Genomic DNA, 53,420 nt, shown 5'->3' on the forward strand with positions numbered 1-53,420 from the left:
GTGCTGATGCGAGCGCGATGCTTTACAGCATCATCGAGACCGCGAAAGCCAACGGTCTTATCCTCTACGACTACATGGTCAAGTGCATGAAAGAGCTGGCGAAAGCTGAGCCTGATATCGACGCACTCCTGCCTTGGAACTTCAAACACTGACAAGTCGCCCCGTGGGTTCATGGGGCGGATACACCGAACATTTTGAGGCTTAGAGATAAAATATTGGCTGAAAGAAAAAACAGTTACAACTCATTAACATTCGGAGAGATTCTGTAATTAACTTTCAAGTGGGAATTGGTGAGTATCGAGAGGGAAGTTGGGTGATTTCTGCCATTCCGTAGCGATTAGAGAATGGAGCCTGCAAAAACCACCCTAATTTGGCCTATTTAACATATTCTACAAAGGATGATCCGAAAAACGAAATATTGCAAAGAGGCTTATGGCTACGTGTTCACAAAGGTTTGAACTCTATCATATCGCTCTCCAACGTGCTTTTTATAGGCTTGTAGCGACTCTTCGCTGTTACCAAAGATGTGTATATAAGCACCTCTAGCTGTTTCTGTGTTCAGTTTTACTACTGTTTCTATGTCTACTTTAGAAATCCCATCAGGAAACTGATTCGAACTACAATATACATAAGCAACGGTTGGAGAAATAGGATAGTACAAGTCAAATTGTTCTTCTGCCGGTGGCTGAAAGGATTCTTGCTTTAATTCAGGGTGAACATTGACAGAAGGACAGTCAGAAGTAATAAACGGCATATCGGTTTCATTGACTAGTAGGCAATTTTTATAATTATCCCTAGTGCTATACATTGAAAAACCCAGATTCCCACCAAGCATATGACTAAGAAACCACCAACTTTCATCAGAGTTCTTATATATCCATTGAGATTCCTTTGAGTCACCTTTAGACATAGCAAGTAAAGCGAGGTCTTTGAATGCTTTTGTTCTGGCAAACTGTTGACCTAAATAATTGAAGAAACCTACTGAATACTCAGTACTATCGAAGAAAGATAAGTCTTTGTTGGCAATGCGTTTTAAGGCATAGGCTGCACTATGTTCATACGCAGTATGTAGATTCTCTAGAGAGTTATGTTTATGCGCTTCAAACGCCTCTTCTGCTTCGTGATTTTTAATATTGCTGTTTTTGTATAGAATTTCCATATTTTGAACATGAATAAAATGCTTAAGTAGATTCATATGTTCTTCTCTAATATCACTTTTTTCAGACATTAGTTTGATTAGCTTTCTATTGTCTTCTGTAATCGGCTTTATATGGTAAAAGTGACGCTCTTTAGCAATCATCTTGACACTGTCTTCTACTAGCTTACCTCTTACGCTTCGGAACCAGACTTTGTTTTTTGTTCCTGACCAGTTTCTTAAATAGTTAGCCCAAACATAACGGTGTTTTTCAAGGTAGTTGTCATCATTTGCTTACTTATTAAGCAGCTTCTCTTTCTGGATTTAGGTGAACGTCACCAACAGGTTCACAGTTTCTGATATCACCAGGCCAGCGTTCAGGGTTTAGCTCTTTTGCAGCGAGTAGTACCTCCGCTCGGCGCTTCAAGATCTCTTTATCTTTTCCATTGTGACGCTCTGAAGGCGTGACATAATTCAGCTTACTGTGCTTGTGCTCCGTGTTGTACCAGCGTACGAAGGCTTCAACCCAACTTCGACTACTGTCGATTGTTTCAAAGCCCTTTGTTGGCCAGCTTGGCATGTACTTTACCGTGCGGAACAATGACTCAACATACGGGTTATCATCACTGACTCTTGGGCGACTATACGATGAAGTAATACCTAACTCTTCCATTTTTGCTTTGAACGTCAACGACTTCATCGGCGCACCATTATCTGAGTGAAGAACCAGTGCTTGATTGAAGCACTGCTCTCGCATCAACGTTCGTTGCAGAAGTTGTGACGCTAGCTCACCGCATTCATGCTCATACACTTCATAACCAACAATTTTTCGACTGTAGATGTCCTCAATGACATACAGGTAATAGTGTTGGCCTCGAACCTTTGAAGGTAAGTAAGTGATATCCCACGTATAGACTTGGTTTGAGTCCGTCGCTGTGTAACTGGTTGGCTTCGCTTGCTTCTGTCTGCTCCGCTGACGACCTCGCTTGTGAAGTTGCCCCTGCGTACTCAGTACTCGATAGTAGCTCGACTCAGAGGCGATATACTCACCTCTATCAAGCAGTGTCGGGACGATTTGAGTTGGAGGCATTGCGAACTCAGAGCGGTTACACACCTCGACAATCGCATCACGCTCTTCCTGAGACAGCTTGTTAGCAGGCTCAGGTCTGATGCATATTGGCCTTTTGTCAGCTTGAACTTCTCCTTGCTGATACCAGCGACGATAGGTTCTCAAGTCAATTTGAACTTCATGGCAAGCTAGCTGTAAACGGCATCCGCATTGCTTCGCTTCAAGGATTAGAGTCACTATGGTCTGCCTTTCATCGGTTGAGGTTAGTCGTCCTCTGGCTCTTCCCCGTAAAAGGCTCTCAGCTTTTTTCTTAGTACCAAGAGGGCGGCCGTTTCAGCGAGTGCTTTTTCTTTGAGTCGTAAATCTTTCTTCAAATCTTTGATTTCAAGTTTGTCAGCTTTAGCCTGCTTCTTTGCTTCAGCTTCCTGCTCTTTACTCGACTTAAACCCTTGCATACATTCGCTGCGCCAACTTTGGATTTGTTCAGGGAAAAGACCTTTTTCACGACAATATTGGCTGAGTTCACTTTCGGTCATCGAGTAAGTCTCGGCAACAATGGCGAGTTTAGTTTGAGCAGACCACTGCTCTGATGAAGTGTTGCTATTTGGCACGGCGGCTCCTGAACCTCTGAGTTGCTGGCGCCAATGATACAGGGTCGCAGTGCTAATTCCTTCCTCTTCCGACACTTCTTTCACTGACATCGAATAGGGAGGTAATAGCTTCTTCAAGATAGCTTCTTTTCTTTCTACTGAGATACGAGACACAATTACTCTTTATCGCCCAAACTGGTTAAATTTTAACAGTGACAACTACCCTGCCAGATAGGGATAATGATGCTCTTTTTTTAACTGATTAGCTTTCTTCATAGAATTCTCATTAGTATCATGATAATTGATGGTAACTATTGTGCCATAAAAGAAATCAGCTTATGCACTATCATAGAGCGTCAACTCGCTTGGCCGAACCAGTCACAGGCTAATTGTAACTCAATAGCCAATTGGCGGTTTTGTAGCGAGGCTTTGGCATGAAGTCATAGTCAATGAATAAACTATGTATCTCATACTGAAATTCATAACAGGTGCCCATTATTTTGCTATTAGGCCGCCTTCTTGTTACTATTAACTAAAACGTAGCACAAGCGAGTCACGCAATGAAAACTGAAATGGTTAGAGCTAGAGTATCTAGTGAATTAAAGCATGAGTCTGAGATAATCCTGTCTGAACTCGGAATGAGCATGTCTGATGCAATTCGGATTTTTCTTAGTCAGGTGAAGCTTCGTCATGAGTTTCCTGTTGAGTTAAAAGTACCGAATCAAGATACTTTAAAAGCGATGCAAGAATCAGTTATTGATGAAACTTATGACTCTGTTGATGATTTGTTTAGTGATATTTTAGGTAGCAGAAGTGCTAAAAATTAGAATAAAAAGTTCTTTTAAAAAAGACCTGAAACGAGCGTCTAAAAATACACGCTACAACACCTCAATGTTGAAAGATCTTATCGATAACCACCTGGTGAAAACTGGTACTGTCCCAAATGAATATAAACCACACTTATTACAAGGCAACTGGAAGCCGCACATGGAGTGTCATATTCAGCCAGATTTTTTACTCATCTGGGATGTGGATTGGGATACACAAGAGTTGATATTAGTTCGTTGTGGTTCCCACTCAGAACTCTTTGGATAAAATTAATACGAACTAATATTTTCTCAGCTCTTCCAGTTGGCGCTAGCTCTTCAACCTAATACTTTATACACTGTTGTCCGACTACACCCTAACTTTTTACTGATTGCATGCTTGTTCATTCCTTGCTCTGTAAGCTCTTGAATGCGTTGGTGAAGCATCTTGTCAGGAAATCGGCCAAGATGCCTCCCTTCAGAGCGTGCACGCTCCCTTCCTTCATTACAGCGCTGTAATATTCGTTTTCTTTCCATTTCAGCAAACGCCGATATGGTAGTGTAAATAACTCGACCTACATCGCTATTGATGTCTAAATCGCCCAAATCATGAAAGACCAAACCAGCTTTCTTTTGCGCTAGTTGATCAGCAATTTGCAAAGCATCAATGGTATTTCGAGCAATGCGGTCGACTTTGGTAACATGAATAACATCTCCCTCCCTTGCAAAATCAAGCAACAGATTAAGCTGTTCTCTATCAGAGGATTTACCGCTCGCTTGCTCTTGGTAAATTTTGTCACAACCAATATGTTTAAGCTGTTCAAGTTGAACATAGAGCGTTTGGTCTTGAGTGCTGACACGAGCATAGCCAATTTTCATGAAAAGCCCCTTAAAATGAACATTAAGATAATTAAACATTAGTGTACATGTTCATGTGCTATTTCAAAGACTAATTGGACAGTATTGAGATGGGTGAAATGTAATGTTCATAAAGTTACACCTTAATGAACATTGATTAAAAAAACCTTAACCATTGCAACAATGATTAAGGTTTCTAGCAAAAGGTTGGTTTGTGTTTGGGTGAGCACTAAGTGCAGTTACGTTAAATCGCTATGTAACTCAAAAGGAATTTAAATAACACCAGATACCCCAAAATCATGGAGATAGGCTTTAGCCAAAAGAAGAAAAGGGTAGGCCAATTAATCCAAAGAGGCGCTTGAAAAAGCTCATCTCGACCAGAAAGCTCCTTCTCTTTACAGCGAGTAAAAAAGCCCCAAGCAAAACTGGCATAGAAATAATGAAACAGATCAAAAATCAAACCGGCCACAAAGGAGATTAAGGCGATAACCAACGTCTTATCTATAATATAGCTAGTTTCATTTTTTATAGTGAACACCCAGCAAACAGCTATACCGGCAAACGCAAGTTGACGACACACGGAGCTTAGAGAACCACTAAAGGTATAATAATTTTCTCTCGAATCACTTAATTTCATCATCTTCTTTCGTAAGGATTCCTAGGCCCACCACTACTAGTACCGCGATCATGTTTCGCCTGACCAGGACCTTGATCACGACTTGGTGTAATAGGTCTTGGCTGTTGTGGTTTATTCTGTTGTTCTTTAGATGCCATTATTTCTCAGTATAAATAATCAAATATAAGCTTTTAAAATTATACACTTGGAAATATTCAAGTAAACTTAATATCTAAAATTTTAATGAAATACGATGAACGATCACATCAGGATTCCAAAAGTGGTGTGTTCACTATTTCTATTATGTAAAATCCGCAAGTTTGTTGTCAGAAACAGCACTCAGAACGCCTAAAACGCTCATAGCGAAGGATTCGGACACTTGACAAGGAAATATGCTTCCAGAATGCCTGGTAAGTTTGTGAAGCTTTTAGTCCACTCGCATCGAAAATCAACATCTTTTAGATTCAACCAAAACTCATACTGAATCAACGAAAAATTCAATCTTAGTGAGCCGTCGATGATTAAGGCGAAAGCCTACCGAGCCAAATCTCGGCTGACTGATTTTTGGACGAAAATCAGTTTTAAAAAATCGAAAATAAGCAAACCACGAATAACTTCAGGTATGGAAAATTGCTAAACTTGGTGTCCAATTTTGCTAGAACAGATCATATAACTGAACTGGTGAAAGATAAGGTTAAAGTGAATTCAACCTTATCTTATCTCTACTTTTCGCTCTTATTTGACCTCGAAACAGCCATCAATGTCTCGTGGTCTCATGCTTTTTAATAGAAAGCAACTACTCTCATCTGACGGAATTGCTAAGTGATTCGACTTACAATTATCATCCAGTAAGTTAGGCTCCTTAATCAAGCGAACTTTCCAATTCGGCATATCTTCTGGTGCCTTAAATTTATCAACAATCCCTTGTAGATCATCATCTTTCAGCCTACTAATAAGATTTTTTAAATAAATCGAGTACTCCCCATTGTTTCCGTAAATATAAAATTCTAGAGCTCTTAGTGTGCCGTCAATTAGACAACGTTTATTAGCTCTAACCACATTCCAAAATGACCACCAATATTCATAGTAACTAAAATCTCCATCCTTATTTGAAATTGTAAGCAAAGCTCTCCTCATTAAGTTAGAAACATCGGAGTCACTATTGAAATTCTCTACAATGACTTTTTTAACTATTTTTAAATCGTCAATTGAAAATGATGAAAGATTATTTTTATTAAAGTTTATGCAATTTAGAGCAAAGTCAATCTTACCTTGTAACAAGTTCGTATCTTCAACAGAAAATATTACACTCTTATTATTAATATCTAGATTGATTATTTTTGATTTAAGAATTTCTTCTTCTACTTGTTCTTTCTGAAAATATGACCTAACCCTATTACTTCTTAGGTAACCATATATATCATCACAGCCTTCTGAAAGTTCTGATATTAAATTAATAACCCCATCAAAAGTTTGAGGACTACGGATTATTGCAGGTCTAACACCTGTTTTCACTAAATCCCCTCGAGAAACAATATTCCGAATTACTCTCATCCAATCATAAAATGCATCTAAACTAAAATCTTTAGATTTCAGCAAAAATTCTGTTTGCGCAAAAAAAAGGGCTTTCTGAGTATATGATGCATTGTTTGCTTCAAAGCAAATAGCAGTGAAGATGTCTCCATCAGGTTTATGCTGGAAAAGCGGAAACTCTATCGATAAGTTCACATTATTTTTTTTAAGTTCGTAGTACTTGTTAAATGCTTTGCATAAGTACTCAAAACTATCAGAATCAAACATTGAAGGTTTTACTAGGTTAGGATTATCCTGCAACTTTCTTATCTCAGACATTCTATTATCAGCTTTAGATACAGATTTCCTACACATTATGGTAGTTGCAATAAAGCGAATAAATGCAGAGTCTACATTTATATGATTATCTCCGTTCCAAAATAGATCAGTCCAAGAAGTATCAATTTTCAATGCGAAAGAATCAACAAAATCGACATCACCTTCCCAAAGATGATCGTTAATATGTTTTTGAAATGATGCTTTAAAATTTTCAAATGATGAAAGCAATTTCCCTCTAGCATTCATCTTAATATACAAGTCATCAGTCAACCCAATACCTTCAAGCTCTATATGGTAAAAACTAATAAGGTTCTCATCTCCAGTTAAACGCTCCCAAAGATCATCTACGTCATGAAATATCTCATGTATAGAATCAATTGTACGTAACATGGAGTCTATGGTTGGGTCTTTTTTCCAAGACAGAAAAAACCACGATGAATCAATAATATATTCACTTGGATCAGATCCATATTGAAAATTTATCTTGTTCGATACTAAAGAATGACAAAACTCTCGGGAACTAATCCTAGTTTCATAAGTAAATTTTTTTAATATCTCAATATTAGCTTTGTTTAAGACTTGCTCTTTTACAGCTGCATACCAATGCAATAAAAACAGTGTCGTTAACCGTTGCTGCCCATCTAGAGGGTGAGAAATTCCAGCCTCCAAATTTCCATATATGAAGTCTAATTTTATGGGGTGATGCTCCGTGATGCTTTCAAATAGAGCGTTAAGAAAGTTATTTCTAATCTCTTCTTTGTCTTTTCTTCCCTGAGCATAATCTCTTTGAATAATAGGAATTTCTATTTTATGATTACTCAATAGTTCCCAAAAATTTGTTACATCACCCTCATGTTGGTTAGTATTCATTTATGATACCTTCTCAATATAATCACATAGAACGGATTCAAGATCTTTATAGTAATGCTCTCTATCATCTTGTGTCCAAAATGAAATTTTCGGAGGATAAGAGCTAAAATACTTCAAAAAAACATTTTTCGTACAAATAGGAATGAATGTCCCACTTTTTTCTCTATCAATGATAGTCTTTCTTTTTAGAGGGAACACTGCATTCTTATATCCTCTGTTCGTTTCAGAATCTAATAAAGCAAGGTTGGATATATCATTTATATCCGTATCTTTTAAATACGAATTGAAATGATCTACTATTTTAAAGAAAATCATCTCAAAGTCATCAACATCAAAATCGAAATTATCAGCTTCTTCTTTTAACTGTTGACCATCTATATCACTTACATCAATAAATATTTTTGCATCCTTTAACCAATTATTTCCATTTTGTGGAATAGAGTCGGATATAGATGTTATATGTTCAATATCCCAACGCTCATTTTTAAACAAGTCAAAAGGAAAGTACGAGTTGTCATTTTCATTATTCAACATAGTAAGTACATTATATAGTAATAATATTGGTTTCACCTTCTTATCACCATATTGTAGGTTTTCTAAGTTAACCCCCTTAAGAACACCTTTTATTTCATAATCCAAAAGAATTCTAAATTCATTCTTAGTCAAACTAGATGATTTCTCGTAAAGATCTTTAATAGTAATAGCATCTACTGAAATTAAGTAGCCAATCTTATGGTATAACTCTCGTTCTTCAAACCATTCCTGAAATCGCTGAAAATATCTTTTTATTTCCAGCCAATTCTTTTCTATAGTTTCTTGGTTTTTATTTTTGAATTTCTTATTGAAAAACCTAAAGGTTGAATAATTATCTGTTTCATCTTTTTCGTCGTTCATAAGTTCAAATATAAACTCTATTCTATTTACATATGATTTATTACCATTCAAAAAGTACCAGAACTTATCATCTTGTAAAGAATGCTCTATATGGTCCCAACCCGTAGATATTTCTAGTTGTTTCAGTCTTATTCGATCATTTTTATTATTATCAAAGTTTGAACTATTTAAGAATAGTGCTTTTATTAACTCTGAGTTTGTTAGAGGAATTTTCCCTATATTAATCCTAGTAAATATTGATATCGAGTTATCTTCATTGCTCTCATACCAAATAACTTTTGAATTAAATTTAAATCTTGATTCAAAATCATTAATATCAAAATTTATTTGTTCATCAAACCAGTCACAAATTGTTTTATACGCATTAGATATATAGTAAAAGTCAATATTACTATTATCTGAAGTTCCTTTATCTAGGTTGATAAGAAAGTTGGTTGAATTTTCTCTTGTCTCATAACCCAATCTAAATAGTTTTTCTGGTTCTACAAATCGGCTATTCAAGAAATGTAGTATTAAATATATTGTTGTTAAACGCTGTTGCCCATCAATAACTTCATACTGTTCATTATCTTTCTTTTTAACAACTATTGGTTGTAAGCAATACCACGTTTTTTCATTATCATCATTAACGAACCTAGGCCGAAACTCAGAAATGTCGTTTAGTAGGTCCCTAACCTCTTTAGGTGTCCAACGATACCCTCTCTGGTACGATGGTATATAAAAGTCTATATCTCTAATTTCATTTATTGTCTTGAGCGTCAGAAGGTTATCCATTAAATGACCCTTTGCTAATATTCTTATAATAGTGATTAAAACCTCTCCTAGATAGTAGCCTTATGCAATCTAAATGAAGAGGGGTTCATATCGAAAATATGAAACAACTAGCACCATAATACCCTTTAGTTTTTTTGGGGACAAATCTAAGGTTGTTTTTGTGACTACAATATCTTTTTTATCAATATGATAGAGAACCGGCGACGGTGTCGCCTGAGCGGCCTACGGCCGAAAACAAAGAGACTCAACCTTCTAGGGTGCTTTGCATGAATCGTTTATCCTATAGGCCATGTATCCGAATAAGCCCATTAAAAAACTCTTCAATACTAACGATAATTGGCTGAGCTACCCTAATAAACATCGGAAAACTTTCAAACGTCACCAAGATGCTCGTTTGGAGTACCGCCGCTTTTGGATCTAAAGAGTATCGATGCAGTTATGCTAACTGCACTCATCACAAATACATTCACCAAACGTATAAATCTCGCTTTTTCAGCAGTTGTGGCATTAAAGCGACAGAGCCGTGGATACGAAAGCAACAACATGTCTTTCCTGAGTGGCAGTGGTAGCACTAGCCACTAAGTTAACAGTTATATCAGATACCTTTCTGACACAGATTTAAATGCCCTATCGACTAGTTCGATATAGATTAGTTTTACATTGCTTGCAGTAATGTATACGCATATTACTATCAACCTTCCCAAAGCCGGTTTCCCATATATTATGTGAACCACATTTATGGCATGAGATCCCTCTTCCTTTAGTCGGATTATAGTTATCAATGTAAGCATCAACGGTTGGCCAACTTTCCCAATTCCGTTTTATACGTGCAGAGTTCCACATAAAGAATCCAACTACGACTAAAACAAATAACCAAAATTCCATTTATCACCCTCATAAAAAAATCAATAAGTACACATTATCAAATCGATAAAATGCAATCACTCACATAAAGACCAATAGACAACTAAGTTCACAAAACAGATTGCTTTCTATTCATCTGCTCGGCGCAATCCCGTAGCTGGCGTAGCCAGTCGGAGGGTGAGCAAGCGGAATATCGCAAATCTTTTTCTATGGCACTGTCACTGTAAAGCGACTTCTTTTATAGATCGATCAAGTTAAACATACGTACTGAACTGACGCGCTACGCTTGTCGGATTTGGGTGATGGATAACTATTCGCTCGTTCCTCACGAAAGTTCCCCACACTCAAATCTGAGTAAAGAACCCTTTTTGTCTATTAATTCTTATGTCTATTAATTCTTTTGTTTTGCTTACCTGTTTCTCTGTAGGGTTCCCTTTCAATAATTCTTTAGGAATCCATGTAATAAAATCTTTAGGGGGTAGGAGATCTATGAGTTTTTGACGATTGTGATAGGAATTTCAGAGGAATTTTTACTTAATGGGTATGGTGATGAATCGTATTTTGAGAAGAAGATCACACTGGATTTATTCCAGGTGTATTGAGTCCTACCAAACTAACGGTATGAATGAAATTTAAAGGGGTTATTCAGGAGGAGTGTAATCTTCCCATTCTGGTATATCAGAAATCTGGGCTTCATCGAGAAGCTGATTGATATGATCAACTCTAGAAGAAGCTGCTTGTTGAGTTGCTTTGCTTTCTTTACTCTTCTTTCTTAGGTTACGGTTGAGCATTGCCTTTGCTTTGCTGTAGAAGAGTCCAAACTTCTCAAGGACAAACTCGTACTTGTTAGCAATTTGTCGAGGTGCAGACTCGCCTTCAATCAGAACGAATTGAGCGGTTGATATTAGTCGTCCGGATTTTTTTGCTTTACTGATTAATTCGGTGACGTAATTGACGCAACGCCCCATTCTTGCGGCGATCTGCTTTCGGCTTGGGAACGCGCATTGATTAGAAAGGTTGTAAAAGGTGGATATAGCAATCAATAAAGACTTCTCATCTGCTGGGATGCTTTCATCGCAAGCAACTGCATCAGTCAGTTGGTTGTGATGTTCGAGAAACTTGAGGGTTTGATTAGATGAGGTCATGACACATACCTTCTACATCCGACCATAAATGTGTTTGAACATTGGTTGAATGTGAATACAGGCTGTGTCTATTTTGAATGAGTTGCAGAATGCAACTAGGTTGATTTTTCATGGTTTTGATTCCGCAAGTTAAAGGTTTGCTTAGATTCCACTCCAAGCTAGAATTAACTATAATCAGATTCAATAAGAAGATCAAACATTTATTTCAGATACAAAAAAAGCTAAACCCTTGCGGAGATTTAGCTTTTTTGCAAATGCTATATAGTTAGATTGGAGGTCTAACACATTCTAATTTTGAAAAATACACTACATAAAAGGCTATGTAGTAACGTGCTATGTAATGCACTTTACTTCAAAACTAGAGTAATTATAGGCTTCAGATTTTCGTATGTATATATTTAATTAGATGAAAGTACAAAAGTGTTATTTAGCAGGACATTTGTAGTTTTCCACAAGCTTCCCCAATCACTTTTACGTTTGAATACTCACACTCGATCTCTTCTGTTTTGTACCTTGAATTATGACTTTTTAATTTTAGCCCTTTAGGAGTGTTTTCTAGTTCTTTTAGCCTAACCATTCCATCATGTACAAAAACATAAACACTTCCATCTGAGATCTCTGTTATAGATCGATCAACAAATACTATAGATCCATTAGTGTAAGAAGGTTCCATTGAATCACCACTTACTTTTACGGCAATAGTGTCATGTGGCTTTTTGATTAAGCTTTCTTGAATGAATAGTTCCTCAGCTTCTTCTAAAAAAGGAATATCACCAGCTCCGGCTGCTGCTGATATGTATTTGAAGTAAGGTATCGATACCATCTGAGGTTGTGTTTTTAGGTTTGAGCCATCCGTCATCAAAGACGCGAGGGTGACCTTAAAATACTCTGCTAGTTTTTGAGCGCTCTCAGCTTTGGGTTTTGAAATTTCCAATTCCCATTTGGATATAGCTCCAGGCGAAACTCTTATTTTTTTCGCTAAGGCTTCTTTTGTTAATTTAGCGTTGTTTCTTAGTTTTTCTATCTTCTTACCAACAGTATTCATCATTAATCTGCATACGTAATATTTTGAAGTATGATCTCATTTGTTTTCAATACATACGTCTTGATTTTAGGTACGTTTGTCTTGATTTGTGTGTTTTACTGATTTATTATTCACCACACTGATCAAATGATCAGGTATGGATAGAGTTTTTATGAAACAAGAAATTAGCAAAAGTACCCAGCTAACCGTGGCACTCGATCATGAGACCAATATTCGCTTGGAAGGGTCAGCATCGGCCTATGGTCGAAGCAAACGAATTGAAGCTCTGTTTGTGTTGCGTGCGTTTTATCGCTTACCAACCGACAAGCAGAATGACATTTTGTCTCCCGATAATGGGCTCGACAAAATCTAGTTTTATCTCGCTCCTTGTGTGAGTTCAGATTAGGAGTGAAGTCTCATCATGAGACTCGAAGGTGGGCTGCCTTCACTACTGCAAAAAGCGCCGCAGAGGGGCGCAGGCGTGCGTAATATGCCTAACAAATTCAGGAGCCTTATCTGGGGCGACGTCCAAGGCTGTTTTTCTACTCAATTAAGCGTGCTGGTTGAGTGGTGAAACAGAGTTACTTGGGAATACCAGACACCACATCCCTTGGATGTGCGCATTCTACTACAAGAATGCTCAAGCCAGTTTGTAGCACGGCTCTTGAAAGAGAGCCCATTGTTTTGTTCTTTTTAAAGACCAAAACAATGTCCTAAAAGGAGTGTGAACATGCAGATTGTGTACGGATATTGTAGTGAAGATGATGCGGTTAATTTGTTAGGTCGCTTTGTTGAACAAGGTGATTTTATCAGCGTAAAAAAGCTGGGTACGGTTGGGTGTGAACACATTGCGTTTGCCGCCTTGCTCTCTTTTACTGGGCGCTTCCCCTTTCCTTTCTATTGGAAGGGCGTTCATATCGTTGCCGTTCAAAAACAAGCACAATCAGTCAATCGTCTCACTCTCCCTACCTCAAATAACGCGCGCAAAAAACGTTACCGTAAACTCAATAACACCACCATGACCCCTCAAAATTGGAAACAACACGTGAGCCGTAATCGTGGTTTGAAGTATGCGAGCGATTCATTGTTGTCTTTAGCGTGATAAGGAGAAAGAAATGACCCTCATTCAAGAGCTCAAGTTTTGGGTTGACGTCATTGAACAGACCGCTATCCCTGTCGACGGTGAGCGTTTAACACCGGCAGAGCAAGGGGCATTATCTCAGACGTGCCGAGTGCTCGCTCAAACGGCGAATTACGCGGCTGACCAAATGGAGAAAGCATGAAGACACAGAGTAAAAAAGAGTCAGCAGAACAACAGGCTCGCCGCTGCGCCGCTAGACGTCAGATTGAGATCCGAGAAGAGCTTAAAGCTGCGGGTTTAGAACTGGAAGATGGGTTGTATGTGGTGGGAAATAAAGACATTCAAGACCGCTTGAGTCACAGGTAGGACGCGTTATGTCACAACATTCTTTTAATGCTCGTGGTTATCACGTGCTTTGTGGTTGGGATAGGCCACTGCAAGGTTTCTTTCTTGTCATTGAAAAAAGCGATGAGTTGCAATACTCAAACTTGTTTGAAGATGACCCTCATCCTAAATCTTTTGATGTTTTCCTGATTGTATTGGCTCGCTTTGGCATCTCGATGCCTGAGCCGATACTCACGGCGCTTGATGAAGATAAAGCCGCCAATGCTGGCAACCCGTATCACCGTTGGCAGGAGGGACACCTCATTGAAACACGCGGATAACCCCAAACTTCAACACGCCCACAAACAACAAGAAGTCATTCTCTTTGGCCTCCCTCTGAAAATTTTTGCTTTAGCGGCCTTGTGTGGTGGCTTTTTGCTGCTGCTTGCACTGGTGCACTTAGGGTGGCTGTTGGGGCTCTTGATAGGCGGCCTTTGCTGTGTCGTGATTTTTTCGCCCCTTCGATGGGCGCACAAACACGACCTTCGGGCGTGGGAGCTGTGGCTACACGCCTATTTTGGCCAATTCACCAAAGAAACCTTACTGAAAAAACGCATGTTCATCATGACTCAACGTGGTGTCATGCCTTACCAACAATGGAAACATCAACATGATAAACGTTCAAAAAAAAATTAATGCGGTTTACTGGCTGCTGGGTTCAATGCTGATTTCAGCTCAGGCGCACGCGTCCGTCTCTCTGGGCGGAGGGGGCAGTGGTGTGTTTGCTAAATTTGCCAACTTTTTACAAGAAGTGGTCGATTTTCTAGGGGGCACGGGCACCTTATTTGTCATCTTCATGTCGGCAGCCGGTGCCATCTTCCTATGGGTTATCGCCCCAAAAGCGGGGGGAGAGGCTTTAGCGTGGTTGTTTCGAGTGTGTGTGGGGGCGATTGCTCTGTTCAGTTTAAGCCTCGTCATTACCTGGCTCAAAGGGTTCTAAATGCAAGCGGCCAATCAATCTATTCAAACCTATGGGGCGGTCGATGAATCGACCGTCTTAACCTATCGTGGGGGCGCACTCGGGGCGATTGAATTGTCGGGTGTCGAGCCAGCTTTATTGAATCCCACCGAAAAAACCGCCATCACGACGTTGCTCCGTAACGTGATCCAACGGTTACCTTTTGAGGTGACGTTTTCACAATACTACGTTCATTACCGATGCCCCCCTTTATCGTTTGAACATCGAGATAACCCTCGTGCTCAATTGGTGTCTTCAAGGCGAGCCCAGTTTTTAAATACCCAACGTGAGCTGTATCAATCGCGCTTGGTGTGGGTGGTTGAACTGCATGAGTTAACCGACTATACCGATATGGGTCGCGAGTTTGTGACCTTGTGCCTTCAAGCCGTCTTCAACAAAGATAAACGCCGCACATTGAAGCAAGCCTTATCGTATCGAGAAGGCGCGTTATTTGATGAGCGGGCGCTGATTGAACAAATCAGCCAGCTAGACGATGTGTTGTCGTCGCTCTCGCTGGGATTGTCGTTTTGTTCGCTGGACAATCCGCGTTTGAATGCGAGCCTGTTATTTCATTTTCAACAAGCCTTGCTGACGTTGGAGTCTTGTTATCTGAATCAACATGCGCGGCATGCGCCTAGTCAAGATTGGGATGCACGCTTAGCGACGGGGGATGTGGCGGGTGTGCACATTGAAGGCGTGGATTACCTCAAACTGTCTCATCAGCACACCGTGTATGCGCGCATCGCGGCCGTGCAAGGTGTGGGGATGACACACACGCCAGAGTGCGCATGGGCAAGTGATGCAAGGCCGGTCTCTGAAAAAGGCAATTACCTCTTTTTTACGCGTTTTGCGCCGTACTCCAAGCAGCAAAAGCGCGCGATGCTCAAAGACGAAGAAGACGCGTTGTTTCGCTCTCAAACTCGCTTCACCGATTTAATGAAAGGCGACGTCGGCTCTGGCGCCGTGTTGCAGCGATTGCAAACCAACCCTCATCTCAACGCGGTACTCCTTGATTTAGACCGCATGAGTCGTGACGATGATAAATACGGTTCGTGGCTCTCTTATGTGGTGGTGTTTGATACTGACCGAGCGCGCTTGGACGCTCAAGTGAAAACCATGAATGCGCTCTTGGAAAACTCAGACTTCTCTTTGTTATGGGAGACCCAAGGACTGGTACACGCCCACCGTTCGATGCTATTAGGGGCGAATGAAACGCCCATTCGTCATTGTGATTTGAATGCGAGCCAAGCCGCCGCGTTATCGCTGTTTTTTCGCAGTCATGAAGGCTTTCCGACTTTTGAACTGGGTAACAAGCAAGAGGAAGCGCTCTATGTCTTTGAGAGTGACGATGGGGTGCCTTTTCATTATACGCCCTTCATTGGTGACAAGTGCCTGGTGCTGGGGACAGGTCCGACGCGAAGCGGTAAGACCTTTCTCAAGCAGTGTGTGGCCAATCACTTTGTCAAACTGGGCGGGCGTTATTGTGCGCTCGATATTGATGCAGGGAGTGAGCCTCTGGCGCACTTTTTTAAAGATGACGCCGGTCTCTTTTGCTTAAAGGACGCCAGTACCTCAAAGGGGTTCAATCCTTTCTCGATGAGCGTTGGGGCAGGGGATGACGTCTTTGTTCGTCATATGCTGGGATTGATTCAAGGCATGCTGTTACTCAATGACAGTGTAGAACTTCAAACCTTAACGGCCATTGAGCAGCCTAAGCTTGAAGAGGCCATCATTCACACCATGGCGCAAACCGGCAAGCTGGGCAGTTTTTCTGCGATGATGGGTAAGTGCCCACCGTCTCTGCATGAAAAACTCGCCAAATTTAAGCGCGGGGGTATTTACGGGAACTTGTTTGATAACGATGTGGACGCCATCGGGGCGATAGATAAGCCGTACTCGGTGTACAACACCGAAGGGGTAAAGGATTCGCCTAAGCTTGCGGAGTTGGTGAATACGGAAATCTTTTTTCGTAGCGTTCGTCTCTTTGAGAATGCCAAGCACCGCAGCGTGCCTAAATTTTTTGAAATCGATGAATGCCAATACGTATTGTCTCAAAAAGGGGCAGCCGAGTTTGCCATTGCGAAAGCACGAACGTGGTTTAAGCATGGCGGCGGCATGGGGTTTTGGACGCAAAGTCCGAAACACTACAGTGATTTGGAAGAGTGGAGCACGCTGCGAAGCGCCGCGACGACCTTTTGGTTTATGGCCGACCCTGAAATGAGCCGTGAAGAGTATCAACACGCTTTTCCGATGCTCAAACCCGCAGAGCTCGATGCCATTCAATCCCTCATTCCGAAGCAACAAGCGTTCATTAAGCAGCCCGATAAGGGCATTGCCAAAGTCATTAACCTGTTTGTTGAGCCGGAGCAATATGTGATCGCCACCTCCAGACCTCATGAAGCGGCTCGCGCGCAAGCGGTGTTTGCACAGGAGGACGATGTGGACGTGGCCATTGACCGCCTTTGTGAGGAGCTCAACCTAAAGTAAGGAACGTTATTATGAAATACACCCCTATGGCGCTGCTGGTCAGCAGCGTCCTTGGTTTTTCTTCTCCCTCCCACGCATCGGGGTTTCCGGTGGTCGATGTGGCCAACTTACTGCAAATGGTCACGCAATACTCCACCCTACTGAAAGAGTATTCACAAATCCTCAATCAAACCGGTATTGCGGGTAATGATTTGGTGATTTCTATTCAGGAATACGAGCAAACATTGCGAGAGTACCAAACGTTGCTCAATCAAGTCGAAGGGCTCAAGGGCAAAATCGACCGCCGTGATTATGCCGCACTAGAGCGCGAGCTGCGTCGCCGTGGCTTGCAATACGCAGGGCAACAAGAAACGCAAAATAACGCCATCGTAGAGGCGCGTTATGGGCGTCTTCCTAACGAATCAGAGTATGAGCAACTGTCACGCCAAGCGACGGGAGGCTACTCGGATGCGCAGCAACGCCAATACTTACAGGCGGGGGAGGCGCATCGACAAGGCGCCAATATTGAGTATTACCAATCCAGGCAATCCGCCCTTTCCCAAGACCAAGCGCAGTTAGACCAATTGCGCTTGAGTTTGGGCAATGAGAGTGAGCTGGCGACCTTACAAACCTTGGTGGAGCAAAATCAGGTCATTATCGACCAACTCAGTTTACGCAATGATATGGCGCTCTCGCAGTATGCGGGCAGTGCTCAGCTCGATAACCGCGTCGCAAAGGGGGTGCTTAATTCTCAACAAGCCCGTTTAGAGCGAATGAATACCGCGCGTGAGCAAGGCGTAACCGTGGATGAGAGGCCGATCAGATGAGCAGTCCTGACAGTGTGTTTAGACAAACCTTTTCCACGGTGGTGCACGAGTTTGTCGATAGGGTGATGACTCACCCTGAGATGGCGTCATTCAGTTTGGCGCTCTTAGTGACCTTATGTGTGGTGCTGATCTTTACCGAAATTGCCCGCTTCATGCTGATTGGCTGGGAGCCGGAGAACATCATTCAATGCACCTTGACGGTGTTTCTGTCCGCGTCCCTTTACTTTTCTTATAACGCCATCTTTGATGTGTTGTTTGAGACCATGGACAACGTGGGCTTGCTGATTTTTCAGATAGGCACTGGCACGCGCGATTCGATGTTTTTGTTTAAGTTGATTAATAACGCTTTGCTCAGCATGTATCAAGAAGAGGTCAGTTTGTGGGATTTGTCGATAGGCGACGTCTTCATCTGGGGCGTTTGGCAATTGATCGGTTTGATCCTCACGCTGGTGCTCTTTTTGATTGGCTCATGGGCGGTCTGGTGTTTGTTCTTGGCGAAAGTCCTCGGACTGATTTTTGTCCCCATGGTCGCGCATCCCCTCACGCGGCCTTTTTTTGATGGCTGGCTCAAGTTCACGTTAGGCAGTTTGGTGCTACTGGTCGTGGTGCGCGCCTCGGGTGTCCTCGCGGGACTCGCCATTCAAGCGCAGTTTAAAGCGTCGGGATTACTGCAATGTGGCGGGGACTTATTAACCTCCTGTTTGGCCGTTGGGGGGCGAAGGGCGGGGTTTTCTCCGGCCGATAACATGGAATTGATGGTGACGATGGTGTTGTCCATTCTCATTGTGGTGTCGAGCATCAGTCTATCGAGCGCCTTGACGGCGAGCGTCGTGTCGCCAAGTGGTACGCGTGCGATGTCTCAAGGGGCGTCTAAGGCGGGACAGCTTGCTATGAAATATCTGAAAGGCTTTAAAGGAGGTTAACGATGGAACCGGTGATTCGAGCCGATACGCCCAAAGAAACCCATGTCGATAAACCGCGTTTACGTACTGAGCGTAATCGTTGGTTTGTGGCGGTGTTAGGGCTCACGATGGTGGTGTTAGTGATGCTCTTTTTTTTGTTTTACGCGTTTGAAAAGGCGGGTAATAACAAAGAAATTGTGTATGTGAAATTAGAGCCTGCGGGCGGTTGGTCGGTGGTGGATTATCAACCACAAGACCAACAACTGTTTTTTAAAACGACCATTGATGCCCTGTTGCAGCGTTTTGCCATTGCGCGCTTTGGGGTGAATCCCCCGACGATAAAAACCGACTGGGGGGAAGCCAGTGTCTTTATGTCACCCACTTTAGCAGCGGATTTTATTGATCCGCAGGGGTTTGATGCCCTATCGAAAATGAAAGCGGTAGAGAAATCCGGTAACCAAGCGGTGATTGATATTGAGCGCGGCGTTGAGCATTACGATGAAGTGATGTGGTCGCGCAGCGAGCAAGACCAAAGCGTGTCCATTCGCAGTAACGTGTACTTAACCCGAACGCTGATTAAAGGAGGGCGTAAGCTTGCGCCTGAAAAGTTGGTGCTTTCTGTCTTGTGGCAGCTCAAAGACAAAACGGAGCTGGCCAAAGATGACTTAGACGCCTTGCGGTTAAACCCCATTGGATTAACCGTTTTATCGTATCAGCTCAATAAGGAGCGAACATAATATGAAATTTTGTCACTGGGTCGCTTGCTTAAGCGGCCTTTTTTCGGTCGGTGTGATGGCAAAAGCGTGTCAACCTTTGCCGCACCAATCGGGAGAAATCATTACCGTGAAGGCGGCCAGATATTTAGGTGCCCGCGTTCAGTTGCCGGCTAATTTAATCAGTCCCCCGACGACGTCGAATGCGTTTTTGTGGGACGTGACCGGCATAGTGGGCACCAATCAGCTTCTCATCAAGCCCAATAGCGCCGTCAAAGAAGGGGCAAGTACCAATATCTATGCGTTTACCGACGATGGCCAAGTGATTGACATTCAAGCAAGCAGGGTGCCTGCCAATAAAAATCAAACCTGTGTGCTTGTGAAGACTCGCGGGTTTATGGACGCGCAGACAAAACAAGCGGTCTCTTCTTTTGTGCAAACACAAAAAGTGGCGACGACGCCTTCGGTTGCCCCGCAGGCGCAGGCGACCATTGAACGTTTAAAGCTTGAACTCAAGACCGTCAATACGCACCGCAAGGAAGAGAAAAACCGCGCCATCATTGAGGCGTTGCGTAAGTACCGTTATCGCATTTACACCCGTTACCAATGGGATGAAGGTGACGGTTTTATTGGTCAAAACGTGGTGTCGGACGCGTATGACGATGGTCAATTTACTTACATTCGCCTGGCAAACCCCAATCGCGGCATTTTAAGCATTGAAACGCAAATTGGAGGGAAAGCCGCCATTGCGCCGATGAAATATGACGACGCGTACGGCATGTACAAAATCACCGGTATCTACCCACGTTTAAGGCTGCATTTGGATGATGTCACCGTGGAAGTCAAACGCACGGACTTTGTGACGCGAGGGAAGGGGTAGCTTGTGAGTACACTTAAAGAAAGGAGCCTAGCGCACGCGAAAAAGTGGGCATGGTTACTCGTTGTCTTGCTGCTTGGTGTGTTGATTGTGGCCATGCAAAAACTCAGCACAAGCCCCGAAGAGGCACAGGTGGTTGCGCCCACGTCGCCACAGGCCGAGCCCCAAAGCCAAACCCCGTCGGTACGTGAGAGCATTGAGGGGATCACCACCGAGCGCGAGCGGGCGGTGGACACCGTGGCGTCATTGACCGAAGACACGAAAGTCGCTCAAAAGGTAGAGGAAGTGTTACCCGAGGTGCCTGACGCGTTGGTACGCGCCCGTGAGCAGCAGCAAGTGCAAGACTATTATCGTGCTCAGCAAGCGGCGAGCAGTCCATGGCGACGCTCTAATGGGGTGTCTGAGGCGCCGATATTGACCCAAGCGCCTTCTCCTATTGCCGTTCAAGCGAATGTACTTGGCGATCGTGAGGATTTGCTCTCCACCGATGCGCAGCGACGAAACCTGAAATCGAGATTGGCTGAGCTGGCGAAGCTGAAAGAGCGCATTCAATCAGGGCAATACTCGATGGGGGACGGCGAGGAAGCCATCACCGCGATGCAGGCGCAATTTACCCCGCCGCCCGAGGCCATCGTCGGTTATACCGATGAAAACCGTTATAACGCGTCCACCGAAGGGCTGCTGACGCTGCCCATCGGCACCATCATACCGGCGGTCACCGTCATGAAAGCCAACAGCGACCGCTTAGGCACGTTTAAGGCGGTGGTGTCTCAAGACGTCATGGACGTCAACCAAACGTGGGTGCTCATTCCCAAAGGCTCAGAGCTCATTATTAAGAGTTTTCGTATGAGCGGCGCGAATGAGGCCATTAATAGCGTGGTCGGGATGAGTGTGCCATGGATAGTGCTGCCCGACGGCAACAAGATTGACACCAGTAAATCGAGCGGTCTCGACCGTGAGGGCATGGGGGGCATCAGCGACCAAGTTGACCATCATTGGATGGAGCAATTTTTGGGCGTCGCCGCGTATGCGTTGGTGGCCAATAACACCTCTTATGAGGGAACCGGCAACGACTCTGACAGCAGCTATGAGTTAGAAGTGGCGCAAGGGCTGCGTGATCAACTGGCGCCACACGTTCAAAAATACCTTCAACTGCGGCCAACGAACGTCATTCGTTCAGGCCAAAGCATGAACATCATCATCGAGGATGAGGTCTTCCTCAAGCCTTGGCGAAACATCTACGAGGACTATCTGTGAAATTAACAAGGACATTATTGATTTTGGGGGGCGTGATTGCCCCTCATGCTTTTGCCATGCCACTGCCTGACGTGGACACGCTACAAGTGTCCGCTCGCACGCTTTACCCGCCAGAGGTGAGGACGGTCGGTGAGGCGGCCACGTGGTTACTTGAACCTTTGGGGTATCACATTGTGACGGATTACCCCGCCCCGAAAAGTGCGCAGGGGATATTGATTAAGCCTATCCCGACGGCGGCTAAGATGCACCGTACGATGCCCGTGACACACGCGCTTCAACTGTTAATCGGTGAAGGCAACAGCCTCATTGTGGACAGAGAGCACAAACTCATTACGTTTTCAAAGGGGGTGCTGCTATGAACAAACTCTTATTAATCGGTGGCGCCTGCGTCTTGCTTGCGGGGTGTTCAACTCCGACGTACACCGGACAAGGGGAATATTTTGAATTGGACAACGTCAATCTGGTTGAACGTGATCTATCGCGGCTTGAAAGTGTTCAGCTTGCCGATACCCGTTTAAGCGCCTCATCTTCTGAGCCTTCCAAACGCGCGATTCAACCCATGGCCACGTACGTGGTGTATGAGGGAGAGCCGCTCGGCATTGCGCTGCGTCGTTGGCTAAAAAGCGAAGGCTATCGCAATGTCGCGTGGTCAATCACGCCTGAGCATCAAGCGCTTTTGGATGCGCCGATGGAAAAACAAGCCTTTACCGGCAGTTTTAAAAAAATCTGGGATGACATTCAAAAGCAACAGGGCTTCAAACTGCACTTGGTGCAAACCACCTACCAGGGTCAGCCCGTGGCAGGGGTGTACGACTTTGACGGGAAAGCGCGCCTGACGTACGTCAGTGGCCAATCCTTACGTGAGGTGGTGAAACAAGTGGTGCTCAATTACGAGTTACGTTGGGGCGAGTCGTTGACGCATAAGCGCTCTTGGCTCGCAAGCAATGATTATCAATTTAGCGCCGATTATTACCTGTTGACGCCATGGGATGACATTGACGGTGCGTTGGCGACGGTCTTAGACGGTTACCCCGTCACGGCGTCTATTTTGGATTCGACCGGACAGGTCTTTATTGAGGAAGCCTTATGAGGTGGATACCCCTATTACTCGGCGCACTGGTGTTAGCCGGTTGCGCGTCACAAGAATATCAAGACAACATCGAACGCAATAAGGCGGTGCAACAAGAGATCGCAGATAAGAGTACTTTTATTGAAAAAGCGAAGGTGACTCGCATCAGTAAGCCGCCTCAATCGTTCGCTCTGTTGACGCCGCCTAAAGGCGATGAATGGATGAAAGAGACCATTACCGTGAACGTCAGTGATATGCCGTTATCGGTGGTGCTTGAAGAAATCATGGTAGGCGTCGACACGCCCGTCTTTTTTGGTGAAGGCATTAACCCCAATCTTCCGGTGACCTTGAACTATTCGAACGCGCGAGAAGATGTGCTCAACCTATTATCGCGTGAGGTGGGGTACAGCATTGAACACCGTTCAGGACGACTTGAGGTCTCGGCGAGTGTGACGCGCACCTTTTCGCTGAACATTCCTACGGGGAAAATGTATGGACAACTCGGCTCACAGGGCAGTCAAACCGAAGGAGAAGCGACCATTGAAGGTCAATACCTGAACGTGAAGTATTCGGATGTGGACATCACCACCGAAGTGGCTAATGACATTAAATCTCTGCTGGGCGGCGGTGAAAAAGCACAAGGTGCCGTCTCGGCCTCCGTCAGTTTAAGTTCGATCACGGTCACCGCGACACCAGACCAAATGCAGGCCGTGCAAACCTTGATTGATCATTATCAGGCTGAACTGTCCAAACAGGTGGTGCTCGATGTGCAAGTCCTTGAGTTTCGCTCGAACTTAGGGACTGAGCGCGGCGTGGATTGGAACATTGTACGAGATACCGGTGACGGACTGGTGCAATTTTTTATACCAGGCACCAATACCGTGTCCAAGCAAGCGGGGTATGGCGTGGCTTTTCAGGGCTCTGGCAAATGGTCAGGCACGGAAGCGCTCATCAAAGTATTAGAGAAGCAAGGCAGCGTCTCAACACAAACGCCTATCACGGCCATGGTGCTCAACAATCAACCGGCACGCATCACGCAGCAAACGCTTGAGCCTTATATCTATGAGGCGTCGTCTGAAAGCAGTGAGGGCGTGGTCTCAGCCAGTGTGACACGCCGCGAAGAGGTGGAAGGGGTGGACTTTATGGCGACCGCGAATGTGCAGCCTGAGTATGTGTGGCTGCGCCTCTCCGGCCAGCTTCAAAAAATCACAGCGCGAGAGACTCAGACCGTGGAAAACATCGATTTGGGCTTTTTAACCAAGCAAAAATCGGAGATCACCTTTGCCAATAAATTGCGTTATGGGCAGACCTATGTGATCGCGTCGGTGAAGCAGACCTCAAAAGTGGCGGAGAAGACCAAAAACTTCTGGTCTGACTTGTTGGGCGGGACAGGCAGTCAAGATACGTCGGTGGAAACCTTAGTGTTGCTCACGCCTAGAAAAGTGAAATAAGGAGGCATTATGCAGTTACCGCATCGCGTGATTTTACGCGACAAAAAACAGCTTAAACGCCATCGAAAGCAGATCCCCGCCGCGTATGAATGGGTGAGTGAAGAGGAGGGAGGGACGTTTATCCGCTCCTATCATGATGCCCCCGCCGTGAGGCTTGGGGATGCGCTTAAGCAGCAATTAGAAAAATCAGGGGACGCCATAGGCACCCTGATTTTTTTTCAGCCGTTCGACGAACTCTGGTATGGCTGCGCCTTTGACCATGGCGTGTTGGTGCGAGAGCACATCGGCTCTGTGGCCTCATTAGAAGCGCTGTTTGCCTACGAACTTCATCATGCCGAGCACCTTCTGGTGACAAAAAAGAAAGAAGAAGGCCAGGACAGTGAGCCTGCGCTTCCCTTCTTTCCTGATAAGCAAATCCAAGTGCCCCCCATTGAATCCGGTGACTGGCAAGCGTTTACGCTTGCTCCCGCCGCGTCAAAAGGCATGAAAAAGCGCACACAAACCTTGGGGGTTATCGGGCTCATTGGCGGCGTGCTCGCGGGCGGATGGTGGGTTTTATCACCGCCCTCTGACGCCACGTCCACTCAAGCACAGAGCGTGCCCACGCTGACGGAAAAAGAGACCTTCAAGGCCACCTTTATGCGTCAACCGTTGGCGTATCCGCTCATTCTGAATGCCGTCGCGATGGCCATTGAGGCGCAAACCTTACCCAGCGCGATGGTGCTGAGTACGATCACACTCGATCCCAAGGCCAATCTTTTGATTGGAACCGTGGAAAAAGGCGATTCAAGGCTCAAAACCCGCCGCGATTGGGCATCAAAAGGAGAGACAAGGCAAAGCCAATGGGATGAGCATCGGGCTCAACTGCGTTCGCCTATTTTACCGACGGCGCCATGGCATGACGTCGATGTGGCCGCATTTTTACCTGATGTCATCGATGCGCTTGAGCCATTTGGTGTCGACGTCAAGGCCGAGCCGGAGGTCTCTCATGGTGAAGTGAGGGCGCATCCTTTTACTCTGACGATGACGGGAGAGTTAGGCGCCTTGGCGTTAATGGCGCCCATTCTGAACGCGTCTTTTATTACGGTAACGGCGTTTGACATGACGCTCAGTGGCGACGCTGTCTCTCAATTAACGTTAAAAATAACAGTACAAGGGGTCAATCATGACCGATAAAAAAACGGACTCGACGTTAAAGCGAGTCAATAAGAAAACCATGGCGATGGGGGTGTTGGCGGCGCTCATGCTTGGGTGGCTGATTTATGATACGGCGCCGATGTTCTTTGAAAGTCCTCCGCCTCTTAAGCCGGCGTCATTAGAAGACCCACTCTTTGAGGAGATAGGTGAGACGCCGCCGCGTGACCTTGTGACGACGTCACCTCCTCCTCAAGTCGTATCGGCAGGAGCCAGCGTGAACCTAGCCCCTACGCCCGTGCTTATTGACACTCAAGCGTTAAACTTGCCTTCAAAAACGGTAACAGTGTCACTGACCTTGCCTCAAGCGACTCAGCGCGCGTTAACGGCGTTAGAGTCTCAATATCAAAGTACGCTTAGTGACGCGGCCAACAAAGCGAAACTCAGCGAAACTCAGAGTGCGAAAGCGCTTCAAGACGCCTTAGATAGGAAGCCTATCGTCATTGAGCGCCCTGTGTTATCGGAGCCGCCCACGGCGCGTGAGCAAGTGGCGAAATTGCAGCTCAAAAGCATTGTTAAGGGCAAGCAACACAGCAGCGCCTGGTTTGAGCTCGAAGGGGAGCTTTTCCCTGTGAAAGAGGGGGCGTGGATACAAGATGTGAAAGTCCATCGCCTGACGAAAAATACCGTCGTTCTCCTTGATAAAAGCGGGCAAGAGCACGTGAAGTATGTGATCCAATCGCGCCCCGTGAGTGAGGAGGTCATCGATGAACGCTGAGCAAATTCTGCAAACTGACACGCTTAAAACGCTCTATTTCACCTCTCAAGACACGGTATTGATGGCCGATGGCACGTTGCAAACGTGTGATTTTGATAGCCCCGCCATTGAAAGCATCAAACAACTGGTGAAAGCCAACCCTGAGCAGTTTGGGTTTGATTTTGAGCCCGATTTACTCGTGCGTTTCACCTCGCGTTCGCACATTACTCAATGGCTCACAGACATCAGCAAGGAGGTGCCGGCGGCGCCTTCCACTTCTCTTTTGCAGCAATCAGAAACCGCCACTCGGGCAAAGCGCGTGCTTGAACAAGCGGTCTTGAAAGGCAGCTCTGATATTCATATTGAATTGTTCAAACATCAAACTCGCATCGAGGTGCGCGTCGATGGCCGCATGACGGAACTCATGAAGCCGATTGGCGAATATGAGTACGGCGAATTGCTGATTGGTTACCTCTTTAATGAGCTGTGTGAGGACAAAGATGACGATTTTCATGTGGGCACCATCAACAATGGACGATTGTCATTACCGCTTGATACACCCAATGGGAAAAGGGAGACCCAGTGGCGACTCGCGTACATTCCTGCCAAAGACAAAGGCGGTCAATGTACGCTTCGTTGGCTCAATAAGGAAACCTCAATCCCGACGTTAGACAACATTGGCTGGGAGGCCGGACACGTCAATGTGATGCGCGACTTCATGAACAGTGCCAGCGGCATTTGTTTGATTGCGGGTCAAACGAGCTCTGGGAAAAGTACCACGATTGCGGCGGCGCTCAGTGAAATGAAAAGGCAAGGCCGCTCCATTAACACGGTGGAAGATCCGGTTGAGTTTGATTTGGGGGTGATTCAAACGTCCGTGACCGCAAAACAAGGTCAAGACAACCACTTTAATACGTACACCAAAGCGCTGCTTCGGCACGACGTCGATATTGAATCGCACGGTGAGGTGCGAGACGGAGTCGGGGCTATGGACGTATGCCGAAAAGGGGAGACGGGACAAATCATGTTTTCCACGCTGCACACCTCCAGTGCGGTCGGTATTGCTCACACCCTTAACGAGCAAATGCTCGTTCCCAGTGCCCTACTGGCGGCGCCGGATTTAATGAAATTGTGGATATATCAAACGCTGGTTCGAACCGTATGTCCTCATTGCGCCTTATTGCTAGAGCAGGCAAAGGAAACGTGGTCAGAGCAACAAAAAACGCACTTTGCTGTATGGCAAGCATCGATGGCTTCATTTAACCCAAAATCGCTGCGCTTTCGCAACCCCGAAGGGTGCTCGCAGTGCGTTGAAGGGGAAAAAGGTCGCACGACGTTGATTGAAATGGTGGTGCTCGATGATGACGATCGCGCCCTCATATTATCACGAGATTATCTGGCGTGGTTAAAGGCGCTGAAAGTCAAAGGATTCAAGAGCGTGGTTGACCATGCCAACTTGAAGATATTAAGAGGGGAAGTGGATATTTTCAGTGCGGCTGGGCGCGTTGATGGTCTGTTTCCTAAAGACACGAACGCCGTGTACCAAGGCTTATGGGAGGAGGTGAAGGATGAGCGTTCGACTTAACCCTCAAGAGCAAGTGCGCTTAATGGGCACCATTGAACGACTGGCGAAGGCGGGGATGCCGCAAAAAGCCATCGCGCATCAATTGGTGAAATTTGGCAGTAAAAAGGAGAAGGCGGTTGGGCAAGTCTGCGCTCAGACTCTCAAACAAGGTCGATCATTTTGTCAGGGATTGGAGCCTTACTTGGCCAACACGGCCTATTTGGCGCTGCTCTCTGGCGATCGTGCGGGTCGTTTTACTCAAGGCGTCAGTGACGCGCTTGCCGCGTTGCAAATGGCCAAATCGAGCACCGGATCTCTTGCCGTGGTATTGGTTAAACCGACGCTTGGCATGATGGCGGTCTTGACGTTGAGTGCGATGGCCAGTGCCCTGCTATTTCCAGCCTTAGAGGCGCAACTTCCCCGTACAAGGTGGGATGCATTGAGCCTAGCGGCTGATGCTTTTGGTTTGTTCTGGTTGGATTATGGCCTGTTTATCTTCACGTTCTTGGCGCTACTGACCGCCGCGCTTGGACTGTCTCTTGGGCGCTGGACAGGGCATTTTCGCTCTCGTGTCGATAATTGGCCGATTTATCGTCAATACCGTCATATTCACTGCACCAACTTATTAACGGCGACCGCGCACCAAATCGCGATAGGGGTGTCGCTCAAACAAGCGCTCACCCTCTATCAATCCCATGCCCCTGTGTATGTGGCGGCTCATATTGGGCGAATGCTGCAAAACATTGGACGAGGCGAAACCAATGTTGGGCATATTTTTGATACCGGCTTATTGCTTGAAGAAGAGATGGACAGTCTGAAAGTGTTGGGCGGTATTGGTGAGACGACGGCCACGTTAAAACAATCGGCATCGATGCACGCCGCAAAATTGCATCAAGAAATCAACACGCTGAAATCCATGGGGCTGATTGGCTTCAAGCTGATGGCGGCGCTCACGGGCATGTTGCTCATTTTTGGCGCGGTGTTGCTGTTTTTCAACATCGCCACTCGTTTAATTTAAAAAGGAAACATCATGAAAAAGACAATGAAACTACGCTCTACCCGTTTGGGTCGTAAACAACAAGGCGCGGCCATCATGGACAATCTCATTGCGGTGGGGTTTGTGGCGCTAGCTTTGGTGTTCATCATCGCGCAAGTCCCTAAGCTGCAATATCAATGGAACAAAGTGCAATTTCAATCTCAAGTTTCGGAGATTGTCCAGGCGACGGTCGCGTGGAAAAAGAGTCGTCCTAACTTTGATACGGTCAGCCTCAATAAAGTCTGCCTTGATGGCGAGTTATCGAACAGTGTGTGTGGTACGGCAAACGATGGTAAATCGACGAACCCATTCGGCGGGGATTGGGCGGTGACTGTGAACACGGGTTCAAAAGGGCTTTTTGATGTGAAGGCCACCTTACCCTCAGACCCCGACCGCGTAGTGAGCTTAAGTAACACCATGTCAGCGGCCACGCGTGGTAACTGTATCGAGGCGGCGGGTTGCTCGACCATTGCCACCACGGGCACCGATATCACGATGACCTTTTAATCATCGCTTTGGAGTCTGCGCTCGCGCAGGCTCTAAGGCAAGGAGGCTCTATGCCAATAAGGCGTCAACGTGGGTTCTTATTGATGGACGTGGTGATGACTTATGGGGTGTGGGTCGTCGCGATTGCGGCCACCCTTGCGGTGTTATTACCTAAAGCCCTGACACTCACCGAAGCCGTTCAAATTGACCGCACTGTCGTACAGTTTCAAGAGCAAAGTGAAGCGCATTACTACCAACAAGTATTAACCACGCGCTGTTTACCTCAAACGGCGCTGTCCCTCTCTGATTTACCCCCTTTAACACCCGATGGATTGGCGCATTACCAAGTGGGGTATCGACAAAGTGCCGCTGCCAATACGCCGCCTATCGGTATCGAGGTGAGCGTCACCCTAACGCGCCCCCATTCATTGAATACAGTCGCCGCGTATTCCGCCCCTGAGCAGATATCGCCGTCTAAGGTCTTGATTTATTTTACGCCCTTAGTCGTTGACCTACCCGATTGGGCGCATTGGGACACAACAACAGGATGCTTAAAATGATGCACCGAAGAAACAAACAACAAGGCTTTATCATCATATCAATGATGGTGGTGTTTGGTTTTCTCTCACTGGTCGGCATTCAGTGGGCGAACATGCAGGAAAAGCGCAACGTGCAAGCCAATGCTAACTCGTTTTATCACCATGTACTGCACTTACGCCAGCAAATACACGCGTACACGGCAAGACAATTTCAAAAAGGCATCGCCATTGATCAAAGTGCGCTTTTTCCTAGTCGATTGGACAGTCTCGTGCCGGAGTTTTATGCGCCTTGTTCGACTACTGACAATGAAGCGGGGCGCTGCAAACCTTACAATCAAACTCCTTGGGGGCAAATTAATGATAGTGACTACCGCTTGGTTGGGGTCGGTGGAACGCCGTCTAACCCGGATTTTTATCGCGCGGAGCTTGATATCAAACTGCCTCCCGCGACCGATGACGCTTATCAGTACGAGCGCGCCGCCACCTTAAGTCTGTTTTCCAAAATACCAAGCATTGTGTTTGATGAGCCAAATAACCTCATTACCCTTCGCATTGACCGCCCTGATAAAGCGTTTGCTTACGATGGGTTGGTTAAGCGTAGCGGGGACGATTCGACGCTGCTTGGAGACTGGGATGTGGGCGGTCTCTTTGCAATCACCAATAGCAAAGATGTGACGTTGGCCGCCAGTGACGGATCACAAATCTTATTAAGTCAGCAAACGCGTCCAGGTGTGGTCGCTCGGCACGGTGATTGGGTCAATAAACCCGCGTGCATTACCGGTCAAGTGCCCATGTATCAATTGGCGATATCTAAAATTGAGATTGATGATAAAAACCATGAGTTCACCGGCGGCATGAACGCCTACCTGCTAAATGAAACCGCGACGCAGTGGCAAGTAGGCATTTCCATTCAAACAAAAAATGTAAGCTCCGGTGTTCACACCGTTCTGACAACCGGCGAAGCCTTATTGTTGCCGAGTTGTCGTTAACCCCAACCTAAAAAGGTCTCTGTATGAAAAAAACACTGCAAACCGCTGGCGCCTTGGTCGTGGCGTGTCTCGTCACGCTGCCCGTTGCCGCGAAAGTCACCTATGCCGACATTGTGGCGGCCGACAAACCCAAGCGTGACGCGGACTTAGCCGCTTATTACGCGCACAAGGCGCAAGATAAAGCGCTTAAAGCCACCATCAATCCCGAGGGGGGCAATCAAATCGGGCATTGGACAAAAATATCGTCCAGCGTAACACAATGGGCGAGTGCGGGGGCGTATGCTCAAGTTCTCGCACCAAATGCGACAGGGCAAGAGTGCGTTAAAGGTGCGAAAGCGTTAATTTCAAACCAACATACTGGTCGTGAATGTATGTCATACAACTCGCATGGAACGATGTGTACTGCTTATAAAACAACGGTAATAACGCCTACAGATTCAGGTTACAAGGCTGAATGTCGATAAGTGAGGGTTCTGGTTTTAGAGTGGTGTGGCTTATCATGCCACTCTTACATCATATAACCAGCGATCATATGAAAGGCTAAAAAAGAAGAAAAGATCATAAGTAAAGTGGTTGTTTTTAAAGATAAAAAACAAGAAATCGAGTATAATTAATACACATTAAAAAGGAGCGTTAACCATGAAAAAAACCGTTTTAAGTCTGCCCCTTTCTTTGTTGTCCTGCTCAGTTATAGCTATTGAAAATGGCACCCCTGTGGATTGGCAAAATGATTTTGATGATGTCGTCAATAATAACTGTACGGGACTAATCATTGGAGGCAACGCCATTTTAACCGCAGCGCATTGCCCTAATATTGATGGCATCCAGTTTGCTAATGGAGAGGTGTTTTCGGCCAGTGACCGCACCATTCACCCCGACTACCAATACTCAAGCAGTGGCCCTTTTTACGATGTGGCGGTGTGGACTTTACCTCAAGCGGCTAAGACCCAAAACATCCATTTTCTTGCTGACTTGAACCGCTCTTCGATTGCTGTCGGAGAGACGCTGACCGCTTATGGCTTTGGGGGTAATAACCTTATCGCGTCGATACCTGTTGTGATTGATAAATTGCCGGAGTACTCATTTACAGCTTTTGAGGGCACCTCTCAAGGCGGAAAATTAATTGGTGGGGACAGCGGGGGTATGTGGTTAAAAGATGACGCCGTCGTCGCGATTTCTCGTAGCATCGGTTCAGATTACAATGTGGATGGCACCGACCTGACGTTTGGCAAATATTTCATTTTAGAGCAGATCGACGGCTGGCATTACCCAACAGTACTCAAAGGCACGGGCACTCAGACGATTAAGGTTCAATCTTTGCATCAAAATGCAGTGGTAGATACTGCTTATGTCGCTGGCGACGTAACAATCACTGGTGGTACATGTAAAACATTGCCAACGATTAATGCGTTCGATATCTGTACGTATGAGCTGGAGGTGACAGGCTCTGGCCAACTTCACCTAACCTCAAATGAAGTGATTGATATCAATCCAGTGACTCAATCAACCTCTAGTTCGGGTGGTAGTAGCGGCGGCTCTCTTGGCTTTTTATCTCTACTTGGACTCGCGCTGTTCGGACGTTTAAGACAGAAATAAGGTGAGATATGGATTACAAAATCAACGACCCTGTTGTGTTGGAAATGCTTGTTGATACTGACTGGCGAGTTTTGCACTTGACGTATCGACAAGCGATACGCTTATTACGACGCACCCACCATCGCGGTTATTTGTTGTACCGCGAAGGACAGCAGTGGGATGCAAAAACCTGACGCTTTCACGTTGTTCAATTGTCGGCTTCACCTTGCCCCAACAAGCGTGGCTTATTGCCGTCAAACTGAACTTGATAGGATATAACTGTAGTGACTTATATTTCGACGTTATTGTTATTTATTTTTCTTTATTTTGGGCTAAAAGTGATACATCCCCCGTCGCCTTGGCTTAATGGGATTCGATATTTCAAGGCAGGAGTGATTGGCATAGCATTGACGGCCTGGTTAATGCTCATCGATGCCCCTCAGCCTGTATTCATAGGGACGCTTTTGTTCGGTTTATGGGTCGGGGTTGGTTACAGTGTGACGGTTAGGCTTCATGAATTAACCTTACTGAGTCTTGCCCCGTCATTCAGAAGCAACCAATACCATGTCCATCTATCGAGATTAATTCAGCCTTTAACAAGAGACACGTATCGAGAGCTTGAATTGCTCATTGAGCTGCTTCCGAAATACAACGGTCAATCACTCATACTGACGTCGCCTTTATTGGCCAAGCAGGGTTCACTTCGGAATATGGAGCAGTTGAAAAAGCTTCCTGTTCATATCGAGGCTTCTTATCACTCTTATTGGCGTTCGCCGCTTGAGTTTCTCGTGCTGTGTTATTACAAATACATCAAACGAGAAAACATACTTCAGCACTCGGATTTATCAAGGCAGTATCGATTACTTCTTACTCTTCGCTCTTAGTGAGAGTGGATAGCATAAGGAAATAAGCGAAGCCTTTTCTTATGCTATCTGCTGTGCAGGTAGGGCGTAGCCCGTAGGACGGTATAGAGTCCTAATCAGAATGAACTTTTCGAGGAAATGTATGTATTCCCACAAACCTTGCTCCAACGGCTCCAAGAACAGAGTGAGGTTAATCAAGTTCGCTCACTAGGGTCTAAGTGCTTCCAAAAACCCCCTGAGATTCATTATTTTTGAATTCATGGCTTTGAAAATTTTAGCGAATAAGGGAGATACTTTAGTGAGCGAACTTAATTAGGGTGAATTTTACTGTATCGTTGCCTAGATTGGTCTACGATGGGGGCTACTCACGCTTCAGGCTGATATGTAGATGCCAACATCCAAACCTAGCCTAATCAATGCCAATTTAAAAACATTCATGCGTACACCCGCATTACGGATTGAAAAATCTCAATCTCTTCATGACTTACTTGACCACACCAGCTTTGGGATACGCTGTCACACAGGTAAGCTTTCAATGAAAGTTGAAGAGGGGCACTTAGTAAAGCGCTGTTATACCAAAGGCAAAAAGGAATCATAGAAAGTCATTTTTCAATCGTGTAACGTTTACCCTTTTCTATGCAATAAAAGGTGGATCACTTCGTGCTCATCCACATGGTCTACTTCAACACGGTATATCCCCTTTGCTTGTACCGCTTCAATGAGCGCTTTTAATCGTTCGGTTCTTACCGTCATGGGTAATGGTTTGATTTGGTTGTTGTTTTCATCAAACCCTTTCTCAATACCTTTCTCTTTCATGTAGAGCGTATCCCTTTCAAGGTCTTTTTCTGAGTTTTCCAGCATCGATGGAAATTGATGCTGCTCAAATAGACCGCTCAACATGATGTAGAGTTCATCCGCCTGTGAAAATTTAGCCTGGTACTCAAGGTTAAGTCGATTGATATCCCATAACTTTTGCTCAAGCCTGCCAGTTGCGCTTCGCCCAATACTGAGCATGGTTTTGATTTCATTTTTACACGTCAAAAACTGAGGCTTTTTCAGTTTCGGTTTAATGAATTTCACTAACAGTTCATTTCTTTTTTTCGTTGTCCAGAACCCGCCTTGCTGACTCATGGTGCAATAAAGCGCGAGCAGCGCATTAGTCACAAGCTCATCAAGGGCTTGATAGTGTTTAAGGTTTCGACTCATGAACTCATTCTATCTATTCAATTGAAACAATAGTTTACCAGAAAATACCCCACATCACCTGAGAGGAAGCATGAAGCGACGTTGCCTTATTTTAATCCCCCTTTTTATGTCTGTTTTTTTACTCTCGTCATTCGCTCACAGTGCTGGTCGAGATTATAGCGGTTGGTCTTCATCGCAAGGATGGCCACTCTCAAGTGGCACATCCAAAGTCAAAGGCTGCCTTCGTTATTGCGAGACCATCAATAAATACGCAAAGCACTATCAAGTGCCTCCAGAGTTGGTGATAGCGGTCATTACTCAAGAGAGCCGTTTTGAAGCGCACGCTCAGAGCCCCAAAGGGGCAAAAGGTTTAATGCAATTGATGGATATAAACAGCGTGGGTATCGACCCTTTTGATGTGGATTCTAATGTAGGGAGAGGCACCGCCTTACTCGCCCGATTACTCAATCAATACGATGATGTTCGGCTTGCTTTAGCGGCTTATAACGCGGGGGAGGGTAACGTTCGAAAGTACGGGGGCATTCCGCCCTTTAAAGAAACGCAGCACTACGTCAGTCGAGTAGTGGCTCATTATGAACAATTGAAATAAAGGACATAGGATGAAGCTCAACTTTAAAAGTTCAGGACAAAAAATCGATGCTAATTTTATGGAACTATCCGGTTTACATGATGCATTTACGGGTCAACGACTCAATATAATCTTAGGTTTACACCAGTGTAAAAACTGTCAGGTTTTTTACCACTCAGAGAGTCTAACCACCCTTATTGATACAAGTTTTGGCCAATGTATTGCGTGTCAGTCTACACAAATTCAGGCCATTAACAGTTATGAATTGGATGTTACTCGAACGCTTGATGAACGCAGAGAGCGGATTGGGGCGCTACCTTCTGTTTTCTTGCAGTCAGACCTCCTCGCGACCGTAGACCCTCTCGGTGAAGATTGGGAGAAAACCAAAGATGAATAACACCTCGATAAAACTCATCCTCTCAATGGCCTTTTCGCCCCTCCTTTTGGCTTTCACTTCCACCGGTTACAGCTCACAAGTCAACGCAGCGAGTGATGCTGAGTGCGGTATTTGGATGTGCTTGCCGACAGGATTTGGGCAAGGGTGTAGTGACTCAAAAAAGGCATTTAAAAAACGCATCAAACGTTTTAAGCCGGCCTTACCTAGCTTCTCTTCATGCCTCTCCAAGACGGATAGCGGAAGTACCACCGATAATTTCGATTCAAAGACCGGTTACGCAGCTCAAATAGGCGCTTATAAAGAATGCATTAAGAAAAGAGAGACAGGGAGTAACAGCAACAACTCAAGGACGATATGCGTTCAATGGAAAACGCATCCTGAGACCATCATTAAAGATACGACGTGTCGAATATCGAACCGTGATGGTGAACGTTCACGCACCCCAAAGCACTGCACAAAGACGTTGCGATATACGGAGGTCTATCGCAATGGTCAACGCTTTGGAAACACACTATTACTGAGTTACCCACCGAAACGGTGGACAAACGTCTAACAACAGGTGAATAAATGTCGAACACTATCATGACGGTGTTTGGTGAAGTTCCGATAGAGAAAGAGTACCAATGGTCCTGGGTCGAGGAATATTTCACGCCACTCAGAGAGTTGTATGAAAACCCTGATACGACGGAAATATTCGTCGACCGTTTTGACTCTATATCAATAGAGAGAAACGGGCGGTTAGAAAAAACGCCCATCACTTTTGACAGTAACCAATCCTTTCAAGACTTCATCATTCAACTGAGTACCGCACTCAACCAGCCGCTCAATTCTTCTTCTCCTATTCTCGATGCGCGCCTTCCTGATTGCTCAAGGGTGTGCGCCACTCTGCCTGATGTGACACCACAAGGCGCAACGATGACGTTACGAATTGCCCCTAAACAGCACATAAGAGCGGAGCAGTTAGTCGGGTTCGGCGCGTTGAATCAAGCCATGCTTGATTACTTAATTGAAGCAATCAAAGCGGGTAAGAACATCATTGTTTCGGGTAACACTGGGAGCGGTAAGACAACACTTTTACGCGCCTTAGCGCGTTACATCCCCCTGACCGAGCGAGTCATTATTTGCGAAGACACGCAAGAGTTATATATCGACTGGCTTCCCTATGCCGTTTCACTTGAATCCCCCAAACGAAGCGATAGTGACGTAGAAATGAAAACCCTAATCGAAACCTCCCTACGGATGAGGCCAGATAGAATTTGGGTGGGTGAGATAAGAAAAAGCAGCGCAGCTGACGCTTTTTTGCAAGGCATCAACACAGGTCACAGTGGTTGTATGACAACGATTCATGCAAACGGTTGTGATGATGCCCTGTCCCGCCTTCAATATTTAATCGCGTCGCAAGGGATGATTGATTTTGATTTGGCACACAAGCAAATCACCGGAAACGTCGATGTGTTCGTTCATGCCAGTAGGCATGAACGCTATGGACGAAAAATCACGGAGATAGCGGAAGTTTTGAACGGCACACTTATTCCGTTATTTAAGTTCAATGGAACGACTCACATCCCCCTTAAAAACGACAAATAAAGAGGCCAACGTGGACGAAATACAGCTATCAAAATCCGAAGAAAAAGCACTTTTAAAACAAGAGCAAGAGTGGAAAGAAGAAAAAACCAAGCGCGATAAATCACGACAAACGGTCTATCAAAGAATGGCAGGGTATGACTTTTTAAGTTACTGCCGTATGCCTTTGTATTTTCGCGCCAGAATCCGAGAGATGAAAGTGGGCGACACTTTCATCATGGGACAGATGCGCCACACCTATGAAGATTTTAATGACTTTGAAGGTGTACTGGAGATTCATATCGAGAAAGAAAAGAACCAGATATACCGCGCTCGCTCTAACTTCAACCTACTCACAAAGCCTGAGCGAGCTCATGTCTTTACGGACTTTACCTTCAAACTTGAAAAGAGCGGGAACTTTGCGTTCACAGGTGATGAAGAAAAAGGGTTAGCCAATCAAAAGAGATTTGCTCTTACCTGTCGCTACTTTAATCGACTTTTAACTAGCACCTCTGAAGAGGAAAGAAACATCTATCACGACCAAGGCGTACCTCCCTACTTCCACGGCGTGACAATTGATAAGAGCAATTTAACTCGTCGCCTTTACTACAAACGTGAAGATTGGGAACGTCCGCACCGATACAAGATTTCACAAGAGCAAATGCCAAAGCCCATGATGGAGTGCCTTATCGACTATGGAATGTGCTTTGGTCTTATCAATTTCAATGAAGAAGGAAACCAACATGAACACTGATGTATCGCTAACAGAGCAGTTACTCACAATTTTTGCCAACAAGAAGCGCATCCAACAAACGTTTAAAGAAACCGGGGTGAGTCATTTAAAAGTCATTTCCAAAAAGTTAGGTGAGTACATCGAGCAACGAGAAAAGACGGAATCAGAAAAAATAGCGGCGCAAGAAGAAGCGAAATCGATGCTAAAAAGCATCATGGAAAAGACAGGATTGAGTCACGAAGAAGTTTCTCAATTGATGAATGACGGCAAGCCCAAAGGCAAAAACAAGTGTCTCAAACGTGCAAAGAACTCCCCTAGCGAGACACAAGCAATGCACCATGAAGTAAAAACGGAGCGTTACATGTTTGGTGATAATGGTACTTGGGACGGTGTTGGAGAAGTCCCACAAGAGCTTCAAAGTTTACTTGATGAAGGTTTTGAACTGTCCGATTTCTCAGCTTCCTAAGTTAGTAGTTATAAGCGTCAATCTTCGTTACATTTAAAGTTTAAGGATAACTTAGGAAATAGAAAGTGAAGAAAGACGATCTGATTAACGCACTAAAGGATCTTGCATCAGGGATTAATCCGTTAACCAATTGTGAATTAGTTGAAAGTTCAATAATGAAAAATTATGAGAGCATTCAGCTTATGGTGATGCTAATTCAAGAACTTGATGAGTCTCCTAAACAAGTGAAAAGCTTAGAAGAAAAAAGCATTAAAAATCACATAGAAGGAAAACCAGACAGACATCGATTCACTTGGACAGAAAATGAGAAAATAGAGTTAAGAGATGCTTTTTTACAAGATTTATCCCCAAAGACAATAGCTAAAGCCCATCAAAGAACGGTGGTAGCTGTAGTTAAGCAGCTATTATCTCAAGGTTTAATTGATCAAGATGAAGCTGATTCTTACCTCTAGCAATTCACACATCCTCTCATCTTCGCGTAACCGTTTAATGCCGACTTTCTGACTCTTTCAATCCCATAGGATTGTTAAAGAAAGCAGAAAGTCAGACGCATTAAGAGGGCGCAAAAAACCAAACCGACAACAACGAACGAGAACGACGAAGTGGGTATTCGGGCATTCCATGCCCCCACGTAGGCGTTTGACTGAGGCGTTGAAGGTGAAGGTTTTTGCTACGTGAAGAGTCTCAAGCTCCGCTTGAAGCGAATCCGTAGCCCTAGTTCAAAAATCATTCCCGCGCCCCCTTTAGGGGAAACGAGCGCCCCCTCTGCGGGGAGGCCATCAGGACTCGGGAATGGCTTTTTTTGAATGCAAAGGCGTTCAGCCGGAGCACTTCAATCAAGGGAGTCCCGACCGCAGTTTGAAGCGGGGGAGCCGAGACAAAACGCCCAGCGTCCAGCGATTAAGGCGAGACCTTCCCAAGGTCGATTTTTGGCTTGGGGGCTTGCCCCCGAAAACCGTTGAGCAGGCGAGACCAAGCATCTTAGGTTAGTTGAAAAGGAGGAATTTGAGCAAGGGAGGAACGACCGGCCAAATGAGGACTATTTCACCTTCCTAAAGTGCTTGGTCGCGCGTAGCGCTACGGTTTTCGGCTTCTTTTGCACTTAGATTGGAAAGTAAAGTTTGAGGACGTTCAGGACGAGGGCTTTATTTTCTAATCCATTGAAAAAACGAAGTTTTGTAAATAATTATCCCTTTAGGGATAACCCGCTGAGTTTTCGTCCAGAAAACGATTTAGGGCGCTTTTCCGATATACAGAACCGATATGTGAAACCGATATGACCATATATCAGTTTCACATATCGGTATTACATATCGGTTTTTTAGTTAATAAAAGGATAACCATGTTAGACCGCATCGAATATCAATTTTACGTTTTAGTGATGAATATCTTTTCATCGCTGTATCTGTTTACCTTTTATTGGGGGACGCTGCTGAGCTTTTTGTCTGGCTTATTTCTTCCTGTTATGTACTTCGACAAACCAGAAAGAGACGATCTCGACACGTGGTTTCGAAGGATCATCATTGCAGCCGGAGTGCTACTGTTTATCTTTGGGACACTCTCTAACTTTAGCATTCCCGCTTTGATAAATTGGGCAAAAGCGCTTCACGGTGCGCCACTCGTTAATCTCCATTACTCTCTCTCTGAGTGGCTTTTAATCCCTATCTTTGGCGCCGGTATATTTACCCACTGGTGGGGACGTCGTCACCTATCAGGCAAAATTAACCAACTCAAAATAAAGCACACCAAGCGAACCGAAGTCGCACGTGACGAACGTACCGACGTACGAAATGTTCGTGACTACTTACCCGAAACGGTGGATTACGATCCCGAAGATCACATCGATTTAAAAAAGGGCGTTTTTGTCGGTTTAGACGTTAACAGACAACCGCAATATATCCCTTTAAAAGATCTGCAAAAACAACATGCCGACATTTTAGGGACGACAGGCGCAGGTAAAGGTGTGGCATCGGGTTTGATTTTGTACCAACTGATTCAAGCCGAAGAAGGCGTGTTTGTACTCGATCCAAAAAACGATGAATGGGCACCGCATCTTCTCAAAGCCGCATGCGAAAAAGCGGGTAAACAGTTTCACCTGATCGACCTTAATAGTCCGTTACCGCAACTGAATTTATTGGCAGGCGCAACCCCCGAACAGATTGAAGAACTGTTGGTTGCGGGGTTTAGCTTTGCAGAGAAAGGTGACATTGCCGACTTCTATCGAATTGACGACCGTAAAGCAGCAAGGCAATCCCCACAAAAAGCAACGGAAGAAGAGCGCGAAACGTTCACCGGCTTATTTAATTCAGCTCATGTTCAAGGCATGAAAGATACCGTTAAGGCATTCTATGGAAAGATGGAAGAACTCTCAGAGGTAAATTCTGTTAACGCCCCTGACGGTTTAAACATGCAATCCATATTTGATGAGGGCGGTTGTTGTTACATCATTGGATCACTCAGAAACGCAAAAATCATCATGACACAAAAGATGATTTTGATTCGACTGTTTCAACTCGCAGAGATGCGCGACCGCGTCAACAGCACCCCAAAGCCCATCGCCATTTTCTTGGATGAATTGAAATATCACATTTCAAAAGCGGCAATGGAAGGTTTAGGGGCAGCGCGAGATAAAGGCATTCACATGTTTTTGGCACATCAATCTGTTGCTGATTTACGAGATTGCCCTGCTGATTTAAACAGTGATGCGGTCGTCGGAGCGGTCGTAGAAAACACAAAATTTAAGTTGGTGTACAAACTTCAAGATCCCGAAACCGCCGAATGGGTAGCGAAAATGTCCGGCACTATTTTAGTGGATGATGAAAGCCGTACGGTGGAGTTAAACGCTGCCCTTACCGAAACGGTAGAAGGTCGTCGAAACATAAGGCTGGCTGAACGATACTTTGTTGATACCAACATGCTGCTCAACTTGCCGCCTTTTGTGAGTTATATATTCACAGCAACCGAAGTACCCAAACCCTCATTAATTTCCCCCATAAAAGTGAAAAAGAGCACGCTTGAAAACTTTGAGGTCGTACGACAAAGAGAATTAAAAGTCAGCGAAGAGGAGACCATAAATACAGCTACCCCCACCTCAAATCAATCCGACGAATTAACAGAAGATGCTCATCACGAACAAACGTCGACGCCTCATCAAGATCTTGACGAGCCATTACCTCAGCAAAATGAAACGACTGAGATAACCGAAAGTAGCAACACTGAGAATAGTGAAGTGGAAGACGCAATGTACAATTTTGAAGTAGTAACAAGTGACAAGATCACCAACGAAAATGATTCAGAAGAAACACAACATGACATGACCTTTGAAACGATAAAGAAAGACACAACGAGTGGCGATGAGTCTCCCAATACAGCAAATCTCCCCCCTTCATCACCAACCAATAACCCATCAAATAAAACGCATCAACAAGAATCCCCGCAAGAAAACAAAGCCTCTGAGGATGCTTGTCATGCAGGGTTAGAAGCATTAAAAAACAGCTAAGGTAAGGAACTAACATGCACCAACTTCAATTTAAACCACTCATACACCTTTGGGATAGATCGGTTTATCAATCTGGATCCTCTAAGTCAAAAGCTTACGACGGCCAATTTGCCATTAATGCGCTTTTCTCGGTTGAAGCATTTTCCACGAACCCAAAAAATCCCAACCCAATTTTTTGCCGAGACGCACTAGAAATATTCCTGCAAGAGATCCGCGCGGTAAGAAAGAGCATCCAGACTGAGCACTCGAAGAGAAAAAGTGAATGGGGTGACATCAACCTGGTGCCGTTTGTAGCAGAAAAACACCGCCTTGAAATGAAGATCGACGATAAACGCTTATGCCGCAGCACGGGGCTTTTATTAAAAACATTTTCATCCGCCAATGGCTACCTCTTGGACTTACATCGAGCGCAACACAATGAAGAACTCTCAGACAGCGACTTCTTGGAATGTCGAGCAGCATTGCTTCAATCCATGAGTAGTTTGGTTCACAGCATTGCAACCAAAAACCAAGTGTTTCATGTTGAACGTAAAAAATTGGAGGGCATAAATGAATAAAGGTATGCATATAAATGACGCTTTACTACAAGGGAAAAGACTTGAAATGAGTGTTCTTTCGTTTTTGCATCAAGAGATATACAGTAACTTTGATAACTTAATGGCCCTGATTAAAATAAAGCAACCCAACCTTTCTCGGTTGTTAAAGAGAATGGTCAATAAGAGATTATTAGAAAAACATTCACTGACATTAGACACATGTAAAATTTCATTATGGGGGATAACCGACAAAGGAATACATCTAGTCGGCGACAGTGATCACGCACCAATGCACTGCTTTACACCAAGTAGAATTAGTTTAGTCACGCTTAATCACACATTAATGAACCAAAGAGTTTTCATTGCACTTAAACATTTGAATTGGACAGGTTGGACTAATGCTGACCGTCATACGTTTAAAAAAATGTATCCTATCTCTCATCGTCCCGATGCCATCGTCAGCCCACCTTCAGGAGGAATGGTTGCTATTGAGACAGAATTGACGCTCAAAACACCCATCCGATACCGCTCAATTATGAAGAGTCACATCCAAGCCAAAAGCAAAGGTTTTTGGGGGCATGTGATCTACGTGGTTCGAGATGAAGAATATAAAAAAATGCTCAACCGGCGATTTGATAACATTAAATTCATTCCCTTTGATAACTCACGTCATGACTTTGAAAAGTATCGCAGCATGGTGTCCATTTTTACCTTAGCCGAAGTCAGCCAACTCACTCAAAGTAACTAATCCCTTAAAATCTTAACTATCAGCTCTCTCGCTGAGGGCTAATGCTATCTGGAGAAAATCTTATGCGCGTATTCATCGCAGAAAAACCATCCCTGGCTACCGCCATCTTTAAAGGACTTGGCGGCAACCCAACGACCGATAAAAAAGCCGGCTATTACGAAAAAGGGAGTGACATTGTCACGTGGTGTTTTGGCCATTTGCTGTCCCTCAAAGATCCCGAAGACTACGACAGCAACCTCAAACGCTGGACATTAGACAGTCTACCGATTCAAACTCGATTCCCTCCACAATATAAACCTCGTTCCGATTCTAAAAAGCAGCTCGATACAGTGATTGGTTTCATCAAAAAAGCGGACTCGATTGTTCACGCCGGTGATCCCGATCCGGAAGGCTGCTTACTCATCGATGAAATCCTAGATCACGTTGGCAACAAGAAGCCGGTGCAACGTCTATTGATTGCTGATTTAAACGATAAACCCGTCAAAGCGGCGTTGGCCAACATGCAGCCTAATGAGAAATTCAGACCGCAAACGAACAAAGCTTTGGCTCGCTCAATCGCTGACCAATCCTTTGGGTACAATCTGACGCGCTCTTATACACTCAAAGCAAGAGAGAAAGGGTTTGATAACGTTCTCAACATTGGCCGTGTCATCAGCTCTTTGGTCGGTATGGTGAATCAGCGTACCTTGGCTAACCAGAATCATGAAAAAAGCCATTATTATGAGCTCTACGGCACCTTTGATATCGAAGGATTAAAGATAAAAGGCAAATTACAGCCCCATGATGAGCTTGAACTCGATGATAAAAATCGAATGATTGACCGGTTTCAACTCGAAGTGATTAAGGACGCAGACAAAGGTGAAAAAGGCACCGTAGAAAAACGGGAAGTCAAAGAAGAAAAGCGTCAGCCGCCCATGCCTTTCAACTTATCCAAACTGCAAATTACGGCGTCAAAGAAGTGGGGTTACAAACCCAAAGAAACCCTCGATATTGTTCAAAAACTGTATGAAACCCATCAATTACTGACGTACCCTCGAAGTGATAACCAATATCTATCCGAAGCGCATTTAGAGAATGCGGCCAACATCTTGGGCGCCATTCAAAAAACCAGCCCAAACCTAGCCGCATCGATCCAGTCCGTCGAACCGACCTCAACTCATAAAGCCTTTGACGGTTCAAAAATAGAAGCGCATCACGCCATCATTCCAACAGAAAAAGACGGCGTAGGCATTGTGCTCTCTGATAAGGAGAGAAACATCTATGAACTCGTCTCTAAACACTTTGTCGGTCTGTTCTACCCTGAGTCCGTACGAGAGAAAGTGACAATAGACATTGGTTGCTGTTTAGGGCGCATTTACCGCGCCACACAAACCACAAGACTGGCACTAGGGTGGGAAACGCTTTTTAAGGGTGACAATGAAGACAAGCCCAATGACAACACCGATGATTTAAAGCCCTTACAGCAAGGTGATACCGGTGTGTGCGAAAGCCTAGAAATGCTGACCAAAGAAACTCAACCGCCTAAGTACTTTGATGATGCCAGTCTTTTGAAAGCTATGACGGAAGCGGCCAAGTTTGTGCAAGATCCCGCGTTACGAAAACAACTTGAAGCCAAAGACAAAAATACCAAAGGCGAAAATGGCTCTATTGGTACAGAAGCAACGCGAAGTGGCCACATCGAGAAGCTAGGTAGCCTCAAGCACCTTATTAGCGTGCAAAAGGAGAAAGGCTATAAGAACCCTGTCTATAAAACGACAGAATCTGGACAAGAGTTCTGTGCCTTATTGCCGCCAGAAATCATCATGCCGGACATTTCTGCAATTTGGGAGGGTGACTTAGACAGGATAGGTAAAGGACAGTACAGCGTCGCTGAGTTCGTTAAAACGGTAGACACGTATATCCATGAGCGCGTGAACCAAGTCAAAACCGAAGGGGTGCCTATCACCATTAAGGATGGGATAACCTGTCCGAGTTGTAATGAAGGGTTATTACTCAAAAGAAAAGGGAAGAACGGGGCGTTTCATGCCTGCAACCGTTATCCGGATTGCAAAACCACCTTTCCTGATGATAATGGTAAACCGAACTTAAATCCCAAACCGAAAACACCTCAGCCTCAAGCCAGTGACACAGAATCCTGTCCAAAGTGTAACAAAGGGTTGATTCGTCGAGCCGGTAAACGTGAAGGGTCGTTTTGGTGGGGATGCAGTGGTTTCCCTACCTGCAAAGTTCGATTTTTTGACAAAGACGGGAAGCCAGATCGAGATAAAGGTGTACTTTAATATACGCTAATTAGATAAAGAGAGTCTGCAAGCTCTCTTTATTTATAAATAGGCATTTATGCCTATTTTTTCGATGATTTACTAGGTTTTAGTGCCGGGTTATTACCTGGAGTTTTTTTGTTATCACGACGACGTTGATCAACTTTACCAGTTGAGTCTGCAATTGGTTTAGGACCTGGTTTAAGAGCCATAATAGTATTCCTTTCAAAGTTAAATAATGGATGAATAAACAGTGCATATTCAACCAGTAACCTAACACAAAAGTAAAGCGGTTCAAAGTTCAAACAACTTAGGGTTTCCCCCTCATTTATGATCGCTCAGTAAGTGAGGTTTGAGGTCCAACGGAACGAAAGTGTACGATTAAATAGTTAAATTATTGATTTTATATGCATTTTCCTCAATTCTTCTTATTCATGTCAGCAATAAATAAGAGGGCGAGCTGAATATCTTCAATTTATTGCCGAGAGTGACCGTGTCACTCGTTAGCTCGCTGTTATTAACATTCGATTTTTCACTATGAGCCTTTGGCTAGTTAAAGTGTCATTTAAAGCAGTGAATTGACCAAAACGCCTTTCTAGGAATAATAAACACCTGAAATTATTGGTATGCTCATTACTGAATATAATAATGAGCAACTGACTGATGGCTAAAGACAACTACCCTTTCCCTCATTCCCGATCGATGTATTGGTCTGATCCAAGTACGACGGCAACGTATGAGGAAGCGGTCGCCATGTTCGAGGCGCAAACCGACGTTCAAAAAAAGATGATGAATAACCCTATCGTCGCGCCTAAAACTCAAACATTGATAGACCAAAGACAAGCGCAAGCTGAAGCTGTGGCGAAAGTGAGACAAGAGACGGCCTCCTTCGCTCCTAGCTCGCCCTCTTCTCCGAGTTTCGGGGGTATGCCCACGCCTTCCCCTTTAGCGTCCCCAGAACTGAATGCTCTCTCTGACATTCCTACCGAGGTTTGTCTCGATAATGTGTTTATGCTTGGTTGGTATCAGGTTGAAGAAACAGGGCAAATTGATTTGATGTGGGATGAGCTCTTTACCCCTGAGACTTCTCAGAAAACTATCAATTTCATTAAAGGTCAGAATCGTCATTTAAATTCTTATGTGAGGCAGGGAGAGATAGTTGTTCTACCGACAATGAAACCGGTTGAGAAGAAAGATAAGCAAGCTCTCAAGGATTTAAAAGAGGAGGCTCAAGCCGCGAGTACTGAGCTGGCGAAACTGAACAATGAAGAGGTAGCGACATTACATCGTCACTTTGATTTGTTTTCCTATCAGCTAGAAAAGCGCATAAGAGAGGATGGATTACCGACTGATTATTATGCTCAGGTGTCTACTGGCGTTGGGGCTACGGCTACGATTGTTGAGCAGAACTTAAAGAACATCCAAAATGTTGTTTTAGATATTAATGATTTGTATGCGTCACAAGTGGCTATGGCAAGTCGAACCGGTGGAATGAATTACGGTTCGTTTATCGCCGAGCGAGCGACCTTATTTCAAAAGTTGGACGGCTCGTTTGCGATGCTCTCTAAGCGAAGTGTTGAAATCCCAGCTTATCGTCAGGTTAAGCGTAATTTAAAGCTCTCCACGAAATCGGTAATCCATCACGCGGATGAAATATTGAAATCAGGTTTTGTGCCAAGCCTTGGAAAGCGAACCGCGAATATTGCTATCGGAATTTCTGCTGCGAGAGGGTTAGGTTATATCGGTCTAGGTATTGGCATTGCGAGTGGCGTAGATAGCATTTACGAAGCTTGCAAAGTAGACGACTCTGGGGATTGTGGAAAGACAACATCCCGTGAGGTCGGTGGATTTATTGGTGGATGGTATGGAGGGAGTGTAGGTGGTAGTGCTATGACTTCTGGCGTGTTACTTGTTCTAGGTGTTGTCGGTATAACTTCTGCGCCTGTTCTCGCAATTGCTGCGGTAGGCTCATTTGTGGTGGGGGGAGCTGTTGGTGGTGTAGCTGGCTCAACGGCAGGGAAGTCTGCTGGTGATGGTGCTTACTTTGTTTATGAATGGCTTACGGAGTAATTATGTCAAATGCTGTTTGGTGGGAGTTTTTTATTATGATACCTGCCGCAATTTTTGGAGCTTACGCTATAGTTTGGTCGGTTCCTGGAGTTGTCATGAGCGCTATGGTTTCTTTAGGAGATCCTCAGCGAATAGTTTTTATTGATCATCAACTGTCTAAGAATGTGGATAAATTGCATGCAAATAGGATGTGTATGATTTCTGCTTACATCAATACAAGGTTGTTCCATTATTGGGTTAAGTATCCATTTATTCATAAACGAGCTACCACTGACTCTGTAAAATTCAAAGTGTTTATGTGGGTCAATGCACTAGGTGTGTGGAGTTGGATCGGACTGATTTGTTTTGTTTTACTTGCTAAAGGGGTCGGGATTTAACTTAAATGCTTTAGTGCATATCAATAACCCCTCCCACAAGCGCAAGTTCACTACTTGCGCTACTCCCAACAAATCAGTAAAGACCTTGTTGAAATATAACGAAGGATATAGATCCTAGCTGTCAGCCTTTATAAATAAAGGGCTGACAGCTTACATTGGACTTTTCGCTGAAATGGGCGCAAACCCCATCAATGTAAAATTACCTCATGAAATGTCGTCGCTTATTTAACATAGTGATATCAGTATTATCATCAATAACCACATCCTCGTATTTCACTCGCATTATCTTCGTTACTGGTTGAGAATCAAAAGTAAATGCTGTGTTAGCTGGAGAGCATTCAACCAGTCCTTGAATATCAGTTTTTAACTTAGGTTTCTCTGTAAAGAATGATTGTAACGTCGCTTCTTCGTTAGGAACATTCGAGATATCCATGTTTGATTCTTGATTTATGAGACGATCTGCACTTGATTTTTTTATCTTTTGAAGCAATGAGCATTGTGATTCTTTCAAAAGATCTATACGTTTTTTCAACTCCAAGGGTGAGCAATCTTTCATCCATTTCTTAATCTGCTTATCTACCACACCCAAGCGGCGAAGCCTGTTCTCATAGACACTCAGTAGTGCTTTGTCTTCATTATTATTCATCTATTGTAACTCCCCCCAATAACAAGTATTACAGTGAAGCATAAAAAAACCCAATAGCGAACTATTGGGCATTTTAATGAGTATATATTTAATAATGTCATTTATTTAAGTAACAAATTGAATTTATGCTGCTTTTAATTGATTTTCATCTTCAACGTACTCTTTCAAATGAGTAAACGCTTTTGATGCCTGACTCGCCGCCTTAAAAATGAATCGTTTATCATTTTTTAAAACCTCAAGCCAATTCGCAATGTAAGATTCATGTTGAACATCGCCCACAACCCCAAAATCTGCCATTAAAAAAGCCGACCCGAGTTCTGCAACGAGCTCCTCAAACGCGTAATCTTTATCACCGAACTTGCTTCCCTTTGTGCGATTAAGTCGAGATTTGTGTCCCGTCCAATGCGTAAGTTCGTGCAACACGGTAGCGTAAAGATTTGCGGTTGATTCAAAGCGATCACGCTCTGGGATAACAATCTCATCCGTCGATGGTCGAAAGAAAGCCTTCTGACCGACGTAGTTAATGGTTGCTCCCGTCGCTTTAAAGAAATCCTCCACATCCTCCCTCAAATCAAGCTCACCTCTCAGATCCGTTTTAGGCTCTGGTTTGGTGATCCCCTCAATCTGATCCAGGTTGAAAACAACAAACGTTTTCAACATCGGAATCGTTTCGATTTTCTCTTTACCATTCACTGTCTTTTCTTTTTCCAAAGACTTGTAAAAAGTAATATGCGTCCCCTTCTCACCTTTAATAACGTTCCCCCCAAGATCTAATGCTTGCTTGAAAGTTAGCCATTGATTCGAGCTAAATTGATTCATTTGAGCACTCATCCAAAGCAACATCACATTCATTCCTGAATACGTGTTACCTGTTAAAAAGTTATAAGGTAGACCGTCGGACTGAGTCACATCCCAAGGACAAGCCCAAGGCTTCACTCCAGCCTCTAGCGCTTCGATAATTTGATTAGTCACCTCTTGATGAAAATCGCGTGGTGTTTTGCTTACTGTTTTCTTAGTAGATTTCGTCATGATTTTTCTCACTCTATGAGAAAAACTACCCCCATACGGGAGTAATTTCCCGTATGGTTGGACGTATCAGTTAAAAGAGATAAACGCTTTTAACTGAACAAATTGTTTGGTTTTCGATAATAGTTAGGTTGGTAGTTAATTCAGTTTAGCTTGTTCAATACGCACTTCTAGACGTGCATTAAAACGAGCATCCAGCATTTGCTTTTTCAACCAATGAACCACAGATTGCGGCTCATCAGCATCAAGAAGGTAAAACGTACATAGCCAACTCACCACTTCGGGCTCGCTGTACAACGTCTGTTTCAATTCAGACAAAAGAACGCCTGATATCGCTTTACCATCACGGAGTCTTTGTTCAATATCTATGAATAAATCATCGTAGTGGCAAGCAGTGAAATAACCTCTCTTATTTTCTTCCTTACTACAATATTCGCCTTCTTCATCAATCTTGATTGGATTATCTTCACGCCATTTATCTAATGCCGTCACTGTTTCCTCATATGTTTGTTCATGTTCTGGAAGTTCGCCATAAAGAGGATGTTCAATAAATGAGATTAGATTGTTAGATTCTTCTTCGTATTCTTTTTCAGAGTTAATTACTAACATGCGTTGATTCCTTAATTTATTAAAAATCATCCGCTGGCTAATGCCAAACGAATGGCATTAGCGCGGAGTAGCACGCTAGATCAAAATGGACGGTTGTTTTCTCAATTGCATTAATACCATTGAGATAGCTTTTTTTTCATCACAACAAGGTAAATGTTCCTCGATACATTTCGCGCAGTTTTCACACAAACGCATCGTGGACTTATCACCCCGTTTTTTCGCATGACGAGCATATAAGCCGCATACGTGTAACGTAAAAGCCAGTGTCGCATTTTTTGTTTTGATTGGTGTGTTGAACGCTTTTACTTGCTTTTCATGGCTAGAAGTAACACAAATAGAACTACTTGTGTATCTAGTGAAAAGTAAGTCGATGGCACGAGTGAAATTGATGTAAGTCTGCGATATGGTCGCAAAGTACATGTCTTTCAATACGTACTCTATATCGGCATTTTTAATTGATTGGTGCATAGAAGACCTCACATTAGGGTGCGCCTAATTCGCTGGCTAATGCCATACGAAATGGCGTTAGCAGCGGTGATCCGCTATTCAGATAGGTTAGTTTACTTTATACAAGCTAAAGCGTCATTTTCAGCCAACTCAACAGAAAAGTTACAACTTTTACATTCAGCAGTAAAAACGCCACTACGACTCAAATTAATCAAAGCATCACCGCCGCAAATGCAAAGGGATTTCCCGATACAAGATAAGCCATTGGATGTCATTTCCTCAAAGTTAAAAGTTAATGCATCTTGAATATCAATCGAACTTTCTATCCAAGCTTCATTAACACAACACCAAATGTAAACATCATCATACGCAAAGGAGAGATAAGCCCCTAATTTCATGTGATAATGTGTTGTTAATTTTGATGGTTTTGATTCAAATATAAAGTCTAAAGCACATGCAATTGATGAAGTGTTCATAGTCTTCCCCACATTGAATTAATAATTAAAATTGCTAATTCGTTTGGCCTAAGCCAGACAAACTGGCATAGACACGGAGTAGTTCCGCTATGAATATTGAGGTTAGTTTAGATGAACAAAGAAAAAATCTGTTCTTTAAAAAAAAGAGTAAGAACGGAAGCTAAGATAAACCACTGTAAGCGATCTAACTTACCTTCTAACTTATCAAAGCGTTTATCGACCTGGTCAAAACGCTTATTAGTATCAGACTTTAACTCTCGAACCGATTCTTTAAGATTATCAACCGATTCCTGAGTCGCGTAGTGATGCTCAAATTGCTTCATATGAAGTAATGCATCGACTAGCTTATCAGCAGGAATCTGTACGGTTTCCATCTCTTTATCCATTATAGTCTCCTTACTCAGGAGAAGCGCCCATAGGGACGATTCCCTATGAGATTAAATTGGTTAGTGAACCAGATAAACTGGTTGTCGCTATAAAATAGCCCACTACATGCGATATGCAGTAAACACAGTATTACAAATGTTTAGTATTTAGGCAATAAATGGAGGTCTTCTTCATATTTATTTCAACCTACCTTATTATCTTATTATCTTATTATCTTATTATCTTATTATCTTATTATCTTATTATCTTAAGAATTTGATTAACTCTTCGTCATCCATCTCTGCTAATTTATTTGCGACTATCCTGATGATATCGCTCCTATTCAGTGTTTTTTCATCATCTAACTGCATTTTATAAGATAATGAGTTAAACCTCTTAAACTGATCGTCTAATGTCCTTTTATCCGTATTTGTTAAAGATATCGATACCGGTTTGGTCAGCTCACTAGATTGTCGAGGGCGTCCCCTTCCCTCACAAGAGGAAGCGTTAGGTTCTGAAGCCTCAATAAAAGCTTCTGCATCTTTAACTTTTTTCTCACTCATTTTTAAAGAATTACGACTCAATTTCATTTTGTACATCCTTTAATAAACAACTGATTTCAGCCTTAGCTTTACTATCTTTCCACTCATGAACACCCACAGCCTCAGACCATGCATCACGATGCGCTTTTCGCTCTGACACTACCGTATTCAATAAGACAAACTCCGGAAATTCTCTTAATAATTCTTTGGCTACCTTTTTCTCTGACTGGCTATTTGTAGGCGACATGTTTATAAAAACACCGACCTTAAGATCTGAGTTGTAATCACGAGCAGTCTCAATTGTATCGGCCATGTGCTCTAATAGTTCTAAATCAGACAAGCTGGCCTTTGTTGGCATTAACATCAAGTCAGCGGCCAACATAGCAGAGCGCATTTCTCGACTATCACGGCCGGCAGCATCTACAATTACGTAACTATATTTTTCAGATTCACGTTTTATTTGCTTTGTAACGTTCCCATCTAAACGAATACAAGGAAAAGCATTCATTTTATCTAACTCTTCTCTACGCTGCGCCCATCGATATAAAGTTGCTTGCGGATCTGCATCGATAAGTAAAATCTCATCAGTTTCTCCATTAAATCTTTCTTTCGAGATTGCGACAGCTAAATTTGCGGCGGTGTTGCTTTTGCCAACTCCCCCTTTTTGATGCCCAAGTAAGATAACCTTCCCCATGTGACGCCCAATTAATTAATAAGATATTAAGTTAATAATATATTAACTTAATAAGAAAAACAACATAATAACAAATATCATCGTATTCATTGCTACAATGAATAGGGACTTCGATTCTCGCACAACTAAAGAACGATAAGAAAACCGAACAGTAAGCGTGTCATGAACACCGCATTCTAATCTTTCAGCACGAAGAATAAGATCATCTCTCCAACCCAAAGGAGAGTTGAAATGGCAAAACGACGCACCAACCTAGAATGGCAATCACTGTTTGAACAATATGAAAGTAGCAGTGTTACCCAACGCGCTTTTTGTGAAGAGCATGGACTGAGTTTATCCACGTTCTTCGCCAAACGGCGTCAACTCCAAACAGCAAACCAATCGGAATCTGTCGGATTTGTTAGAGCCGAAATCGTTGAAAAGACAACCAAGTATCAGGCCCAGATAGCTACGGCGAACATGACACTTCTCATCAATGATGTGGAGCTGAGCATTCCTCAAGGCACGCCAGCCACCTATCTTGCTGAACTCATTGGAGCGTTGTCATGAAAGGTATGCTCAGCGCTCCAGACATTTACCTTTATCGTGAAAGCGTCGATTTTAGAAAGTCCATCAACGGCCTTGCAGCGATTATCGAAAATGATACTGACTTGCCTCTTGGCAGCGGTGCGCTGTTCCTGTTTACCAATAAACAGCGCGATAAGATTAAAGTGTTGTACTGGGATAAAACAGGCTTCGCCCTCTGGTATAAACGCCTTGAAAAAGCCAA

General features: G+C 44.2%; 62 protein-coding genes and 2 pseudogenes. 46 read left to right on the forward strand and 18 right to left on the reverse strand.

Annotated elements, in window-relative coordinates; genetic code table 11:
• Nucleotides 1-152 (forward strand): transposase domain-containing protein (locus ACED59_RS18440; protein ID WP_371731373.1); only part of this gene is annotated, 152 nt, incomplete at its 5' end.
• Between the two features lie 284 nt (nucleotides 153-436).
• Here the strand turns inward: ACED59_RS18440 and ACED59_RS18445 are convergent.
• Both ACED59_RS18445 and ACED59_RS18450 read right to left on the reverse strand, forming a co-directional pair.
• Nucleotides 437-1,384 (reverse strand): annotated as a pseudogene (locus tag ACED59_RS18445) (DUF4238 domain-containing protein); the annotation flags it as partial.
• Between the two features lie 52 nt (nucleotides 1,385-1,436).
• A protein-coding gene (locus ACED59_RS18450) for an IS3 family transposase (protein WP_371705101.1) occupies nucleotides 1,437-2,968 on the reverse strand; the annotation gives its coding sequence in 2 pieces (ribosomal slippage) (nucleotides 1,437-2,515 and nucleotides 2,515-2,968; 1,533 coding nt in all).
• Between the two features lie 386 nt (nucleotides 2,969-3,354).
• Between ACED59_RS18450 and ACED59_RS18455 the strand changes: the two genes are divergently transcribed.
• Nucleotides 3,355-3,621: a type II toxin-antitoxin system RelB/DinJ family antitoxin gene (locus ACED59_RS18455; RefSeq protein ID WP_032499570.1), complete on the forward strand. Its 267-nt coding sequence runs from the start codon at nucleotides 3,355-3,357 to the stop codon at nucleotides 3,619-3,621.
• Complete coding sequence (locus tag ACED59_RS18460) at nucleotides 3,608-3,889, forward strand: type II toxin-antitoxin system YafQ family toxin (RefSeq protein ID WP_017096583.1); 282 nt, start codon at nucleotides 3,608-3,610, stop codon at nucleotides 3,887-3,889. Before ACED59_RS18455 ends, ACED59_RS18460 begins: the two co-directional genes overlap by 14 nt.
• A gap of 50 nt (nucleotides 3,890-3,939) precedes the next feature.
• Here ACED59_RS18460 and ACED59_RS18465 read toward each other — a convergent pair whose 3' ends face one another.
• From ACED59_RS18465 to ACED59_RS18480, 4 genes are all read right to left on the reverse strand, one after another.
• Nucleotides 3,940-4,479, reverse strand: coding sequence for a recombinase family protein (locus ACED59_RS18465; protein ID WP_102554054.1), 540 nt, complete (start codon nucleotides 4,477-4,479; stop codon nucleotides 3,940-3,942).
• Nucleotides 4,480-4,702: 223 nt separating this feature from the next.
• Nucleotides 4,703-5,098: a hypothetical protein gene (locus ACED59_RS18470; RefSeq protein WP_139137213.1), complete on the reverse strand. Its 396-nt coding sequence runs from the start codon at nucleotides 5,096-5,098 to the stop codon at nucleotides 4,703-4,705.
• A 711-nt stretch (nucleotides 5,099-5,809) separates the two neighbouring features.
• A complete protein-coding gene (locus ACED59_RS18475; RefSeq protein ID WP_017096190.1) occupies nucleotides 5,810-7,795 on the reverse strand; it encodes a DUF262 domain-containing protein in 1,986 nt (661 codons plus the stop codon).
• A complete protein-coding gene (locus tag ACED59_RS18480) occupies nucleotides 7,796-9,463 on the reverse strand; it encodes a DUF262 domain-containing protein (protein ID WP_017096189.1) in 1,668 nt (555 codons plus the stop codon).
• A gap of 289 nt (nucleotides 9,464-9,752) precedes the next feature.
• Between ACED59_RS18480 and ACED59_RS18485 the strand changes: the two are divergent.
• Nucleotides 9,753-10,029, forward strand: a pseudogene (locus ACED59_RS18485) (transposase zinc-binding domain-containing protein); the annotation flags it as partial.
• A gap of 939 nt (nucleotides 10,030-10,968) precedes the next feature.
• Here ACED59_RS18485 and ACED59_RS18490 read toward each other — a convergent pair.
• Complete coding sequence (locus tag ACED59_RS18490; protein ID WP_017096188.1) at nucleotides 10,969-11,472, reverse strand: hypothetical protein; 504 nt, start codon at nucleotides 11,470-11,472, stop codon at nucleotides 10,969-10,971.
• Nucleotides 11,473-11,899: 427 nt separating this feature from the next.
• Entirely contained in the window at nucleotides 11,900-12,520 is a 621-nt protein-coding gene (locus ACED59_RS18495) for an XRE family transcriptional regulator (RefSeq protein WP_017096186.1), read from the reverse strand.
• Between the two features lie 148 nt (nucleotides 12,521-12,668).
• Between ACED59_RS18495 and ACED59_RS18500 the strand changes: the two genes are divergently transcribed.
• The 28 genes from ACED59_RS18500 to ACED59_RS18635 all read left to right on the forward strand — a co-directional run bounded on the left by ACED59_RS18500 (nucleotide 12,669) and on the right by ACED59_RS18635 (nucleotide 34,022).
• Nucleotides 12,669-12,869: a TraY domain-containing protein gene (locus tag ACED59_RS18500; protein ID WP_017096185.1), complete on the forward strand. Its 201-nt coding sequence runs from the start codon at nucleotides 12,669-12,671 to the stop codon at nucleotides 12,867-12,869.
• A gap of 357 nt (nucleotides 12,870-13,226) precedes the next feature.
• Entirely contained in the window at nucleotides 13,227-13,598 is a 372-nt protein-coding gene (locus ACED59_RS18505; RefSeq protein ID WP_017098006.1) for a hypothetical protein, read from the forward strand.
• 13 nt (nucleotides 13,599-13,611) lie between these two features.
• Nucleotides 13,612-13,779, forward strand: coding sequence for a hypothetical protein (locus ACED59_RS18510; RefSeq protein ID WP_371705102.1), 168 nt, complete (start codon nucleotides 13,612-13,614; stop codon nucleotides 13,777-13,779).
• Nucleotides 13,776-13,943 carry a hypothetical protein gene (locus ACED59_RS18515; protein ID WP_165918462.1) on the forward strand — a complete coding sequence of 56 codons (168 nt, stop codon included), beginning with the start codon at nucleotides 13,776-13,778 and terminating at the stop codon, nucleotides 13,941-13,943. The genes ACED59_RS18510 and ACED59_RS18515 overlap by 4 nt, the downstream gene beginning before the upstream one ends.
• Nucleotides 13,944-13,951: 8 nt before the next feature.
• A complete protein-coding gene (locus ACED59_RS18520; RefSeq protein ID WP_371705103.1) occupies nucleotides 13,952-14,242 on the forward strand; it encodes a hypothetical protein in 291 nt (96 codons plus the stop codon).
• Nucleotides 14,226-14,597 carry a hypothetical protein gene (locus ACED59_RS18525; RefSeq protein WP_371705104.1) on the forward strand — a complete coding sequence of 124 codons (372 nt, stop codon included), beginning with the start codon at nucleotides 14,226-14,228 and terminating at the stop codon, nucleotides 14,595-14,597. Before ACED59_RS18520 ends, ACED59_RS18525 begins: the two co-directional genes overlap by 17 nt.
• A complete protein-coding gene (locus tag ACED59_RS18530) occupies nucleotides 14,572-14,901 on the forward strand; it encodes a hypothetical protein (RefSeq protein WP_017098001.1) in 330 nt (109 codons plus the stop codon). The genes ACED59_RS18525 and ACED59_RS18530 overlap by 26 nt, the downstream gene beginning before the upstream one ends.
• Nucleotides 14,902-17,406, forward strand: a complete 2,505-nt coding sequence (locus ACED59_RS18535; protein ID WP_371705105.1) for a VirB4 family type IV secretion system protein — start codon at nucleotides 14,902-14,904, stop codon at nucleotides 17,404-17,406.
• Between the two features lie 98 nt (nucleotides 17,407-17,504).
• Entirely contained in the window at nucleotides 17,505-18,212 is a 708-nt protein-coding gene (locus ACED59_RS18540) for a hypothetical protein (protein ID WP_237323395.1), read from the forward strand.
• Nucleotides 18,209-19,135 carry a hypothetical protein gene (locus ACED59_RS18545; RefSeq protein ID WP_017097998.1) on the forward strand — a complete coding sequence of 309 codons (927 nt, stop codon included), beginning with the start codon at nucleotides 18,209-18,211 and terminating at the stop codon, nucleotides 19,133-19,135. The genes ACED59_RS18540 and ACED59_RS18545 overlap by 4 nt, the downstream gene beginning before the upstream one ends.
• Before the next feature lie 2 nt (nucleotides 19,136-19,137).
• Nucleotides 19,138-19,851: a VirB8/TrbF family protein gene (locus ACED59_RS18550; protein WP_017097997.1), complete on the forward strand. Its 714-nt coding sequence runs from the start codon at nucleotides 19,138-19,140 to the stop codon at nucleotides 19,849-19,851.
• A 1-nt stretch (nucleotide 19,852) separates the two neighbouring features.
• Nucleotides 19,853-20,707, forward strand: a complete 855-nt coding sequence (locus tag ACED59_RS18555) for a TrbG/VirB9 family P-type conjugative transfer protein (protein ID WP_017097996.1) — start codon at nucleotides 19,853-19,855, stop codon at nucleotides 20,705-20,707.
• Between the two features lie 3 nt (nucleotides 20,708-20,710).
• Nucleotides 20,711-21,961, forward strand: a complete 1,251-nt coding sequence (locus ACED59_RS18560; RefSeq protein WP_102499983.1) for a TrbI/VirB10 family protein — start codon at nucleotides 20,711-20,713, stop codon at nucleotides 21,959-21,961.
• Nucleotides 21,958-22,320 carry a hypothetical protein gene (locus tag ACED59_RS18565; protein WP_017097145.1) on the forward strand — a complete coding sequence of 121 codons (363 nt, stop codon included), beginning with the start codon at nucleotides 21,958-21,960 and terminating at the stop codon, nucleotides 22,318-22,320. Before ACED59_RS18560 ends, ACED59_RS18565 begins: the two co-directional genes overlap by 4 nt.
• Nucleotides 22,317-23,051: a hypothetical protein gene (locus ACED59_RS18570; RefSeq protein WP_017097146.1), complete on the forward strand. Its 735-nt coding sequence runs from the start codon at nucleotides 22,317-22,319 to the stop codon at nucleotides 23,049-23,051. Before ACED59_RS18565 ends, ACED59_RS18570 begins: the two co-directional genes overlap by 4 nt.
• Nucleotides 23,048-24,481 (forward strand): hypothetical protein, encoded by a 1,434-nt coding sequence (locus tag ACED59_RS18575; RefSeq protein WP_017097147.1) that lies wholly within the window; start codon nucleotides 23,048-23,050, stop codon nucleotides 24,479-24,481. Before ACED59_RS18570 ends, ACED59_RS18575 begins: the two co-directional genes overlap by 4 nt.
• Nucleotides 24,482-24,490: 9 nt before the next feature.
• Nucleotides 24,491-25,657: a hypothetical protein gene (locus ACED59_RS18580; protein ID WP_017097148.1), complete on the forward strand. Its 1,167-nt coding sequence runs from the start codon at nucleotides 24,491-24,493 to the stop codon at nucleotides 25,655-25,657.
• A gap of 67 nt (nucleotides 25,658-25,724) precedes the next feature.
• Nucleotides 25,725-26,393 carry a hypothetical protein gene (locus tag ACED59_RS18585; protein WP_241820689.1) on the forward strand — a complete coding sequence of 223 codons (669 nt, stop codon included), beginning with the start codon at nucleotides 25,725-25,727 and terminating at the stop codon, nucleotides 26,391-26,393.
• Nucleotides 26,383-27,957, forward strand: coding sequence for a GspE/PulE family protein (locus ACED59_RS18590; RefSeq protein ID WP_017097150.1), 1,575 nt, complete (start codon nucleotides 26,383-26,385; stop codon nucleotides 27,955-27,957). The genes ACED59_RS18585 and ACED59_RS18590 overlap by 11 nt, the downstream gene beginning before the upstream one ends.
• Complete coding sequence (locus ACED59_RS18595) at nucleotides 27,941-28,954, forward strand: hypothetical protein (RefSeq protein WP_017097151.1); 1,014 nt, start codon at nucleotides 27,941-27,943, stop codon at nucleotides 28,952-28,954. Before ACED59_RS18590 ends, ACED59_RS18595 begins: the two co-directional genes overlap by 17 nt.
• A gap of 12 nt (nucleotides 28,955-28,966) precedes the next feature.
• Nucleotides 28,967-29,479, forward strand: a complete 513-nt coding sequence (locus ACED59_RS18600) for a hypothetical protein (protein WP_017097152.1) — start codon at nucleotides 28,967-28,969, stop codon at nucleotides 29,477-29,479.
• A gap of 50 nt (nucleotides 29,480-29,529) precedes the next feature.
• Nucleotides 29,530-30,018 carry a hypothetical protein gene (locus tag ACED59_RS18605; protein ID WP_017097153.1) on the forward strand — a complete coding sequence of 163 codons (489 nt, stop codon included), beginning with the start codon at nucleotides 29,530-29,532 and terminating at the stop codon, nucleotides 30,016-30,018.
• Entirely contained in the window at nucleotides 30,015-30,986 is a 972-nt protein-coding gene (locus ACED59_RS18610; protein WP_017097154.1) for a Tfp pilus assembly protein FimT/FimU, read from the forward strand. The genes ACED59_RS18605 and ACED59_RS18610 overlap by 4 nt, the downstream gene beginning before the upstream one ends.
• A gap of 23 nt (nucleotides 30,987-31,009) precedes the next feature.
• Nucleotides 31,010-31,450: a hypothetical protein gene (locus ACED59_RS18615; protein WP_017097155.1), complete on the forward strand. Its 441-nt coding sequence runs from the start codon at nucleotides 31,010-31,012 to the stop codon at nucleotides 31,448-31,450.
• 175 nt (nucleotides 31,451-31,625) lie between these two features.
• Complete coding sequence (locus ACED59_RS18620) at nucleotides 31,626-32,582, forward strand: trypsin-like serine protease (protein WP_371705106.1); 957 nt, start codon at nucleotides 31,626-31,628, stop codon at nucleotides 32,580-32,582.
• 8 nt (nucleotides 32,583-32,590) lie between these two features.
• Complete coding sequence (locus ACED59_RS18625; RefSeq protein WP_017097157.1) at nucleotides 32,591-32,755, forward strand: hypothetical protein; 165 nt, start codon at nucleotides 32,591-32,593, stop codon at nucleotides 32,753-32,755.
• 213 nt (nucleotides 32,756-32,968) lie between these two features.
• Nucleotides 32,969-33,445, forward strand: coding sequence for a hypothetical protein (locus ACED59_RS18630; protein ID WP_241820691.1), 477 nt, complete (start codon nucleotides 32,969-32,971; stop codon nucleotides 33,443-33,445).
• A gap of 367 nt (nucleotides 33,446-33,812) precedes the next feature.
• Nucleotides 33,813-34,022, forward strand: a complete 210-nt coding sequence (locus tag ACED59_RS18635) for a hypothetical protein (RefSeq protein WP_081324697.1) — start codon at nucleotides 33,813-33,815, stop codon at nucleotides 34,020-34,022.
• A 26-nt stretch (nucleotides 34,023-34,048) separates the two neighbouring features.
• Here ACED59_RS18635 and ACED59_RS18640 read toward each other — a convergent pair whose 3' ends face one another.
• Nucleotides 34,049-34,630 carry a DUF2913 family protein gene (locus ACED59_RS18640; RefSeq protein ID WP_017097159.1) on the reverse strand — a complete coding sequence of 194 codons (582 nt, stop codon included), beginning with the start codon at nucleotides 34,628-34,630 and terminating at the stop codon, nucleotides 34,049-34,051.
• A gap of 70 nt (nucleotides 34,631-34,700) precedes the next feature.
• Between ACED59_RS18640 and ACED59_RS18645 the strand changes: the two genes are divergently transcribed.
• The 10 genes from ACED59_RS18645 (at nucleotide 34,701) to topB (ending at nucleotide 45,419) form a co-directional block, all read left to right on the forward strand.
• The gene (locus ACED59_RS18645) at nucleotides 34,701-35,219 is read left to right on the forward strand and encodes a lytic transglycosylase domain-containing protein (RefSeq protein ID WP_017097160.1); all 519 of its coding nucleotides are present in this window, start codon (nucleotides 34,701-34,703) and stop codon (nucleotides 35,217-35,219) included.
• Nucleotides 35,220-35,229: 10 nt separating this feature from the next.
• The gene (locus ACED59_RS18650) at nucleotides 35,230-35,595 is read left to right on the forward strand and encodes a hypothetical protein (protein ID WP_017097161.1); all 366 of its coding nucleotides are present in this window, start codon (nucleotides 35,230-35,232) and stop codon (nucleotides 35,593-35,595) included.
• A gap of 567 nt (nucleotides 35,596-36,162) precedes the next feature.
• Entirely contained in the window at nucleotides 36,163-37,182 is a 1,020-nt protein-coding gene (locus ACED59_RS18655; RefSeq protein WP_017097163.1) for a CpaF family protein, read from the forward strand.
• Between the two features lie 10 nt (nucleotides 37,183-37,192).
• The gene (locus ACED59_RS18660; protein ID WP_017097164.1) at nucleotides 37,193-37,912 is read left to right on the forward strand and encodes a hypothetical protein; all 720 of its coding nucleotides are present in this window, start codon (nucleotides 37,193-37,195) and stop codon (nucleotides 37,910-37,912) included.
• Nucleotides 37,902-38,357 (forward strand): H-NS histone family protein, encoded by a 456-nt coding sequence (locus tag ACED59_RS18665; RefSeq protein ID WP_017097165.1) that lies wholly within the window; start codon nucleotides 37,902-37,904, stop codon nucleotides 38,355-38,357. The genes ACED59_RS18660 and ACED59_RS18665 overlap by 11 nt, the downstream gene beginning before the upstream one ends.
• Nucleotides 38,358-38,422: 65 nt before the next feature.
• Nucleotides 38,423-38,809, forward strand: coding sequence for a hypothetical protein (locus ACED59_RS18670; RefSeq protein WP_017097166.1), 387 nt, complete (start codon nucleotides 38,423-38,425; stop codon nucleotides 38,807-38,809).
• Between the two features lie 890 nt (nucleotides 38,810-39,699).
• Entirely contained in the window at nucleotides 39,700-41,856 is a 2,157-nt protein-coding gene (locus ACED59_RS18675) for a type IV secretion system DNA-binding domain-containing protein (RefSeq protein ID WP_017097012.1), read from the forward strand.
• 14 nt (nucleotides 41,857-41,870) lie between these two features.
• Entirely contained in the window at nucleotides 41,871-42,413 is a 543-nt protein-coding gene (locus ACED59_RS18680; RefSeq protein WP_017108522.1) for a hypothetical protein, read from the forward strand.
• Nucleotides 42,406-43,140, forward strand: a complete 735-nt coding sequence (gene mobC, locus ACED59_RS18685) for a helix-turn-helix domain-containing protein (RefSeq protein WP_017097010.1) — start codon at nucleotides 42,406-42,408, stop codon at nucleotides 43,138-43,140. Before ACED59_RS18680 ends, mobC begins: the two co-directional genes overlap by 8 nt.
• A 62-nt stretch (nucleotides 43,141-43,202) precedes the next feature.
• Nucleotides 43,203-45,419 (forward strand): DNA topoisomerase III, encoded by a 2,217-nt coding sequence (topB, locus tag ACED59_RS18690; RefSeq protein ID WP_017097009.1) that lies wholly within the window; start codon nucleotides 43,203-43,205, stop codon nucleotides 45,417-45,419.
• A gap of 62 nt (nucleotides 45,420-45,481) precedes the next feature.
• Here the strand turns inward: topB and ACED59_RS18695 are convergent, their stop codons facing one another.
• The gene (locus ACED59_RS18695) at nucleotides 45,482-45,610 is read right to left on the reverse strand and encodes a hypothetical protein (protein ID WP_017097008.1); all 129 of its coding nucleotides are present in this window, start codon (nucleotides 45,608-45,610) and stop codon (nucleotides 45,482-45,484) included.
• A gap of 451 nt (nucleotides 45,611-46,061) precedes the next feature.
• Between ACED59_RS18695 and ACED59_RS18700 the strand changes: the two genes are divergently transcribed.
• Both ACED59_RS18700 and ACED59_RS18705 read left to right on the forward strand, forming a co-directional pair.
• Complete coding sequence (locus tag ACED59_RS18700) at nucleotides 46,062-47,468, forward strand: hypothetical protein (protein ID WP_017097007.1); 1,407 nt, start codon at nucleotides 46,062-46,064, stop codon at nucleotides 47,466-47,468.
• A 2-nt stretch (nucleotides 47,469-47,470) separates the two neighbouring features.
• Nucleotides 47,471-47,845, forward strand: coding sequence for a hypothetical protein (locus ACED59_RS18705; RefSeq protein WP_017097006.1), 375 nt, complete (start codon nucleotides 47,471-47,473; stop codon nucleotides 47,843-47,845).
• A 199-nt stretch (nucleotides 47,846-48,044) separates the two neighbouring features.
• Here the strand turns inward: ACED59_RS18705 and ACED59_RS18710 are convergent, their stop codons facing one another.
• From ACED59_RS18710 to ACED59_RS18745, 8 genes are all read right to left on the reverse strand, one after another.
• Nucleotides 48,045-48,491, reverse strand: coding sequence for a hypothetical protein (locus ACED59_RS18710; RefSeq protein ID WP_017097005.1), 447 nt, complete (start codon nucleotides 48,489-48,491; stop codon nucleotides 48,045-48,047).
• Between the two features lie 123 nt (nucleotides 48,492-48,614).
• Nucleotides 48,615-49,520 carry an ArdC family protein gene (locus tag ACED59_RS18715; RefSeq protein ID WP_017097004.1) on the reverse strand — a complete coding sequence of 302 codons (906 nt, stop codon included), beginning with the start codon at nucleotides 49,518-49,520 and terminating at the stop codon, nucleotides 48,615-48,617.
• 135 nt (nucleotides 49,521-49,655) lie between these two features.
• A complete protein-coding gene (locus ACED59_RS18720) occupies nucleotides 49,656-50,126 on the reverse strand; it encodes a hypothetical protein (RefSeq protein ID WP_017097003.1) in 471 nt (156 codons plus the stop codon).
• A 75-nt stretch (nucleotides 50,127-50,201) separates the two neighbouring features.
• Nucleotides 50,202-50,594, reverse strand: coding sequence for a hypothetical protein (locus ACED59_RS18725; RefSeq protein WP_017097002.1), 393 nt, complete (start codon nucleotides 50,592-50,594; stop codon nucleotides 50,202-50,204).
• A gap of 92 nt (nucleotides 50,595-50,686) precedes the next feature.
• Nucleotides 50,687-51,049, reverse strand: a complete 363-nt coding sequence (locus ACED59_RS18730) for a hypothetical protein (protein ID WP_017097001.1) — start codon at nucleotides 51,047-51,049, stop codon at nucleotides 50,687-50,689.
• A 107-nt stretch (nucleotides 51,050-51,156) separates the two neighbouring features.
• Nucleotides 51,157-51,435, reverse strand: a complete 279-nt coding sequence (locus ACED59_RS18735) for a hypothetical protein (protein WP_017097000.1) — start codon at nucleotides 51,433-51,435, stop codon at nucleotides 51,157-51,159.
• 243 nt (nucleotides 51,436-51,678) lie between these two features.
• Entirely contained in the window at nucleotides 51,679-52,005 is a 327-nt protein-coding gene (locus ACED59_RS18740; RefSeq protein ID WP_017096998.1) for a hypothetical protein, read from the reverse strand.
• On the reverse strand, nucleotides 51,989-52,651 hold the full coding sequence (locus ACED59_RS18745; RefSeq protein ID WP_017096999.1) for an AAA family ATPase: 663 nt from the start codon (nucleotides 52,649-52,651) through the stop codon (nucleotides 51,989-51,991). Before ACED59_RS18745 ends, ACED59_RS18740 begins: the two co-directional genes overlap by 17 nt.
• Before the next feature lie 231 nt (nucleotides 52,652-52,882).
• Between ACED59_RS18745 and ACED59_RS18750 the strand changes: the two genes are divergently transcribed.
• Together ACED59_RS18750 and tnpB are read left to right on the forward strand one after the other, a co-directional pair.
• On the forward strand, nucleotides 52,883-53,200 hold the full coding sequence (locus ACED59_RS18750; protein WP_017037717.1) for a hypothetical protein: 318 nt from the start codon (nucleotides 52,883-52,885) through the stop codon (nucleotides 53,198-53,200).
• Nucleotides 53,197-53,420 (forward strand): IS66 family insertion sequence element accessory protein TnpB (tnpB, locus tag ACED59_RS18755; protein ID WP_371705138.1); only part of this gene is annotated, 224 nt, incomplete at its 3' end. The genes ACED59_RS18750 and tnpB, both read left to right, overlap by 4 nt.

It is taken from the genome of Vibrio sp. FF266 (assembly GCF_041439695.1).
Taxonomy (GTDB): Bacteria; Pseudomonadota; Gammaproteobacteria; order Enterobacterales; family Vibrionaceae; genus Vibrio; species Vibrio tasmaniensis_A.

Coding starts and splice junctions, on each gene's coding strand:
- ACED59_RS18455 (WP_032499570.1), top strand. CDS start 3,355: ATGAAAACTGAAATGGTTAGAGCTAGAGTATCTAGTGAATTAAAGCAT.
- ACED59_RS18465 (WP_102554054.1), bottom strand. CDS start 4,479: ATGAAAATTGGCTATGCTCGTGTCAGCACTCAAGACCAAACGCTCTAT.
- ACED59_RS18470 (WP_139137213.1), bottom strand. CDS start 5,098: ATGATGAAATTAAGTGATTCGAGAGAAAATTATTATACCTTTAGTGGT.
- ACED59_RS18475 (WP_017096190.1), bottom strand. CDS start 7,795: ATGAATACTAACCAACATGAGGGTGATGTAACAAATTTTTGGGAACTA.
- ACED59_RS18480 (WP_017096189.1), bottom strand. CDS start 9,463: ATGGATAACCTTCTGACGCTCAAGACAATAAATGAAATTAGAGATATA.
- ACED59_RS18490 (WP_017096188.1), bottom strand. CDS start 11,472: ATGACCTCATCTAATCAAACCCTCAAGTTTCTCGAACATCACAACCAA.
- ACED59_RS18495 (WP_017096186.1), bottom strand. CDS start 12,520: ATGATGAATACTGTTGGTAAGAAGATAGAAAAACTAAGAAACAACGCT.
- ACED59_RS18500 (WP_017096185.1), top strand. CDS start 12,669: ATGAAACAAGAAATTAGCAAAAGTACCCAGCTAACCGTGGCACTCGAT.
- ACED59_RS18505 (WP_017098006.1), top strand. CDS start 13,227: ATGCAGATTGTGTACGGATATTGTAGTGAAGATGATGCGGTTAATTTG.
- ACED59_RS18510 (WP_371705102.1), top strand. CDS start 13,612: ATGACCCTCATTCAAGAGCTCAAGTTTTGGGTTGACGTCATTGAACAG.
- ACED59_RS18515 (WP_165918462.1), top strand. CDS start 13,776: ATGAAGACACAGAGTAAAAAAGAGTCAGCAGAACAACAGGCTCGCCGC.
- ACED59_RS18520 (WP_371705103.1), top strand. CDS start 13,952: ATGTCACAACATTCTTTTAATGCTCGTGGTTATCACGTGCTTTGTGGT.
- ACED59_RS18530 (WP_017098001.1), top strand. CDS start 14,572: ATGATAAACGTTCAAAAAAAAATTAATGCGGTTTACTGGCTGCTGGGT.
- ACED59_RS18535 (WP_371705105.1), top strand. CDS start 14,902: ATGCAAGCGGCCAATCAATCTATTCAAACCTATGGGGCGGTCGATGAA.
- ACED59_RS18545 (WP_017097998.1), top strand. CDS start 18,209: ATGAGCAGTCCTGACAGTGTGTTTAGACAAACCTTTTCCACGGTGGTG.
- ACED59_RS18550 (WP_017097997.1), top strand. CDS start 19,138: ATGGAACCGGTGATTCGAGCCGATACGCCCAAAGAAACCCATGTCGAT.
- ACED59_RS18555 (WP_017097996.1), top strand. CDS start 19,853: ATGAAATTTTGTCACTGGGTCGCTTGCTTAAGCGGCCTTTTTTCGGTC.
- ACED59_RS18570 (WP_017097146.1), top strand. CDS start 22,317: ATGAACAAACTCTTATTAATCGGTGGCGCCTGCGTCTTGCTTGCGGGG.
- ACED59_RS18575 (WP_017097147.1), top strand. CDS start 23,048: ATGAGGTGGATACCCCTATTACTCGGCGCACTGGTGTTAGCCGGTTGC.
- ACED59_RS18580 (WP_017097148.1), top strand. CDS start 24,491: ATGCAGTTACCGCATCGCGTGATTTTACGCGACAAAAAACAGCTTAAA.
- ACED59_RS18585 (WP_241820689.1), top strand. CDS start 25,725: ATGCTTGGGTGGCTGATTTATGATACGGCGCCGATGTTCTTTGAAAGT.
- ACED59_RS18590 (WP_017097150.1), top strand. CDS start 26,383: ATGAACGCTGAGCAAATTCTGCAAACTGACACGCTTAAAACGCTCTAT.
- ACED59_RS18595 (WP_017097151.1), top strand. CDS start 27,941: ATGAGCGTTCGACTTAACCCTCAAGAGCAAGTGCGCTTAATGGGCACC.
- ACED59_RS18600 (WP_017097152.1), top strand. CDS start 28,967: ATGAAAAAGACAATGAAACTACGCTCTACCCGTTTGGGTCGTAAACAA.
- ACED59_RS18605 (WP_017097153.1), top strand. CDS start 29,530: ATGCCAATAAGGCGTCAACGTGGGTTCTTATTGATGGACGTGGTGATG.
- ACED59_RS18610 (WP_017097154.1), top strand. CDS start 30,015: ATGATGCACCGAAGAAACAAACAACAAGGCTTTATCATCATATCAATG.
- ACED59_RS18615 (WP_017097155.1), top strand. CDS start 31,010: ATGAAAAAAACACTGCAAACCGCTGGCGCCTTGGTCGTGGCGTGTCTC.
- ACED59_RS18620 (WP_371705106.1), top strand. CDS start 31,626: ATGAAAAAAACCGTTTTAAGTCTGCCCCTTTCTTTGTTGTCCTGCTCA.
- ACED59_RS18625 (WP_017097157.1), top strand. CDS start 32,591: ATGGATTACAAAATCAACGACCCTGTTGTGTTGGAAATGCTTGTTGAT.
- ACED59_RS18635 (WP_081324697.1), top strand. CDS start 33,813: ATGCCAACATCCAAACCTAGCCTAATCAATGCCAATTTAAAAACATTC.
- ACED59_RS18640 (WP_017097159.1), bottom strand. CDS start 34,630: ATGAGTCGAAACCTTAAACACTATCAAGCCCTTGATGAGCTTGTGACT.
- ACED59_RS18645 (WP_017097160.1), top strand. CDS start 34,701: ATGAAGCGACGTTGCCTTATTTTAATCCCCCTTTTTATGTCTGTTTTT.
- ACED59_RS18650 (WP_017097161.1), top strand. CDS start 35,230: ATGAAGCTCAACTTTAAAAGTTCAGGACAAAAAATCGATGCTAATTTT.
- ACED59_RS18655 (WP_017097163.1), top strand. CDS start 36,163: ATGTCGAACACTATCATGACGGTGTTTGGTGAAGTTCCGATAGAGAAA.
- ACED59_RS18665 (WP_017097165.1), top strand. CDS start 37,902: ATGAACACTGATGTATCGCTAACAGAGCAGTTACTCACAATTTTTGCC.
- ACED59_RS18675 (WP_017097012.1), top strand. CDS start 39,700: ATGTTAGACCGCATCGAATATCAATTTTACGTTTTAGTGATGAATATC.
- ACED59_RS18680 (WP_017108522.1), top strand. CDS start 41,871: ATGCACCAACTTCAATTTAAACCACTCATACACCTTTGGGATAGATCG.
- mobC (WP_017097010.1), top strand. CDS start 42,406: ATGAATAAAGGTATGCATATAAATGACGCTTTACTACAAGGGAAAAGA.
- topB (WP_017097009.1), top strand. CDS start 43,203: ATGCGCGTATTCATCGCAGAAAAACCATCCCTGGCTACCGCCATCTTT.
- ACED59_RS18695 (WP_017097008.1), bottom strand. CDS start 45,610: ATGGCTCTTAAACCAGGTCCTAAACCAATTGCAGACTCAACTGGTAAA.
- ACED59_RS18700 (WP_017097007.1), top strand. CDS start 46,062: ATGGCTAAAGACAACTACCCTTTCCCTCATTCCCGATCGATGTATTGG.
- ACED59_RS18705 (WP_017097006.1), top strand. CDS start 47,471: ATGTCAAATGCTGTTTGGTGGGAGTTTTTTATTATGATACCTGCCGCA.
- ACED59_RS18710 (WP_017097005.1), bottom strand. CDS start 48,491: ATGAATAATAATGAAGACAAAGCACTACTGAGTGTCTATGAGAACAGG.
- ACED59_RS18715 (WP_017097004.1), bottom strand. CDS start 49,520: ATGACGAAATCTACTAAGAAAACAGTAAGCAAAACACCACGCGATTTT.
- ACED59_RS18720 (WP_017097003.1), bottom strand. CDS start 50,126: ATGTTAGTAATTAACTCTGAAAAAGAATACGAAGAAGAATCTAACAAT.
- ACED59_RS18725 (WP_017097002.1), bottom strand. CDS start 50,594: ATGCACCAATCAATTAAAAATGCCGATATAGAGTACGTATTGAAAGAC.
- ACED59_RS18730 (WP_017097001.1), bottom strand. CDS start 51,049: ATGAACACTTCATCAATTGCATGTGCTTTAGACTTTATATTTGAATCA.
- ACED59_RS18735 (WP_017097000.1), bottom strand. CDS start 51,435: ATGGATAAAGAGATGGAAACCGTACAGATTCCTGCTGATAAGCTAGTC.
- ACED59_RS18740 (WP_017096998.1), bottom strand. CDS start 52,005: ATGAAATTGAGTCGTAATTCTTTAAAAATGAGTGAGAAAAAAGTTAAA.
- ACED59_RS18745 (WP_017096999.1), bottom strand. CDS start 52,651: ATGGGGAAGGTTATCTTACTTGGGCATCAAAAAGGGGGAGTTGGCAAA.
- ACED59_RS18750 (WP_017037717.1), top strand. CDS start 52,883: ATGGCAAAACGACGCACCAACCTAGAATGGCAATCACTGTTTGAACAA.